The organism is Enterobacter sp. AG326, from assembly GCF_004362415.1.
GTDB classification, from domain to species: Bacteria; Pseudomonadota; Gammaproteobacteria; order Enterobacterales; family Enterobacteriaceae; genus Enterobacter; species Enterobacter asburiae.
The window spans coordinates 1-56,896 of sequence record NZ_SNXG01000008.1 but is presented as its reverse complement, the minus strand read 5'-3'; the positions used below and the strand labels follow the sequence as shown (position 1 = coordinate 56,896).

The 56,896-nt window shown below is 56.4% G+C and carries 55 protein-coding genes and 2 pseudogenes (1 of these 57 cut by a window edge); 35 read left to right on the top strand and 22 right to left on the bottom strand.

What is annotated here, in order from left to right; genetic code table 11:
* From feoB to greB, 4 genes are all read right to left on the bottom strand, one after another.
* Positions 1-2,192, bottom strand: partial view of a Fe(2+) transporter permease subunit FeoB gene (feoB, locus tag DFO52_RS19475; protein ID WP_133551023.1) — the 5' portion only. Its footprint begins 127 nt before the window's first position; the window shows 2,192 of its 2,319 coding nt (coding positions 1-2,192); it begins with the start codon at positions 2,190-2,192; its stop codon lies off the left edge, out of view.
* A gap of 30 nt (positions 2,193-2,222) precedes the next feature.
* On the bottom strand, positions 2,223-2,450 hold the full coding sequence (feoA, locus tag DFO52_RS19470; protein WP_008503050.1) for a ferrous iron transporter A: 228 nt from the start codon (positions 2,448-2,450) through the stop codon (positions 2,223-2,225).
* Positions 2,451-2,787: 337 nt separating this feature from the next.
* Positions 2,788-5,118 carry a Tex family protein gene (locus tag DFO52_RS19465; protein ID WP_029740485.1) on the bottom strand — a complete coding sequence of 777 codons (2,331 nt, stop codon included), beginning with the start codon at positions 5,116-5,118 and terminating at the stop codon, positions 2,788-2,790.
* An 88-nt stretch (positions 5,119-5,206) separates the two neighbouring features.
* Positions 5,207-5,680, bottom strand: a complete 474-nt coding sequence (greB, locus tag DFO52_RS19460) for a transcription elongation factor GreB (protein ID WP_014885539.1) — start codon at positions 5,678-5,680, stop codon at positions 5,207-5,209.
* A gap of 232 nt (positions 5,681-5,912) precedes the next feature.
* On the opposite strand from greB, the gene ompR reads away from it, so the two are divergent.
* Positions 5,913-6,632 (top strand): two-component system response regulator OmpR, encoded by a 720-nt coding sequence (gene ompR / locus DFO52_RS19455; RefSeq protein WP_001157751.1) that lies wholly within the window; start codon positions 5,913-5,915, stop codon positions 6,630-6,632.
* Complete coding sequence (gene envZ / locus DFO52_RS19450) at positions 6,629-7,975, top strand: two-component system sensor histidine kinase EnvZ (protein ID WP_010436407.1); 1,347 nt, start codon at positions 6,629-6,631, stop codon at positions 7,973-7,975. The genes ompR and envZ overlap by 4 nt, the downstream gene beginning before the upstream one ends.
* Positions 7,976-8,089: 114 nt before the next feature.
* Here envZ and pckA read toward each other — a convergent pair whose 3' ends face one another.
* The 5 genes from pckA to DFO52_RS19425 form a co-directional block, all read right to left on the bottom strand.
* Positions 8,090-9,709 (bottom strand): phosphoenolpyruvate carboxykinase (ATP), encoded by a 1,620-nt coding sequence (gene pckA / locus DFO52_RS19445; RefSeq protein ID WP_121932677.1) that lies wholly within the window; start codon positions 9,707-9,709, stop codon positions 8,090-8,092.
* 350 nt (positions 9,710-10,059) lie between these two features.
* On the bottom strand, positions 10,060-10,944 hold the full coding sequence (gene hslO / locus DFO52_RS19440) for an Hsp33 family molecular chaperone HslO (RefSeq protein ID WP_162269339.1): 885 nt from the start codon (positions 10,942-10,944) through the stop codon (positions 10,060-10,062).
* Positions 10,945-10,961: 17 nt separating this feature from the next.
* Complete coding sequence (hslR, locus tag DFO52_RS19435; RefSeq protein WP_133551022.1) at positions 10,962-11,363, bottom strand: ribosome-associated heat shock protein Hsp15; 402 nt, start codon at positions 11,361-11,363, stop codon at positions 10,962-10,964.
* Entirely contained in the window at positions 11,360-12,043 is a 684-nt protein-coding gene (gene yrfG, locus DFO52_RS19430; RefSeq protein WP_133551021.1) for a GMP/IMP nucleotidase, read from the bottom strand. The genes hslR and yrfG overlap by 4 nt, the downstream gene beginning before the upstream one ends.
* A 67-nt stretch (positions 12,044-12,110) precedes the next feature.
* On the bottom strand, positions 12,111-14,246 hold the full coding sequence (locus tag DFO52_RS19425) for an intracellular growth attenuator family protein (RefSeq protein ID WP_133551020.1): 2,136 nt from the start codon (positions 14,244-14,246) through the stop codon (positions 12,111-12,113).
* A gap of 324 nt (positions 14,247-14,570) precedes the next feature.
* Between DFO52_RS19425 and nudE the strand changes: the two genes are divergently transcribed.
* Positions 14,571-15,131 carry an ADP compounds hydrolase NudE gene (gene nudE / locus DFO52_RS19415; RefSeq protein ID WP_008503041.1) on the top strand — a complete coding sequence of 187 codons (561 nt, stop codon included), beginning with the start codon at positions 14,571-14,573 and terminating at the stop codon, positions 15,129-15,131.
* Positions 15,132-15,219: 88 nt separating this feature from the next.
* Here nudE and mrcA read toward each other — a convergent pair whose 3' ends face one another.
* Positions 15,220-17,772: a peptidoglycan glycosyltransferase/peptidoglycan DD-transpeptidase MrcA gene (mrcA, locus tag DFO52_RS19410; protein ID WP_039263080.1), complete on the bottom strand. Its 2,553-nt coding sequence runs from the start codon at positions 17,770-17,772 to the stop codon at positions 15,220-15,222.
* Positions 17,773-17,892: 120 nt separating this feature from the next.
* On the opposite strand from mrcA, the gene DFO52_RS19405 reads away from it, so the two are divergent.
* The 12 genes from DFO52_RS19405 (at position 17,893) to trpS (ending at position 27,876) form a co-directional block, all read left to right on the top strand.
* Positions 17,893-18,669, top strand: a complete 777-nt coding sequence (locus tag DFO52_RS19405; protein WP_133551019.1) for a DNA utilization protein HofM — start codon at positions 17,893-17,895, stop codon at positions 18,667-18,669.
* Positions 18,666-19,160: a PilN domain-containing protein gene (locus DFO52_RS19400; RefSeq protein ID WP_133551018.1), complete on the top strand. Its 495-nt coding sequence runs from the start codon at positions 18,666-18,668 to the stop codon at positions 19,158-19,160. The genes DFO52_RS19405 and DFO52_RS19400 overlap by 4 nt, the downstream gene beginning before the upstream one ends.
* A gap of 3 nt (positions 19,161-19,163) precedes the next feature.
* On the top strand, positions 19,164-19,619 hold the full coding sequence (locus DFO52_RS19395; protein ID WP_133551017.1) for a HofO: 456 nt from the start codon (positions 19,164-19,166) through the stop codon (positions 19,617-19,619).
* Positions 19,609-20,013, top strand: a complete 405-nt coding sequence (locus DFO52_RS19390; RefSeq protein WP_133551016.1) for a HofP DNA utilization family protein — start codon at positions 19,609-19,611, stop codon at positions 20,011-20,013. Before DFO52_RS19395 ends, DFO52_RS19390 begins: the two co-directional genes overlap by 11 nt.
* Positions 19,940-21,163, top strand: coding sequence for a DNA uptake porin HofQ (hofQ, locus tag DFO52_RS19385; protein ID WP_240960576.1), 1,224 nt, complete (start codon positions 19,940-19,942; stop codon positions 21,161-21,163). The genes DFO52_RS19390 and hofQ overlap by 74 nt, the downstream gene beginning before the upstream one ends.
* A 286-nt stretch (positions 21,164-21,449) precedes the next feature.
* Positions 21,450-21,971 (top strand): shikimate kinase AroK, encoded by a 522-nt coding sequence (gene aroK, locus DFO52_RS19375; protein ID WP_003861630.1) that lies wholly within the window; start codon positions 21,450-21,452, stop codon positions 21,969-21,971.
* Positions 21,972-22,028: 57 nt separating this feature from the next.
* A complete protein-coding gene (aroB, locus tag DFO52_RS19370; protein ID WP_133551014.1) occupies positions 22,029-23,117 on the top strand; it encodes a 3-dehydroquinate synthase in 1,089 nt (362 codons plus the stop codon).
* A gap of 92 nt (positions 23,118-23,209) precedes the next feature.
* Positions 23,210-24,526: a cell division protein DamX gene (damX, locus tag DFO52_RS19365; protein ID WP_133551013.1), complete on the top strand. Its 1,317-nt coding sequence runs from the start codon at positions 23,210-23,212 to the stop codon at positions 24,524-24,526.
* A 67-nt stretch (positions 24,527-24,593) separates the two neighbouring features.
* Positions 24,594-25,406 carry an adenine-specific DNA-methyltransferase gene (gene dam / locus DFO52_RS19360; RefSeq protein ID WP_023309480.1) on the top strand — a complete coding sequence of 271 codons (813 nt, stop codon included), beginning with the start codon at positions 24,594-24,596 and terminating at the stop codon, positions 25,404-25,406.
* A 41-nt stretch (positions 25,407-25,447) separates the two neighbouring features.
* Complete coding sequence (rpe, locus tag DFO52_RS19355; protein ID WP_133551012.1) at positions 25,448-26,125, top strand: ribulose-phosphate 3-epimerase; 678 nt, start codon at positions 25,448-25,450, stop codon at positions 26,123-26,125.
* Entirely contained in the window at positions 26,118-26,879 is a 762-nt protein-coding gene (gph, locus tag DFO52_RS19350; RefSeq protein WP_024907924.1) for a phosphoglycolate phosphatase, read from the top strand. Before rpe ends, gph begins: the two co-directional genes overlap by 8 nt.
* Positions 26,872-27,876, top strand: a complete 1,005-nt coding sequence (trpS, locus tag DFO52_RS19345) for a tryptophan--tRNA ligase (RefSeq protein WP_047646834.1) — start codon at positions 26,872-26,874, stop codon at positions 27,874-27,876. The genes gph and trpS overlap by 8 nt, the downstream gene beginning before the upstream one ends.
* A 144-nt stretch (positions 27,877-28,020) precedes the next feature.
* Here the strand turns inward: trpS and DFO52_RS19340 are convergent, their stop codons facing one another.
* The 4 genes from DFO52_RS19340 to nirB form a co-directional block, all read right to left on the bottom strand.
* Positions 28,021-28,191: a YhfL family protein gene (locus DFO52_RS19340; RefSeq protein ID WP_133551011.1), complete on the bottom strand. Its 171-nt coding sequence runs from the start codon at positions 28,189-28,191 to the stop codon at positions 28,021-28,023.
* 143 nt (positions 28,192-28,334) lie between these two features.
* On the bottom strand, positions 28,335-29,708 hold the full coding sequence (gene cysG / locus DFO52_RS19335; RefSeq protein WP_133551010.1) for a siroheme synthase CysG: 1,374 nt from the start codon (positions 29,706-29,708) through the stop codon (positions 28,335-28,337).
* 134 nt (positions 29,709-29,842) lie between these two features.
* Positions 29,843-30,169, bottom strand: coding sequence for a nitrite reductase small subunit NirD (gene nirD, locus DFO52_RS19330; RefSeq protein ID WP_133551009.1), 327 nt, complete (start codon positions 30,167-30,169; stop codon positions 29,843-29,845).
* A complete protein-coding gene (nirB, locus tag DFO52_RS19325) occupies positions 30,166-32,709 on the bottom strand; it encodes a nitrite reductase large subunit NirB (protein ID WP_133551008.1) in 2,544 nt (847 codons plus the stop codon). The genes nirD and nirB overlap by 4 nt, the downstream gene beginning before the upstream one ends.
* Positions 32,710-32,948: 239 nt before the next feature.
* On the opposite strand from nirB, the gene DFO52_RS19320 reads away from it, so the two are divergent.
* Positions 32,949-34,265: a cytosine deaminase gene (locus tag DFO52_RS19320; RefSeq protein WP_133551007.1), complete on the top strand. Its 1,317-nt coding sequence runs from the start codon at positions 32,949-32,951 to the stop codon at positions 34,263-34,265.
* A gap of 3 nt (positions 34,266-34,268) precedes the next feature.
* On the opposite strand, the gene tsgA is transcribed toward DFO52_RS19320, so the two are convergent.
* The gene (gene tsgA / locus DFO52_RS19315; RefSeq protein WP_133551006.1) at positions 34,269-35,453 is read right to left on the bottom strand and encodes an MFS transporter TsgA; all 1,185 of its coding nucleotides are present in this window, start codon (positions 35,451-35,453) and stop codon (positions 34,269-34,271) included.
* Between the two features lie 278 nt (positions 35,454-35,731).
* Between tsgA and ppiA the strand changes: the two genes are divergently transcribed.
* The 5 genes and pseudogenes from ppiA to DFO52_RS19295 all read left to right on the top strand — a co-directional run bounded on the left by ppiA (position 35,732) and on the right by DFO52_RS19295 (position 38,896).
* The gene (gene ppiA / locus DFO52_RS19310) at positions 35,732-36,304 is read left to right on the top strand and encodes a peptidylprolyl isomerase A (RefSeq protein ID WP_023309471.1); all 573 of its coding nucleotides are present in this window, start codon (positions 35,732-35,734) and stop codon (positions 36,302-36,304) included.
* A gap of 106 nt (positions 36,305-36,410) precedes the next feature.
* Positions 36,411-36,482 (top strand): annotated as a pseudogene (locus DFO52_RS23445) (YhfG family protein); the annotation flags it as partial.
* A gap of 45 nt (positions 36,483-36,527) precedes the next feature.
* Positions 36,528-36,995 (top strand): annotated as a pseudogene (locus tag DFO52_RS19305) (putative adenosine monophosphate-protein transferase Fic); the annotation flags it as partial.
* Between the two features lie 30 nt (positions 36,996-37,025).
* Positions 37,026-37,589, top strand: a complete 564-nt coding sequence (gene pabA, locus DFO52_RS19300; protein ID WP_133551004.1) for an aminodeoxychorismate synthase component 2 — start codon at positions 37,026-37,028, stop codon at positions 37,587-37,589.
* A gap of 86 nt (positions 37,590-37,675) precedes the next feature.
* Positions 37,676-38,896, top strand: coding sequence for an aspartate aminotransferase family protein (locus DFO52_RS19295; RefSeq protein WP_208110478.1), 1,221 nt, complete (start codon positions 37,676-37,678; stop codon positions 38,894-38,896).
* On the opposite strand, the gene DFO52_RS19290 is transcribed toward DFO52_RS19295, so the two are convergent.
* Positions 38,893-40,980 carry a YccS/YhfK family putative transporter gene (locus DFO52_RS19290; protein WP_133551055.1) on the bottom strand — a complete coding sequence of 696 codons (2,088 nt, stop codon included), beginning with the start codon at positions 40,978-40,980 and terminating at the stop codon, positions 38,893-38,895. The two genes, DFO52_RS19295 and DFO52_RS19290, sit on opposite strands and share 4 nt — an antisense overlap.
* Positions 40,981-41,037: 57 nt before the next feature.
* The gene (gene crp, locus DFO52_RS19285) at positions 41,038-41,670 is read right to left on the bottom strand and encodes a cAMP-activated global transcriptional regulator CRP (protein WP_000242758.1); all 633 of its coding nucleotides are present in this window, start codon (positions 41,668-41,670) and stop codon (positions 41,038-41,040) included.
* Between the two features lie 311 nt (positions 41,671-41,981).
* Here crp and DFO52_RS19280 point away from each other — a divergent pair, with 311 nt between their 5' ends.
* Positions 41,982-42,386 (top strand): OsmC family protein, encoded by a 405-nt coding sequence (locus DFO52_RS19280; protein ID WP_008503018.1) that lies wholly within the window; start codon positions 41,982-41,984, stop codon positions 42,384-42,386.
* Positions 42,387-42,452: 66 nt separating this feature from the next.
* On the opposite strand, the gene DFO52_RS19275 is transcribed toward DFO52_RS19280, so the two are convergent.
* The 4 genes from DFO52_RS19275 to DFO52_RS19260 all read right to left on the bottom strand — a co-directional run bounded on the left by DFO52_RS19275 (position 42,453) and on the right by DFO52_RS19260 (position 46,607).
* Positions 42,453-43,322, bottom strand: a complete 870-nt coding sequence (locus DFO52_RS19275; RefSeq protein WP_047646845.1) for a phosphoribulokinase — start codon at positions 43,320-43,322, stop codon at positions 42,453-42,455.
* Between the two features lie 30 nt (positions 43,323-43,352).
* A complete protein-coding gene (locus DFO52_RS19270; RefSeq protein WP_063144226.1) occupies positions 43,353-43,571 on the bottom strand; it encodes a YheU family protein in 219 nt (72 codons plus the stop codon).
* Positions 43,568-44,590 carry a hydrolase gene (locus DFO52_RS19265; RefSeq protein WP_121932694.1) on the bottom strand — a complete coding sequence of 341 codons (1,023 nt, stop codon included), beginning with the start codon at positions 44,588-44,590 and terminating at the stop codon, positions 43,568-43,570. Before DFO52_RS19265 ends, DFO52_RS19270 begins: the two co-directional genes overlap by 4 nt.
* Positions 44,591-44,702: 112 nt before the next feature.
* Positions 44,703-46,607, bottom strand: coding sequence for an ABC transporter ATP-binding protein (locus DFO52_RS19260; protein WP_029741378.1), 1,905 nt, complete (start codon positions 46,605-46,607; stop codon positions 44,703-44,705).
* A 135-nt stretch (positions 46,608-46,742) separates the two neighbouring features.
* On the opposite strand from DFO52_RS19260, the gene kefG reads away from it, so the two are divergent.
* The 4 genes from kefG to slyD all read left to right on the top strand — a co-directional run bounded on the left by kefG (position 46,743) and on the right by slyD (position 50,001).
* Complete coding sequence (kefG, locus tag DFO52_RS19255) at positions 46,743-47,297, top strand: glutathione-regulated potassium-efflux system ancillary protein KefG (RefSeq protein ID WP_021242220.1); 555 nt, start codon at positions 46,743-46,745, stop codon at positions 47,295-47,297.
* Positions 47,297-49,102: a glutathione-regulated potassium-efflux system protein KefB gene (gene kefB / locus DFO52_RS19250; protein ID WP_133551002.1), complete on the top strand. Its 1,806-nt coding sequence runs from the start codon at positions 47,297-47,299 to the stop codon at positions 49,100-49,102. The genes kefG and kefB overlap by 1 nt, the downstream gene beginning before the upstream one ends.
* A gap of 13 nt (positions 49,103-49,115) precedes the next feature.
* A complete protein-coding gene (locus DFO52_RS19245) occupies positions 49,116-49,316 on the top strand; it encodes a YheV family putative zinc ribbon protein (protein WP_010436300.1) in 201 nt (66 codons plus the stop codon).
* A 94-nt stretch (positions 49,317-49,410) separates the two neighbouring features.
* Positions 49,411-50,001 carry a peptidylprolyl isomerase gene (gene slyD / locus DFO52_RS19240; RefSeq protein ID WP_014833521.1) on the top strand — a complete coding sequence of 197 codons (591 nt, stop codon included), beginning with the start codon at positions 49,411-49,413 and terminating at the stop codon, positions 49,999-50,001.
* Between the two features lie 51 nt (positions 50,002-50,052).
* On the opposite strand, the gene DFO52_RS19235 is transcribed toward slyD, so the two are convergent.
* The gene (locus DFO52_RS19235) at positions 50,053-50,271 is read right to left on the bottom strand and encodes a protein SlyX (protein ID WP_047059786.1); all 219 of its coding nucleotides are present in this window, start codon (positions 50,269-50,271) and stop codon (positions 50,053-50,055) included.
* 238 nt (positions 50,272-50,509) lie between these two features.
* On the opposite strand from DFO52_RS19235, the gene fkpA reads away from it, so the two are divergent.
* The 9 genes from fkpA to DFO52_RS19190 all read left to right on the top strand — a co-directional run.
* Entirely contained in the window at positions 50,510-51,328 is an 819-nt protein-coding gene (fkpA, locus tag DFO52_RS19230; protein WP_023309460.1) for an FKBP-type peptidyl-prolyl cis-trans isomerase, read from the top strand.
* A 166-nt stretch (positions 51,329-51,494) separates the two neighbouring features.
* Complete coding sequence (locus DFO52_RS19225; RefSeq protein WP_014171909.1) at positions 51,495-52,217, top strand: transcriptional regulator; 723 nt, start codon at positions 51,495-51,497, stop codon at positions 52,215-52,217.
* Positions 52,217-52,603, top strand: a complete 387-nt coding sequence (tusD, locus tag DFO52_RS19220; protein WP_033146792.1) for a sulfurtransferase complex subunit TusD — start codon at positions 52,217-52,219, stop codon at positions 52,601-52,603. The genes DFO52_RS19225 and tusD overlap by 1 nt, the downstream gene beginning before the upstream one ends.
* Positions 52,603-52,962: a sulfurtransferase complex subunit TusC gene (gene tusC / locus DFO52_RS19215; protein ID WP_047646851.1), complete on the top strand. Its 360-nt coding sequence runs from the start codon at positions 52,603-52,605 to the stop codon at positions 52,960-52,962. Before tusD ends, tusC begins: the two co-directional genes overlap by 1 nt.
* A gap of 7 nt (positions 52,963-52,969) precedes the next feature.
* Positions 52,970-53,257 (top strand): sulfurtransferase complex subunit TusB, encoded by a 288-nt coding sequence (tusB, locus tag DFO52_RS19210; protein WP_047646852.1) that lies wholly within the window; start codon positions 52,970-52,972, stop codon positions 53,255-53,257.
* 124 nt (positions 53,258-53,381) lie between these two features.
* Positions 53,382-53,756, top strand: a complete 375-nt coding sequence (gene rpsL, locus DFO52_RS19205) for a 30S ribosomal protein S12 (protein WP_000246815.1) — start codon at positions 53,382-53,384, stop codon at positions 53,754-53,756.
* Between the two features lie 96 nt (positions 53,757-53,852).
* The gene (rpsG, locus tag DFO52_RS19200; protein WP_004106370.1) at positions 53,853-54,323 is read left to right on the top strand and encodes a 30S ribosomal protein S7; all 471 of its coding nucleotides are present in this window, start codon (positions 53,853-53,855) and stop codon (positions 54,321-54,323) included.
* A gap of 96 nt (positions 54,324-54,419) precedes the next feature.
* Complete coding sequence (gene fusA, locus DFO52_RS19195) at positions 54,420-56,534, top strand: elongation factor G (protein ID WP_029741372.1); 2,115 nt, start codon at positions 54,420-54,422, stop codon at positions 56,532-56,534.
* Between the two features lie 69 nt (positions 56,535-56,603).
* The coding region (locus tag DFO52_RS19190; protein WP_038878821.1) for a GTP-binding protein at positions 56,604-56,896 on the top strand (293 nt) is incomplete at its 3' end.

Below are 56,896 nucleotides of genomic sequence, written 5' to 3'. Positions count from 1 at the left end.
ACCGCGAGAATGCAGACCAGGCTGTAGCGCGGATGCTGGCTGAAGTTACCGGTTTGATAAAAGAGCGTCGACAGCGAGTACGCAATGTTTAACCCCCACAGGATGGAGAAGCCCATCCAGCCGCGGCTGGACTCGCGGGCAATCGCCCCCATCACGGAGATGCACGGAATGTAGAGCAGAACAAAGATGAGGTAGCTGTAGGCTGCGGACGCGCTGCCAAATTTCTCGCCCATCACGCCCATGGCACCCGTCGCCATTTCGCCGTCGCCTTTGCTGGCCTCAATAGGGTTCGCCAGCACGCTCAGGCTGAAGGTGTCTTTCAGGCTCTGCCAGGTTTCCTCTACGGCACCCAGCAGTTCATGACCGAGATGAAACTCTGCCGGATTAAATTCCTGTTCCTGAATGTTCTCGGCGGTGTAAAGCGTGTTCAGGGTGCCGACAACCACCTCTTTCGCCATCGCTCCGGTGAACAGCCCGACGGTTGCCTGCCAGTTATCCTCATGCACGCCAATCGGCTTGAAGACCGGCGTGATGACGCGGCTGACGGAGGCGAGGGCAGAGTCGTTGATTTTATCTGCCGCCTGTCCGCTGAGGGTGAAGCTGTTCAGCGCGCTCAGGAAAATGCTGACGATGACAATCACCTTACCGGCGCGCAGCACAAAGCCCTTCAGGCGCTGCCAGGTCTGGATCGCAAGGCTTTTCAGATGCGGCACGTGATACACCGGTAGCTCCATCACAAACGGCGACGCTTCACCGCGCATGATGGTGTGCTTCAGCATTAAACCGGTAAGAATAGCCATCACGATGCCCAGCACGTACAGCGAGAAGACCGCCAGCGCGCCCTGCTGGCCGAAGAAGGCTGCGGCAAAGACCGCAAAGATTGCCAGACGGGCACCGCAGGACATAAACGGCGCCATCATGATGGTCATCAGACGTTCACGCGGCGCATCCAGGGTGCGTGCGCCCATCACCGACGGTACGTTACAGCCGAAGCCGACAATCAGCGGGACGAAGGATTTACCCGGTAGACCCAGCGCCTGCATCAGACGATCCATCACAAACGCGGCGCGCGCCATGTAGCCGGAATCTTCCAGGAACGAGAGGAACAGATACATCATGCCGATCTGAGGCACCAGAGGCAGAACGGTGTTGATACCGCCGCCGATCCCCTGCGCGAGGAAGATGGTTAACCATTCCGGGAAGTGCAGGGTGTAACCCACCCACTGAATACCGTGTACGAAGACCGCGACGGAACCGGCGTCGAAAATGGGCTGGAGTGCGCCGCCGATGTTAATGGCGAGCAGGAACATCACGTACATCACCAGCAGGAAGATGGGCAAACCGAGGAAGCGGTTAAGCACAACCTTATCCACCGCCGCCGTAAAGCGGCTGGGCTCTGCCGTCAGGGCGTTGCTGACAACGTCGCAAATTGAGGCGATGGCCTGGTAACGCGCGTCGGCGATGTGCAGCGCCGGGTCGTCCAGCTCGTCGCTAAGACGGGCCACCGTCGCGTCCAGCTTATCTGCCGCATGTCCGGCGTAAGCGCGGCTGTAGATATCCCCTTCCAGCATCTGCAGGCCAAGCCACAGGCGCTGTTTTGCAGGCATGCTGTTGTCCATCTCCTGCGCCAGCACATTGGCTTCGCGCAGGAGAGGCTGCGCGTAATGCACCAGCTCAATGTCGCGATTACCCTGGTGACGGTCAATGGACAGCTTCAGCGCATCAATACCGCGAGCGCGCGTCGAGACCAGCGGAACGACCGGGCAACCCAGGCGCGCGGAGAGGGCATCGACGTCGATACGCAGCTTTTGTTTCTCCGCAATGTCGAGCATGTTGAGCGCCACGATGCAGGGGATCCCCAGCTCCAGCAGCTGCAGCGTCAGATAAAGGTTACGTTCGAGATTGGAAGCGTCGACCACGTTGATCAGCAGGTCCGCGTCGCCGCCAAGAATATAGTGGCAGGCAATCTGCTCATCGAGCGAAGTTTGCGACGAAATGGTGGTTAAGGAGTAGGTGCCGGGAAGGTCAACCAGCGTCACCTGGCTGTCCGTTGTCGTGAACTGGCCTTCTTTACGCTCAACCGTCACGCCCGCCCAGTTGCCCACGCGCTGGCGGGCTCCGGTCAGCTGGTTAAAAAGGGTGGTCTTGCCGGAATTAGGATTGCCAATTAAGCCAATAGTTAACTTTTTCATTTTTTTAGACTCACTGAAACCGCTGGCTTGTTATCGGGATAAGGCTTCGACTTCTATTAACGCGAGGTCTTTCTTACGCAGCACCAGATTTACGCGGCGGGTTTCGATATGAACCGGATCGCCCAGCGGCGCCACGCGCACGACCTGGAATGACGAGCCGGGCAGCATGCCCAGCGACAGCAGCTTTTGCCGATAGGCCGGGCTAATTTCGCGGGTAAAACCGGTAATCTTCCATGCACTGTCTGGAGTGAATTGCATAACGCCTGATTCCACGAAAGGTTAAATTATCTACTATGGGATGATAATGAGAATAGTTTTTATCAGCAATATTAAAACTGTGACGGAATGTTGTTTACGGTATTAATTTACGGCCTGTTTGACCTGGCTCAATATTTGCTGAATTGCCTGGAAAACGAAAAGGGGAGTATTTGTTAACGGGGTGATAATTCGTGGTTTAAATATGGCTATGCAATCGGTTTCATATATTTCGATATGATTTTATTCCCCCCACCCATGAGGACGTGGGGAAAAGACCGCACCGCGCGCTCCCCTCTCCCTTCCGGGGAGAGGGTTAGGGTGAGGGGCATTGACAACCTTAGCGTTTCTTACCCATCGCTGCCGCCAGCGCATCCATCATCGCGCTGTTGCCTGCAGGCTGAGCGTCACGTCCGCGGGGTTTTGCCGCTTTCGCGGCCGGACGCTGCTGCTCGCGGCCACCGCCGTTTCCGCCACGGCGCGCGTTGGTGTCGCCAGGCTGCTCGTCCAGACGCATGGTCAGGGCGATACGCTTACGCTGCAGATCCACTTCCAGCACTTTGACCTTCACGATGTCGCCCGCTTTGACCACGGTGTGCGGGTCTTCAACGAACTTGTCGGCGAGGGATGAGATATGCACCAGACCGTCCTGATGCACGCCGATATCCACAAACGCGCCAAAGTTGGTGACGTTGGTCACCGCGCCTTCCAGCACCATGCCGGGCAGCAGGTCGTTCATGGTTTCCACGCCGTCGGCAAAGGTCGCCGTTTTGAACTCAGGGCGCGGATCGCGGCCCGGCTTTTCCAGCTCTTTGATGATGTCGGTGACGGTTGGAACACCAAATTTGTCATCGGTGAAATCAACGGCTTTCAGGTTGCGCAGGGCGCTGTTGTCGCCCATCAGGTCTTTCAGCGCCTGCTGGGTGGCGGCCAGAATACGCTCCACAACCGGGTACGCTTCCGGGTGAACGGTGGAGGCATCCAGCGGGTTATCGCCGTGGTTGATGCGCAGGAAGCCCGCGCACTGCTCAAAGGCTTTTGGCCCCAGACGGCTAACCTTCAGCAGCTGCTGACGGTTCTGGAACTGACCGTTCTCATCACGCCAGGCGACGATGTTCTGGGCCATCATGCGGGTTAAGCCCGCCACGCGGGTCAGCAGGGGAACGGAGGCGGTGTTCAGGTCAACGCCGACGGCGTTTACGCAGTCTTCCACCACCGCATCCAGCTTACGCGCCAGCTGAGTCTGGCTCACGTCGTGCTGATACTGGCCCACGCCGATAGATTTCGGGTCGATCTTCACCAGCTCCGCCAGCGGATCCTGCAGGCGGCGTGCGATAGAGACCGCACCGCGCAGGGAAACGTCCAGGTCAGGGAACTCCTGGGCCGCCAGCTCGGATGCGGAATAGACGGATGCCCCGGCCTCGCTGACGATCACTTTCTGTGCCGTCACTTTCGGGAACTGCTTCTGCACGTCGAGGTAGAAACGTTCGGTTTCGCGGGATGCCGTACCGTTGCCGATGGCAACCAGCTCCACGTTGTATTTTTCACACAGCGCCGCCACCACGACGGCCGCTTTGGCTGCCTGGCCGGTGTGCGGATAAATGGTATCGGTCGCCACCAGCTTGCCGGTGCCGTCAACCACAGCGACCTTCACGCCGGTACGCAGACCCGGATCGAGCCCCATAGTCGCACGCAGGCCGGCAGGGGCGGCCATCAGCAGGTCGTGCAGGTTACGGGCGAAGACGTTAATCGCTTCATCTTCGGCGCGCTCGCGCACGGTGCCCATCAGCTCGGTTTCAAGGTGCATCAGCACCTTGATGCGCCAGGTCCAGCTCACCACGCCTTTGCGCCAGCTGTCCGCCGGGGCGTTGTTCAGGCGCAGGCCGAGATGGTCGATAATGATCTGCTCGCAGTGGCTCTCTTTCGGCGGCTCGTCGAACTGCGGGTCGGCGTTCAGGGAGAGCTGGAGCACGCCTTCGTTGCGGCCGCGGAACATCGCCAGCGCGCGGTGTGAAGGGGCGGTAGAAATCGGTTCGTGGTGATCGAAGTAGTCGCGGAATTTCGCGCCTTCTTCCTCTTTACCCGCGACGACGGTAGAGACGATGTGGGCATTCTTCCACAGGTAATCACGCACTTTAGCGAGCAGGGCGGCGTCTTCGGCGAAGCGCTCCATCAGAATGTAGCGTGCGCCGTCGAGGGCGGCCTTGGTGTCCGCTACGCCTTTGTCGGCGTCGATAAATTTGGCGGCTTCGGTTTCCGGGTCGTGGGACGGCTCGTTCCACAGCAGGTCGGCCAGCGGCTCAAGACCCGCTTCAATCGCAATCTGCCCGCGCGTGCGGCGCTTCGGTTTGTACGGCAGATAGAGATCTTCGAGTTCGGTTTTGCTCAGGGTGCCGTTGATGGCGCTTTCAAGCTCGCTGGTCAGCTTGCCCTGTTCGCCGATGGATTTGAGAATCGCCTGACGACGTTCTTCCAGCTCGCGCAGATAGCCCAGACGGGTCTCCAGGTTACGCAGCTGCGTGTCATCCAGACCGCCGGTGACTTCCTTACGATAGCGTGCAATAAACGGCACGGTGTTCCCTTCATCAAGCAGGCGAACGGCAGCTTCTACCTGTTCGGCTCTGGCCTGAATATCACCCGCAATAATGCGGCAGAGCGAATCTTTCATCATGGCTTTATCATCTGTTGAGTCGAAAAAATCAGGGGATAGTTATACGGGCTGACACGGCAAAATGCCAGCCGGGGAGGGCGCTCTCGGACTATTTTACGTAGACGATCTCATTGACGTACCAGCTGGCTTCACCGGCAGGGGTCTGAACGACGGCCAGATCGCCCACTTCCTTTTTCAGCAGCGCGCGGGCCATCGGGGAGTCGATGGAGATGTAATCCTTACGACCAAAAATTTCATCGTAGCCGACAATGCGAAAACGCAGGGTGTCACCGTCGTCGTTTTCAATCTCCACCCACGCGCCGAAGAACACTTTGCCCTCCTGCTGCGGGGAGTAATCGACAATTTTGAGATTCTCGAGGCACTTCGTCAGATAGCGAACCCGGCGGTCAATTTCGCGCAGCCGCTTTTTGTTGTACTGGTAGTCAGCGTTTTCGCTGCGATCGCCCAGGCTTGCCGCCCAGGTCACCTTTTTGGTTACTTCAGGACGCTCTTCGCGCCAGAGGTAATCCATCTCTTTTTTGAGCTTTTCGTACCCTTCGCGGGTGATCAGGGGCGTTTTCATGGTAAAGCCTTTGCTGCCTGCCGGTTAACTGTCTTGCGCACAATACGTACCACACAGTGTAACAGACAGGATTAATAATGATTTATGTGATGAAATGAGCAGATAAGCTGCTGTTAAATATGCTTTGTAACAATTTCGACTAGAATTTATACCAGAATTAACTGGTCGAATACGTGCACTTTTTTAGAATACGCTGTTACAAAGACAATCCGAACCTTTGGGAGTACACACAATGCAAGAGAACTACAAAATTCTGGTCGTGGATGACGACATGCGCCTGCGCGCGCTGCTGGAACGTTATCTGACCGAGCAGGGCTTCCAGGTTCGTAGCGTCGCGAACGCTGAGCAGATGGACCGTCTGCTGACCCGTGAATCTTTCCACCTGATGGTTCTCGACCTGATGCTGCCCGGCGAAGACGGGCTTTCTATTTGCCGCCGTCTGCGCAGCCAGAGTAACCCGATGCCGATCATCATGGTCACGGCGAAGGGCGAAGAAGTTGACCGTATCGTGGGCCTCGAAATCGGCGCGGACGACTACATTCCAAAACCGTTTAACCCGCGTGAACTGCTGGCGCGTATTCGCGCTGTTCTCCGCCGTCAGGCTAACGAACTGCCTGGCGCACCGTCTCAGGAAGAAGCCGTCATCGCCTTCGGCAAATTCAAGCTGAACCTCGGCACGCGAGAGATGTTCCGTGAAGACGAGCCAATGCCGCTCACCAGCGGCGAGTTTGCGGTACTGAAAGCGCTGGTCAGCCACCCGCGTGAACCGCTTTCCCGCGACAAGCTGATGAACCTGGCGCGCGGTCGCGAATACTCCGCAATGGAACGCTCTATTGACGTGCAGATCTCCCGCCTGCGCCGCATGGTGGAAGAAGATCCTGCGCATCCTCGTTATATTCAGACCGTATGGGGTCTGGGCTACGTGTTCGTCCCGGACGGCTCTAAAGCATGAGGCGAATGCGCTTCTCGCCGCGTAGCTCGTTTGCCCGCACCCTGTTACTGATCGTCACCCTGCTGTTCGTCAGCCTGGTGACGACCTATCTGGTGGTGCTGAACTTTGCGATCCTGCCGAGCCTCCAGCAGTTTAATAAGGTCCTGGCCTACGAAGTCCGTATGCTGATGACCGATAAACTGCAGCTGGAGGACGGCACGCAGCTCGTCGTTCCCCCGGCGTTTCGCCGTGAAATCTACCGTGAGCTGGGCATTTCGCTCTACTCCAACGAAGCGGCGGAAGACGCTGGCCTGCGCTGGGCGCAGCACTACGAATTCCTCAGCCAGCAGATGGCGCAGCAGCTGGGCGGCCCAACGGAAGTGCGCGTTGAGGTCAACAAAAGCTCGCCCGTTGTCTGGCTGAAAACCTGGCTGTCACCCAATATCTGGGTGCGCGTTCCGCTGACCGAAATCCATCAGGGCGACTTCTCGCCGCTGTTCCGCTACACCCTGGCGATTATGCTGCTGGCGATAGGCGGCGCGTGGCTATTTATCCGTATACAGAACCGACCGCTGGTCGACCTGGAGCACGCTGCGCTGCAGGTCGGTAAAGGGATTATTCCACCTCCGCTGCGCGAGTATGGCGCCTCGGAAGTCCGTTCGGTGACGCGCGCGTTTAACCATATGGCGGCAGGCGTGAAGCAGCTGGCGGACGATCGTACGCTGCTGATGGCGGGCGTCAGCCATGACCTGCGCACGCCGCTGACGCGTATTCGTCTGGCGACGGAGATGATGGGGGAAGAGGACGGTTACCTTGCCGAGTCCATCAATAAGGACATCGAAGAGTGTAACGCCATCATCGAGCAGTTTATTGACTACCTGCGCACCGGACAGGAGATGCCGATGGAAATGGCGGATCTGAACGCGGTGCTGGGCGAGGTGGTGGCGGCGGAAAGCGGCTACGAGCGCGAGATTGATACCGACCTTCAGGCGGGGGAGATCCAGGTACGCATGCACCCGCTCTCCATCAAACGTGCAGTGGCGAACATGGTGGTCAACGCGGCGCGCTACGGCAATGGCTGGATTAAAGTCAGCAGCGGGTCTGAACTCAACCGCGCCTGGTTCCAGGTGGAAGACGACGGTCCGGGCATCAAGCCCGAGCAGCGTAAGCATCTGTTCCAGCCGTTTGTGCGCGGCGACAGCGCGCGCAGCACCAGCGGCACGGGCTTAGGCCTGGCGATTGTTCAGCGTATTATCGATAACCACAACGGACTGCTGGAGATTGGCACCAGCGAGCGGGGTGGGTTGAGCATTCGCGCCTGGCTGCCGGTACCAGTGACGCGGGGGCAGGTGAAAGAGGGTTAAAAAAAGGGTGGCGCTAGCCACCCTTTTTTGTAGGTCGGGTAAGGCGAAGCCGCCACCCGACAACATAAGACCTCTGCGGCCTGATGCCCTCTCCCACAGGGAGAGGGAGAAGGACTACAGCTTAGGTCCCGCGCTCACCAGCGCAGCACCCGCCGGGGTATCGGTATACTTCTCGAAGTTCTCAATAAACAGCTTCGCCAGCGATTCCGCCTTCTCGCGCCACTGCTCCGGAGAACCGTACGTGTTGCGCGGGTCGAGGATATGCGTATCCACACCCGGCAGCGACGTTGGGATCGCCAGGTCAAACATCGGCAGCGTAAAGGTTTCGGCGTCGTCCAGAGAACCATCCAGAATGGCGTCGATAATCGCGCGGGTATCTTTGATAGAGATACGTTTGCCGGTACCGTTCCAGCCGGTGTTCACCAGGTAGGCCTGCGCGCCGGATGCCAGCATGCGTTTCACCAGCACTTCAGCGTACTGCGTCGGGTGCAGCGACAGGAAGGCCGCGCCGAAGCAGGCGGAGAAGGTTGGTGTTGGCTCCGTCACGCCGCGTTCGGTACCCGCCAGCTTGGCGGTAAAGCCGGAGAGGAAGTGGTACTGCGTCTGGCTGGCCGTCAGGCGAGACACCGGAGGCAGCACGCCGAACGCATCCGCCGTCAGGAAAATGACCTTCGTGGCATGACCCGCTTTTGACACCGGCTTCACGATATTGTCGATGTGGTAGATCGGGTAAGAGACGCGGGTGTTTTCCGTTTTCGACGCATCGTCGAAGTCGATGGAACCGTCGGCACGCACGGTGACGTTTTCCAGCAGCGCATCGCGACGGATCGCGTGGAAGATATCCGGCTCGGCCTCTTCGGACAGGCGAATGGTCTTCGCGTAGCAGCCGCCTTCAAAGTTGAATACCCCGTCGTCATCCCAGCCGTGTTCGTCATCGCCAATCAGGCGACGTTTTGGATCGGTGGACAGGGTGGTTTTCCCGGTGCCGGACAGGCCGAAGAATACCGCCACGTCGCCTTTTTCACCGACGTTAGCCGAGCAGTGCATGGAGGCGATGCCCCGCAGCGGCAGCAGGTAGTTCATGACCGAGAACATCCCTTTCTTCATTTCGCCGCCGTACCAGGTTCCGCCGATCAGCTGGATACGCTCGGTCAGGTTGAAGGCCACAAAGTTTTCGGAGTTCAGACCCTGCTCTTTCCACTGTGGATTAGTGCATTTCGCACCGTTCATCACGATGAAATCCGGGGTGAAATCCTGCAGCTCTTCGTCAGTTGGACGAATAAACATGTTTTTCACGAAATGCGCCTGCCAGGCCACTTCAGTGATAAAACGCACGGAGAGACGGGTGTCGGCGTTTGCGCCGCAGAAAGCGTCGACAATGAACAGACGCTTGCCGGAAAGTTGATGAGTGACGAGCCCTTTCAGGTGCTGCCAGGTTTCCGGAGAGAGCGGTTTATTGTCGTTCTTCCCTTTGCCCTTGTCAGCCCACCACAGCGTATCGCGGGTGGTTTCGTCTCGGACGATATACTTATCTTTCGGCGAACGACCGGTAAAGATACCGGTATCGACGGCGATAGCACCAAGATTCGTCAACACACCACGCTCGTATCCTTCCAGTGCTGGATTGAGCTCTTCCTGATACAGCGTATCGTAGTCGGGGTTGTAGACGATTTCCTGGACGTCGTGAATACCATAAGCCTTGAGATCTTGCGGGGTTAAACCAGTAACACGCATATCACTGCTCCTTAGCCAATATGTACTGCCTGAAATTGTAGGGTTTTTCTGAGGTTGTTAACCGCGACGGGGCTCATAGATTTACGCATCTGGACAAAACCCTTACTAACGGAAAACGCTGCGACTCCAGTCACAGCGCAGGCGGATTATCGCAGGAATCGCTTTTTGGTTGGGGAAAATGTTCCGAAAAGGTTAAAGAGTGGTGATTTTATCGGAAAGAATGTGAATGTAATCGCATACACGTAAGAAAATTACGTAAGTGTTACATAGGGAAAGCGATTCAGCTTAAGCGGGGTTTTTTGCCCTCACCCTAACCCTCTCCCAAAGGGAGAGGGAACTGGATGGGGATATTAGTGAACCTGTGGATCCGCCGGGGAGGCGTTATTGCGGATCTCAGCGATATCCATCGAATTGAACACGTAGTGCGTACCGCAGTAGTCACAGTGCATATCGATTTCGCCGTCTTCCGCCATGATGCTGTCGATCTCTTCATCCGGCAGGGTTTTCAGTGCGCCAGCGCAGCGCTCGCGTGAGCAGGTGCACTTAAATTCCACCGCCTGCGGGTCGTAAACCGTCACTTCTTCTTCGTGATACAGACGCCACAGCACGTCTGTCGCCGACAGGTTGAACAGCTCTTCCGCTTTGATGGTTTCGGTCAGCGTCGCCAGGTGCTCAAAGTCATTGGTCTGTGCGTCCTGCGCAGGCAGAACCTGCAGCAGCATACCGCCCGCAGCAGGCTGACCGTCCACTTCACCGGTGCGGATGAAGAGACGCGTCGGCAGCTGTTCAGAACGCATGAAGTAATCTTCCAGGCAGGCTGCCAGGGTATCGCCTTCCAGACCCACCACGCCCTGATAGCGCTCGCCTTCCTCAGGGGAGATGGTGATCACCAGGTAGCCATTACCCACCAGCGTTTTGAGGTCCGCATTTTCAGGCACGTCGCCCTGAACGCGCGCCACGCCGCGCATCTGCTGCTGGTTATTGCCGTTGATCACCGCCAGCGTCATCGGGCCGTCACCCTGCAGCTGCACGGTGATATCACCGGCAAACTTCAGCGTCGCCGTCAGCAGGCTGGTGGCAACCAGCAGTTCGCCCAACAGGGTCTTCACCGGCAGCGGGTAGTTGTGGTTTTCCAGAATCTGTTTCCAGGTTTCGGATACGGTGACCAGCTCGCCGCGCACGGCGAATTGTTCAAACAGATAGCGGTGTAATTGGTCGTGTTGGGCCATTTTCATCTCTCGTGCGGGTGAGGTTAATCAGTCTCACCGTGTTTAAATTTCATCAGGTCGCGGCGCTCTTTTTTATCCGGTCGCCGGTCCGGGTGGGGCATCGTCAGCGCGTTCATTTTGCGCGCCAGCGCGGTCTTCTCGCGCTTTTCAATGCTCTCCGCCGTCTCTTCATAAAACAGTACGGCTTCCGCTGCAGGTCGACGCTGTTCGGTAATGGCTTTAATCACCACAGTACGTTCATCGTTGCCCTGACGCAGCGTTAAGGTGGCATTCAGCTCAACCAGCTTGCTCGGTTTGCTGCGCTGGCCGTTGTAATGCACTTTTCCGCCGTCAACCATCTCGCGGGCAAGGGCGCGTGTTTTATAAAAACGCGCCGCCCACAGCCATTTATCCAGTCTTACCCCGTCGGAGGGTTTTTCTTTCATGGCGTCTCCTTCACGTTCAGTGAGGGGATCATCTGGCGATAGTCGTTCAGTCCAGGGTGGCGCAGATAGCTTTTTTCAGCCAGGCCAGAGTCAGGATTGGTCACGCCCAGACAGTAGCGAATGCCAAACCTTGCCGCGGAATCCAGAATGGGCTCGCTGTCATCAATGAACAACGTACGTTCTGGCTGCAAACCCGTCTCTTCCCTCACCGCATGCCACAACCGCTGATCCTCTTTCGGATAACCAAATGTGTGGGTGGAAAGTAATAAATCAAGGTGCGACGCCAGACCGGTATGCTCCAGCTTCACCGCCAGATTATGTGGATGCGCGTTGGTCAGCAAAATACGGCGCTTACCGCTTGCTTTCAGCGCATCCAGAAAGGGCACGGTATCCTCACGCAGAACGGCGCGCGGGCCCTGGGCGGTGGTCATGGCACAAATATCCAAACCGAGGCGCTCGCTCCAGTAGTCAAGACAGTACCAGTTTAGCGTATGTTGCACCGCGCTATATTGCGAACGAATGAATGCCTGCGCTTCTGCCGGGGAGATCCCCTGCTGCTCACCATAGGTTTCTGGAACCAGCGTTTGCCAGAAATAGTTATCAAAGGCGAGATCGAGCAGCGTACCGTCCATATCCAGCAGAACGGTATCTACCTCCTGCCAGGCGATATCAAGATGCATAAGGGGGAACTCCAGCCAGAAGAAACGTGCGCGACAGGGTAGCACATCTTGCCGCGCAACGACGTTATCAGATCAGGCTCTCAGACGAGGGGATCAGCTTAGGATTGAGGCAGTTTTCATAATACTGCTGAATGTCTGCAAGCCGGGTGCGCGAGCGCTGGTAGCGGCGCAGGGCCATAAAGCCGTTCCAGAAAATGGCGATCAGCATCGCGGTCATCAGCAGTGAGGTGCCGATATAACGCCACAAGCCTGCGCTATCCGGCATCCGGTGCAGACCGATATGGCGAGTGCCGTTGGCGTCGGTATAAATACTCGTGACAATTCCTTCGGCGCTGAACGGCGTTTGCATCAGCATCTGCGCCAGGCGCTGGAACTGGCTCCACTGCTCCTGCGCCGGGTAGTCATAAAGCGCAACCTGCGGATAGGGCTGATCGACCAGGTCGCTGCCTTCATCGCTTGCTATCACAAAGCCGCCCGGCGCCGGGCTGTTCAGCGCCTGAGCCGCACGGGTGGTCTCGCGCATCATGAACGGCGACGTCGAGGTGGCGACCAGGTTATCCAGCGATTCAGCGCTCACCGGACGCAGCAGGACATTAACGCCATCCAGTCGTCCCGCTTCGGCGCGTTTCACCAGCGAGTCCCAGTCTTTGCTGTTCCCCAGGTTTACCAGGGCGTTTTTAAGGCGTATGCACTCATCCTGAGAGGAGCATAAATCCTGTGTTTTCAGGACGATGTCACCAAAATCATCCAGCAGAACCATGCCTGATTTCTGAATGGCCGAGCGCAGCGCGGGGCTGACGCGCGAATCATCGTCCGGTTTCGGGTGCAGCTGGCGGTTCACCGTCTGGGTGAGAGCCGTGGCCTTGTTCACCACTTCGGATTCAGGCAGCGGCAGCGGCGGCGCGTCGTTCCAGATAATTTGCGAACAATCGAACGGCATGAACGGCGAGCTCTGACGCGTGTTCCACGCCCCCGGGGTGTGAATATTACACATCCCGGTCCCCTTCAGGCGCAGCGTGTCCCCCACGCGTACACCGGCTTCATCCAGTTTGTTGACGCTGGTCGCTTCAATGGTTTGCGCCCCTTTGATCCACGACAGGGTGAATTTAATGGGCATATCCAGCGGCACGAAAAGCAGCAGCATGACTAAGACCAGCGCGGCGCCGCCGGCAATGACCGCGCTGCGCAGCCAGTGCTGAAGCGGGAAGTTTTTGACTTCATCATGCAGAGACAGAAAGCGCCCCTGACGCACAACGTGGCGGTCAAGGTAGATATCAATATCGGTTTTCTGCCCTAGGTCCTGCGCAATCCACGGCTGCCAGTGGCGCGGGTAGATCAGGTCGATAATACCGAGTGAAATATTGTTGAGATGTTCCTGATCGTTTTCACCGAACAGGCCCCAGCGCTTTGGGGTACCGCGCAGGCAGTGGATCTCTCGCAACGAGGTTTTGGCCGGGGGGGCAAAGAGACCCCAAAGCCCACCAGCCAGCAGCAGCACCGCGCCGCCAGCCAGCCAGGGGACAAACACATCCGGCGTGAGCAGGCAGATAAAAAAGAGCAGGAAGGCCGCGACGATCAGAATGGCTTCACGGATGCCGTCCGGGCGGCTCAGGGCGTACTCTTCATGCGTCTCCTGGCGAATGTTCAGCAGTTCGATCTGCTCAGTCTCTTCGCCACGAATGGATGCCTGCGTTGAACTCGCGCGTTCCAGCGCAAAACGCGGGGCTTCCTGAAGGTATTCATTCAGCGTATGGCCGTTAAGCGTGATAACCAGAGGCAATGAATCGGTGTGAATCAGCTCAACGCTGTTTTCGTCATTAATGTACTGCTCCCAGGACGGGGGCAGATGCACTTCGACGGAATCAAGGTAATAGCGCCATTTGTTGGGGTCATCAGTGGTGATGCCATAGCGCGTGATGGAGCGCGTCACGCAGAGCACGGTATCACTTTGCGCATTAAGCTTGAGCGCGACGGGCGCAGCGGTGGCTCCCGTTGGCCCAGGCGTTAGCTGAGTACGGTTCAGGATTTCGAGATAGTTTTCAACCGCATCGCGCTCGTCTTGCGTGAGTTTACGCGTGCTCGCACCCGCAAATGCATTTAAAAAGGGCAGACGATAACGGCGCTGTACGCGGCGCCTGTACAACCACCCTGCAACCAACGCGCCGGCCAGCATAGCAGCGAGAACAATCAAAATGGTGCTCATGCTTTCCCCATCTTACTTATCTTCTTACAGGTGTAGTCAGTAGCACCTTTACATTGAATGAGAGTCTGTGGTTGGCTATCGGCAAGTATGGAGTCGAACTTGAGCATTCTGAAGCGCATCCCAGTGACCGGTGATGATAGCAAAGCCTGTTATGGCGCGATATCAGCAAATTCCTGGAAACATTTCAACCTCTTGACATTTGTTTTGAATTGAGGATTGATCCCAGTTACGTTGCATAAATGTAAATAAAGAACGATTGACATTGCCGAAACCGTGCGGCATATCGCACAATAACGCCAGTTCTCACTGCTAAGACCCATCAAGATGAGCAAACCACTACAAAAACCCACCATTCTGAATGTTGAAACTGTCGCCAAATCGCGCCTGTTTAATGTCGAAAGTGTGGACCTGGAGTTCAGCAACGGTGTGCGTCGCGTTTATGAACGTATGCGCCCCTCTTCGCGCGAAGCGGTGATGATTGTTCCCATTGTCGACGATCATCTGATTTTGATCCGCGAATACGCTGTGGGAACGGAATCTTACGAGCTTGGGTTCTCGAAAGGGCTTATCGACCCGGGTGAAACCGTCTTTGAAGCGGCAAACCGCGAGCTGAAAGAAGAGGTGGGCTTCGGTGCGAATGAGCTTTCATTCCTGAAAAAGCTGAGCATGGCGCCGTCCTATTTTTCCAGCAAAATGAATATCGTGGTGGCTGAAGACCTCTATCCTGAATCGCTGGAAGGGGATGAGCCGGAGCCGCTGCCGCAGGTTCGCTGGCCGCTAGCGCACCTGATGGATCTGCTGGAAGACCCTGACTTTAATGAGGCTCGCAACGTGAGCGCGCTGTTCCTGGTCCGGGAATGGTTGAAGGGGCAGGGGCGACTGTAGTGGCCTGATGCCCTCGCCCCAACCCTCTCCCACGGGAGAGGGAGCAAACACAAAAACGGCAACCAGAGGTTGCCGTTTTGCTTTGTTGTCAGAACAGCTCGTGCGTCTCGCCGTTATCAATAATCTCTGTCCCCACCTCGTGCACCGCCTGCGTGGTTGGCTGCGTGCCCTCGATGAAATACTCTTCGCGACTATTACCGCCGTTGGCGAGCTGGCCCGTGCTGCGGTCGATATTAACCGTCACCACGCCTGGCGGTGGCGTTAACGGCTGCTCCGGCACGCCTTCAAGTACGGACTTCATGTAGGCGTCCCAGGCCGGCTGCGCGCTCTTCGCACCGCCTTCGTAGCCGGAAATCTGATCCTTAATCGCGCCGGAGGCCGTTGTACGACCTAAGTCACGGCGGTGATCGTCGAAACCGATCCAGACCGATGTCACCACGCCCGGGCCGTAGCCGGAGAACCACGCGTCTTTCGAGCTGTTGGTTGTCCCCGTTTTACCGCCGATATCATGGCGCTGCAAATCACGCCCTGCGCGCCAGCCTGTGCCCTGCCAGCCCGGTTCACCGAAGATGTTGGTGTTCAGCGCGCTTTTGATCAGGAACGACAGCGGCGTGTTGATCACATGCGGGGCATACTCCGGCGCACCGGTCTGTGCCACCAGCGACTGGTTAGCCTGCTCGAGCTGCGGCTGCGGCACGACGCCGTTCTGCTGCTCCTGAGACACGGCGGGGTCTTCCATGTCCTTATTCTCAAGGACTTCGGATTTCGGCGTATTGCCGTAAATGACCGGAATATCGCAGTCAGGGCAGGCAATTTTCGGCTTCGCTTCGAACAGCACGCCGCCCTGATCGTTTTCAATCTTGCTGATGAAGTACGGATCAATCAGGAAGCCGCCGTTGGCCATCACCGAGTACCCGCGTGCGACCTGAAGCGGCGTAAACGAGGCGGAGCCTAACGCCAGCGACTCGGTGCGAACGATGTTCTGCGCCGGGAAACCGAAGCGCTGCAGATACTCTGCGGCATAGTCGACGCCCATCGCGCGCATGGCGCGCACCATCACCACGTTTTTCGACTGTCCCAGACCCTGACGGAGACGAATTGGGCCGGCATACTCCGCAGGGGAGTTCTTTGGCTGCCAGTCGGAACCGGCACCGGCATCCCAGCGGGAGATTGGCACGTCGTTAAGGATGCTGGCGAGGGTCAAGCCTTTATCCATCGCCGCCGTGTAAAGGAACGGCTTGATATTGGAACCGACCTGACGCAGCGCCTGGGTGGCGCGGTTAAATTTGCTCTGGTTGAAATCAAACCCGCCGACCAGGGCCAGGATGGCACCGTTCTGTGGATTGATAGAGACCAGGGCCGAGTTGACGTCCGGCACCTGTGCCAGCCACCAGGATTCGCCTACCTTGCGCACCCAGATTTGCTGTCCGGTCTGGACGGCATCGGTCACTTTACGCGGCGTTGCGCCCTGCAGCGTATCCGAGCGGTAAGGACGCGCCCAGCGGATACCGTCCATACGCAGGGAGACGGACGTACCGTCCGCGAGCGTCGCAACGGCTTCCTGAGGATCGGCCTGCGTCACCACGGCAGGAAGGAGCGGACCATAGGTTGGCAGCGCCTTCAGCGTACTGGTAATTTTTTTGCTGTCCCACGCGCTTTCACCCACTTTCCAGAGCACGTTTGACGGGCCGCGATAGCCGTGACGCATATCGTAGTCCATCACGTTGTTCCGCACCGCTTCCTGAGCCGCCTGCTGGACCTTGCGGGTGACGGTGGTGTACACGCGATAGCCATCTTCGTAGGCCTTGTCACCATAGCGATTCACCATCTCCTGGCGAACCATTTCGGTCAGGTAAGGAGATGCGAAGGCGATTTCAGGGGCGTGGTAGTTAGCGTCAATAACATCGTTACGCGCCTGGTCGTACTCGCTCTGGCTGATGTAGCCTTCGCTCAGCATACGTGACAGGACGACGTTACGACGCGCGGTGGCGCGATCGAGCGAGTAGAGCGGGTTAAACGTGGACGGCGCTTTCGGCAGACCGGCAATGGTTGCCATTTCGCTTAAGGTGAGCTGCTCAACGGGCTTACCGAAGTACACCTGTGCGGCTGCCCCCACGCCATAGGCGCGGTAACCCAGGTAGATTTTGTTGAGGTACAGCTCAAGGATTTCGTCTTTGCTCAGCAGCTGCTCAATACGGATCGCGAGGAACACCTCTTTGATCTTACGTATCAGCGTCTTTTCAGGGCTGAGGAAGAAGTTACGCGCCAGCTGCTGCGTAATGGTACTCGCCCCCTGAGAGGCGTGACCAGAGAACAACGCAATGCTCGCGGCACGGAAAATCCCCACCGGATCGACACCGTGGTGCTCGTAAAAACGGCTGTCCTCCGTGGCGATAAAGGCTTTCACCATCACGGGTGGAATTTGGTTTAAGGTCAGCGGTATACGACGCTTCTCGCCATACTGCGCCATCAGCTCGCCATCGGCGCTATAGACTTGCATCGGGATCTGGAGGCGCACATCGCGAAGCGTGGCGACATCAGGTAGCTGTGGCTCAATATATTTGTATAAACCGTAAATCGAGCCTGCTCCCAGCAGAATGCAACAGACTGCAAGGATGAATAAATACTTTACGAACTTCACCGGAGATTTCCCATTTGGTTTCACTTGGGCAGTTTCTAAACAATCGCGCGGTAGTATAAAGGCAAGCCTGATTCATTGATATAGCCGTCAACCCGACGGGCGATAAGGAGATCGTGAAGCATGGCTTTCAAAATATGGCAAACGGGCGTTCATATTCAACAGGATAGGGCGCTGATAGTCGCCCTGGCCCGGGAGAAGTCGGGCTGGTGCTTGCGCCGCTGGTGGGCGATTCCTCTGGACGAGGGCATCATTCGTGACGGCAAAATTTGTCAGCCAGAACAGCTGGTTGATGCGTTACGCGACTGGCGCAAAACGCTGCCGCACTACCACCGTGTATTCCTCTCTTTCCCGGCAGCACGGACTCTGCAACGGACGCTCCCCCGCCCGACCGTTGCGCTGCGCGACAGCGAGCAGCTCTCATGGCTTGGTGCGGCGCTCGCGCGCGAACTGGAGATGTCTGCCGATACGCTCTGTTTCGATTACGCGCAGGATACCTTCAGCAATACCTTTCACGTGACCGCCGCGCAAAACAACGAGATCGACACCCTACTGGCGCTGGCGAAAACGCTGCGTTTGCGGCTGGTGGCCATTACGCCGGATGCCAGCGCGCTGGCGAATCTTCTTCCCGCGGTGGCACCAGCGACGTGCGTCGCCTGGCGGGACGATCGGCAGTGGCTGTGGGCGATGCGCCACCAGTGGGGACGCCGCTTTACCACAGAAGCCGAAAACGTGGCTGAGCTGTCGGCGCTGCTGGCGCTTGGTTCGGATGACATCGCGCTGTTTGATAGCCGACGTGATCCGTGGGAAATCCTGGAACGCTGCCATGCCCCGCTACCGGACTGCGGCGCTGATTATACCGTTGCGCTGGCGCTGGCCATGAGCGAGGTGCCCGGATGAGCATCATGAACTTTCTGCCCTGGCGACAGCAGCGGCGCGCGCGATGCCTGCGTTTCTGGGGCGCAATGTGTGTCGGCACCGTGCTGTTAATGTTCGTGGTCATTTTCTGCCTGCGGATAAACCCTCTTATGAGGCTACACGCGCTGCAAACGGAGCTGACGGGAACGCAGGCCGTGCAGCACGCGCTTGCCTCCCGGCAGAAACTCGCCTCACAGGCGCAGAAGCCAGCGCAGACCCTTCAACGACGCGCATGGCAACCGGTGCTGGAATCCCTTTCCCGCGCCACTCCTTCACAGGTCTGGCTGACAGAGCTTCGCTATCAGCCTCCTGCTCTGATGTTGAGCGGGTATGCCATAACCCTGCCAGCCCTGTCTGCTCTGCGCGATGCGCTGGGCCAAATAGCGGGTTTTACGCCCGGAACGGCGGGTGAGCTTCGGCAGGACAGCCAGGGGCGCTGGATGTTCACCCTCCATCTTAAAAGCGAGGGGTAACGCATGGATACCCTGTTAGAACGCTGGTGCGAAAGCCGTCCCTGGTATCGGGTGCTTTTCTGGTGTCTGGGGAGTTTCCTGGCAGGACTGGCCGCGTGGGGCACCTTGCTCAGACCGCTAGACAGGCAGTGTGCTGAACGACAGCGACAGCTGATTCAGGACGCGAGGACGAACGCGGCGTTATGGCCTGCCGTCAGAAAGGTGCCGTTTCTTACGGAAACAACGGAAGCACTGGCGCTGACGCCGTTTTCCCCGCTCGATTTTCAGGACGATAACGCGACGCTGGTTCACTGGAAGCCGCAGCAGAACGGAGGGGAACTGATGCTGGAGGTGGAGTGGCAGGCTCTCCCGGCGCTTTTTTCCCGGCTGGCGCAGCGGGATGTGCAGATCGCCGCTTTCGCGATTGCACCACAAGGTACAGCGCTGCGCCTGCGGCTGGAGCTGGAACATGCGAAATAGCGCGCGATATTTGCTGGTTTGCTCAGCGCTGCTATTGACCGGCATGCGCGATCCGTTTCGCCCGCCGGACGATCCCTGCGCCATTGGCGAGCTGGCGCAGTGGCGCTATCGCGGCATGGTGGGAGGGCAGCAGGCTATCGGCATTTTACAGGATGGGCAAAAGCGCTGGTACCGCCTGAAAACGCATGAGCGCTTCCCGGCTGGCTGGACGATAACAGCCATCAATGAAACGGAACTGGTTGTTATTGTGGGTGACACATGTGAACCAGGAAAATGGACGTGGCAACGAGAAGGAACGAATAAGAATGAATTTACGGATAATGCTGTGGCTGCTGGCGTTCAGCCATCCGCTGTGGGCCGCCGCGCCAAAACCGGTCACGCTGGTGGTGGATGACGTGCCTGTAGTCCAGGTGCTGCAGAGCCTGGTTGCACAGGAGAACCGAAATCTGGTGATATCGCCTGATGTCGGCGGCACGCTTTCGCTCAACCTGACGCGCGTCCCCTGGCGTCAAGCGTTACAGACGGTTGTCACCAGCGCTGGCCTCGTTTTGCGAGAGGAAGGCGGCATTTTTTACGTGCACACAGCGGCCTGGCAGCGTGAACAGCAGGAGCGCTCAGAGCAGGAGCGAGCGCGTCGACAGCTTGATGCGCCGCTGGTGTCTCACAGTATCGCTTTTTCCTATGCCGATGCCGGAGAGCTGCAAAAAGCCGCGGAAAAATTCCTGAGCCCCAAGGGAAGTTTGTCTCTCGACAAACGCACTAACCGGCTGCTGATTCGGGATAACCAGACGGTGGTGGAGACGCTGCAGCGCTGGGCCGCTCAGATGGATATTCCCGTCGAACAGGTCGAGCTGGCGGCGCATATTGTGACCATTAATGAAAAAAGCCTGCGTGAGCTGGGGGTGAAGTGGAATCTCGCCGACGCCGCCGACGCGGGCAAGGTTGGCCAGCTCACCACGCTTGGCAGCGATCTTTCCGTCGCCAGCGCCACCAGCCACGTGGGTTTTAACATCGGACGGATCAATGGTCGGCTGCTGGATCTGGAGCTCTCTGCGCTGGAGCAAAAACAGCAGGTCGATATCATCGCCAGCCCGCGGCTGCTGGCCTCGCATATGCAGCCGGCCAGCATCAAGCAGGGGAGTGAAATCCCGTATCAGGTCTCAAGCGGTGAAAGCGGCGCCACCTCCGTTGAGTTTAAGGAGGCGGTATTAGGGATGGAGGTCACGCCGGTGGTGTTACCGGGAGGGCGCGTGCGCCTGAAATTGCACATCAGCGAAAATATGCCGGGACAGGTTCTGCAGCAGGCTGACGGCGAAACGCTGGCGATCGACAAACAGGAGATAGAAACCCAGGTGGAGGTAAAAAGTGGAGAAACGCTGGCATTGGGTGGAATTTTTTCGCAGAAGAACAAAACCGGCAGCGACAGCGTGCCGGGGCTGGGGAAAATCCCCTGGCTTGGACAGCTTTTTCGCCACGATGGTAAGGATAATGAACGGCGCGAGCTAGTGGTGTTTATTACGCCACGTCTGGTCGGTATTCGCTGACGGGTAACGATCCCCGCAATGATTTTGCATTCAGTTTGTTGCAGATGTTTGACGTGGGGCATGAATTAGCATACAAGGAGTACCGATTTGAGTTGGACTTACGTCTTATTACCTTATGCGCCCGACGCGGTGATTTAATCAGTTGCCAAACAAGCCGGAGTATTGAGATAATTTTTAGTCTGACTCTCGCTCTATTGCATATGAGGTTTCAGTTCATGTCCTGCTACGCTGGGTGTCTGCGAAGCGGGGATTACCATTAACGAATAGTCTTAGTAGTACCGATAAAATGGCAGAGAAACGCAATATCTTTCTGGTTGGGCCTATGGGTGCCGGCAAAAGCACTATTGGGCGTCAGTTAGCTCAACAACTCAATATGGAATTTTACGATTCTGATCAAGAGATTGAGAAACGAACCGGAGCTGATGTGGGCTGGGTTTTCGATGTAGAAGGCGAAGAAGGTTTCCGTGACCGAGAAGAAAAAGTGATCAACGAACTCACGGAAAAACAGGGCATCGTTCTGGCAACAGGCGGCGGTTCTGTGAAATCTCGCGAAACCCGTAACCGTCTCTCCGCCCGTGGCGTAGTGGTCTATCTTGAGACGACCATCGAGAAACAGCTGGCACGTACGCAGCGCGATAAAAAGCGCCCGCTGCTGCAGGTTGAAACGCCACCACGCGAAGTTCTGGAAGCGTTGGCCGATGAACGCAATCCGCTGTATGAAGAGATTGCCGACGTGACCATTCGTACTGACGACCAGAGCGCTAAAGTGGTTGCAAACCAGATTATTCATATGCTGGAAAGCAACTGATTCTGGCTTTATATACACTCGCCTGCGGGTAAAAGCATTAAAGGTGGATGTCGCGTCATGGAGAGGATTACAGTTACTCTCGGGGAACGTAGTTACCCTATCACCATCGCGGCTGGTTTGTTTAACGACCCAGCTTCCTTTTTACCACTGAAAGCGGGTGATCAGGCGATGCTGGTCACCAATGAGACGCTGGCTCCGCTTTATCTCGACCGCGTACGCCACCTGCTTGAGCAGGCGGGCGTAAAAGTCGACAGTGTGATTCTCCCCGATGGCGAGCAGTATAAAAGCCTGACGGTACTGGATACCGTCTTTACCGCATTGCTGCAAAAACCGCACGGTCGCGATACAACACTGCTTGCCCTGGGCGGCGGTGTTGTGGGCGATCTGACCGGCTTTGCGGCCGCAAGCTATCAACGTGGCGTCCGTTTTATTCAAATCCCGACCACGTTGCTGTCCCAGGTCGACTCCTCTGTGGGTGGCAAAACGGCAGTCAACCATCCGCTCGGCAAAAACATGATTGGCGCGTTCTACCAGCCCGCATCGGTGGTGGTGGATCTCGACTGTCTGAAAACCCTGCCGAAGCGCGAACTGGCTTCTGGTCTGGCGGAAGTGATCAAATACGGCATTATTCTGGATGGCGAGTTCTTTAGCTGGCTTGAAGAGAATATGGATGCGCTGCTGTGTCTGGATGAGGCTAAACTGGCATACTGCATCCGTCGTTGTTGTGAGCTGAAAGCAGAAGTTGTTGCAGCAGACGAGCGTGAAACGGGCTTACGTGCTTTACTGAATCTTGGGCATACGTTTGGTCACGCGATTGAAGCCGAAATGGGTTACGGTAACTGGCTGCACGGTGAAGCCGTCGCGGCCGGAATGGTAATGGCTGCCCGCACTTCAGAACGTCTCGGGCAGTTCACACCGGAAGAGACGGCACGCATCATTGCGCTGCTTGAGCGTGCAGGTTTGCCGGTGACCGGACCGCAGGAGATGTCGGCGCAAGCGTATTTACCCCACATGATGCGCGATAAAAAAGTATTGGCAGGCGAGATGCGTCTTGTACTCCCGCTTGCAATAGGGAAGAGTGAAGTGCGCGGCGGAGTGCCGCACGATGTCGTTCTTGGCGCTATCGCTGATTGTCAGCAGGCGTAACAACTAGAAAGGTCAGGCCACTGTCGCCGGTGGTCGTTTAGCTTCAGGTGAAATGCAAAGTCGTTAGCATAAGCCTTTGAGTGGGGTGTTAAATGGATGAATTCAAACCAGAAGACGAGCTGAAACCCGATCCCAGCGATCGTCGTACTGGTCGTTCTCGTCAATCTTCAGAACGTGATAACGAGCCGCAGATCAACTTTGACGATGTTGATCTGGATGCAGACGATCGTCGCCCTTCGCGCAGCCGCAACGCGCACGAAGAGCGAGCAGAAGAGGATTATGAGTCCGAAGAAGATTCAATGGACGAACAGCCTGTAGAGCGTCGCCCGCGTAAACGTAAAAAAGCCGCTGCGCCTAAACCGGCGTCACGCCAGTACATTATGATGGGCCTTGGCGTTCTGGTGCTTGTGCTGCTGATTGTCGGCATTGGCTCCGCGCTTAAAGCACCGTCAACGAACTCAACCGAGCAAACTGCTTCCGCTGAGAAGAGCATCAACCTGTCCGGTAACGATGCGACCAATCAGGCGAATGGCGCACAGCCTGCACCGGGTGCGACTTCCGCAGAGCAGACCGCAGGTAACACCACAGCGCCGCAGGATGTTTCTCTGCCGCCCGTTTCTTCAACCCCTGCTCAGGGTCAGGCACCTGCCACGCCTGAAGGCCAGCAGCGCGTAGAAGTTCAGGGAGATCTGAACAATGCGCTGACGCAGCCGCAGAACCAGCAGCAGGTTGATAACGTCGTGGTTAACTCCACGCTGCCAACCGAGCCGGCAACCGTTGCCCCGATTCGCGGTGGTAACGCTCAGCCACAAACGGCTGCGACGGAAACCAAACCGCGCCAGACGCAAACTGCGACGCGTCCTGAACGTAAGCAGGCGGTGATCGAGCCTAAGCGTGAAACCAAACCTCAGGCAGTCGTCAAAGCGCCTGAAGTGAAAGCCGTACCGGCACAGCCGAAACACACCGAAACGGCTGCGGTGAGCGAGCCTGCTAAAGCGCCAGTCACGCAGACCGCGCCGAAAGCAACGGCGACCACAACGGCACCGGCTGCCACAGCTGCGCCTGCAGCAACGGCTCCAGCAGCCACGGCAACAGCCTCCAGCAGCGCCGCAGGCAAAACGGCAGGTAACGTTGGTTCGCTGAAGTCTGCGCCATCCAGCAACTACACGCTGCAGCTGAGCAGTTCGTCTAACTATGACAACCTCAACAGCTGGGCGAAGAAATCAAATCTGAAAAACTACGTTGTTTATCAGACGACCCGTAACGGTCAACCGTGGTATGTGCTGGTCAGCGGTGTTTATACGTCCAAAGATGAAGCGAAACGTGCCGTTGCGGCACTGCCAGCGGATGTTCAGGCGAAAAACCCGTGGGCTAAGCCGATTCATCAGGTTCAGGCCGATCTGAAGTAATGTTTAAAGCGCAGGATGCTGTCGGAGCTTTCTCCACAGCCGGAGAAGGTGTAATCAGTTAGTCAGCATGAAAAAAAATCGCGCTTTTCTGAAATGGGCAGGGGGGAAATACCCCCTGCTCGATGATATTAAAAAGCACCTGCCAAAAGGCGAGTGTCTAATCGAGCCTTTCGTGGGTGCGGGATCGGTGTTCCTCAACACCGATTTTTCTCGTTATATCCTGGCGGATATCAACAACGACCTTATCAGCCTCTATAACATTGTTAAGCTGCGTACCGAAGAGTATGTCGCAGAGGCGCGCAAACTGTTTACGCCGGAGAATAATCACCCGGACGTTTACTACCAGTTCCGCACTGAGTTTAATCAGAGCCAGGATCCGTTCCGCAGAGCGCTGCTGTTCCTCTATCTCAACCGACATGGTTACAACGGCCTGTGCCGATATAACCTGCGCGGGGAATTTAACGTGCCGTTTGGTCGCTATAAGCGCCCGTATTTCCCGCAGGACGAGCTGTACCACTTTGCCGAAAAAGCGCAGAACGCAGAGTTTCATTGCCTCTCCTATGAAGAGTGTATGGAACTGGCAGGCGTAAACTCGGTGGTTTACTGTGACCCGCCTTACGCACCACTGTCTGCAACGGCGAATTTCACCGCTTATCACACCAACAGCTTCAGCCCTGCCGAACAGGCTCGTCTGGCGGAGATGGCGGAAAAGCTGGTCAGCAAAAGAATTCCGGTGTTAATTTCAAATCACGACACGCCTGATACGCGCGAATGGTACAAAGCCGCGAAGCATTTTCAGGTCAAAGTGCGGCGTAGCATTAGCAGCAACGGCGGCACACGTAAAAAGGTGGACGAACTTCTGGCTCTTTATCGCCCCTGAGCCGTTTTGCCCGCCGGTAAACACATTTCAAGGAGAAGCGGATGAAACAGTTTTTGATTGCTCCCTCAATTCTGTCGGCCGATTTTGCCCGCCTGGGTGAAGACACCGCCAAAGCTCTCGCGGCTGGCGCAGATGTCGTCCATTTCGACGTTATGGACAACCACTACGTCCCGAATCTGACCATTGGCCCAATGGTGCTGAAGGCATTACGTAACTATGGCATTACCGCGCCGATCGACGTTCACCTGATGGTGAAGCCTGTCGATCGCATCGTGCCTGACTTCGCCGCAGCGGGTGCCAGCATCATCACTTTCCATCCGGAAGCCTCTGAACACGTAGACCGCACGCTGCAGCTGATCAAAGAGAACGGCTGTAAAGCGGGGCTGGTGTTTAACCCGGCCACGCCGCTGAGCTATCTCGACTATGTCATTGACAAGCTGGACGTGATCCTGCTGATGTCCGTTAACCCGGGTTTCGGCGGTCAGTCGTTTATCCCCCACACGCTGGATAAGCTGCGTGAAGTGCGCCGTCGTATTGATGAGTCAGGTTACGATATTCGTCTGGAAGTGGACGGCGGGGTGAAAGTGAATAACATTGGTGAAATTGCGGCAGCGGGTGCGGATATGTTCGTTGCAGGTTCGGCAATTTTCGACCAGCCGGATTACAAAAAAGTCATTGATGAAATGCGCCGTGAGCTGGCGAAGGTAAGTCATGGATAAATTGCAGGCAATTCGGGGGGTGGCATTCGACCTCGACGGCACGCTGGTCGACAGCGCGCCGGGCTTAACGAGCGCCGTAGACCAGGCGCTGTACGCGCTTGAACTCCCCGTTGCGGGTGAAGAGCGCGTGGTAACGTGGATTGGCAACGGCGCCGATGTTCTGATGGAGCGCGCGTTGACGTGGGCGCGTCAGGAGCGAGCGTCACAGCGTTCCGCGCAGGGTAAACCGAGCGTTGACCATGCTGACATCCCTAAGGATGAGCAGCTGCGGATTCTGCGCAAACTGTTCGATCGTTTCTACGAAGAGACCGTAGAGGAGGGCAGCTTCCTGTTCCCGGACGTTCAGGAAACGCTGAGCGCGCTGCACGCGAAGGGCATCCCGCTGGGGCTGGTGACCAACAAACCGACGCCGTTCGTTGCGCCTCTGCTGGAAGCGCTCGATATCGCGAAGTATTTCTCCGTGATTGTGGGCGGCGACGACGTGCAGAACAAAAAGCCGCATCCGGAACCGCTGTTGCTGGTGGCAGGAAAATTATCCTTAACCCCTGCGGAGCTGCTCTTTGTCGGGGATTCGCGCAATGATATTCTGGCTGCCCGGGCGGCAGGATGTCCTTCCGTCGGATTAACCTATGGCTACAACTACGGTGAGGCCATCACGCTAAGTGAGCCGGATGTGGTTTTCGACCACTTCAAAGATTTGTTGCCCGCACTCGGGCTTTCGCACAGTGAACATCAGGAATTGAATAATGACTAAGCCCATCGTTTTTAGTGGCGCACAGCCTTCAGGTGAATTGACCATTGGTAACTACATGGGTGCGTTACGTCAGTGGGTCAGCATGCAGGATGAGTACCATTGCATTTACTGCATCGTCGATCTCCATGCGATTACCGCGCGTCAGGATCCTGAGAAGCTGCGTAAAGCCACCCTGGACACCCTGGCGCTGTACCTGGCCTGCGGCATCGATCCTGAGAAGAGCACCATTTTCGTTCAGTCTCACGTGCCGGAGCACGCGCAGCTGGGCTGGGCGCTGAACTGCTACACCTATTTCGGCGAGCTGAGCCGCATGACGCAGTTCAAGGATAAATCCGCACGCTACTCTGAAAACATCAACGCCGGTCTGTTCGACTATCCGGTGCTGATGGCGGCGGACATCCTGCTGTATCAAACCAACCAGGTGCCGGTGGGTGAAGACCAGAAGCAGCACCTGGAGCTGAGCCGCGATATCGCCCAGCGCTTTAACGCGATTTACGGCGATGTGTTCAAAGTGCCAGAGCCGTTTATTCCGAAGTCCGGCGCGCGCGTGATGTCGCTGCTGGAGCCGACCAAGAAGATGTCCAAGTCTGACGATAACCGCAACAACGTTATCGGCCTGCTGGAAGATCCGAAATCCGTCGTCAAAAAGCTCAAGCGCGCGGTCACCGACTCCGACGAGCCGCCTGTGGTGCGCTACGACGTGCAGAACAAAGCGGGCGTTTCCAACCTGCTGGATATCCTCTCCGGCGTGACTGGCCAGAGCATTCCTGAACTGGAAAAACACTTCGAAGGCAAGATGTACGGCCACCTGAAAGGTGAAGTGGCAGACGCCGTTTCCGGCATGCTGACCGAGCTTCAGGAGCGTTATCACCGTTACCGTAACGACGAAGCTTTCCTGCAGAAGGTGATGAAAGAGGGCGCGGAAAAAGCCAGCGCGCGTGCGTCCGAAACCCTGAAAGCGGTGTACGAAGCGATTGGGTTTGTGGGTAAACCGTAGGTAAAAGCAAAACGGTAACTACGTTACCGTTTTTAGGGTTTGTTCCCTCTCCCTGTGGGAGAGGGTCAGGGTGAGGGCATCAGACCGCACTTCCCTAAACAAAAAAACCGGGAAAGCCCCGGTTTTTTTACGCCTGAAAATCGCTTACTGCTGCGCCACCGGGCCGCAACCGCCGATGATCTTCGAAATGGAGATCGCCGGGTGCAGCAGGTAATCGTAGCTGCAGTTATTTTTGGTGTTCTGTACATGACCGGTACAGGCAGTCAGAGTCGATAACAGGCCAACCAGAACGGCGGCTTTTGCCAGTTTGAACATACGCATTCCTTGTCTTAAAAACGAAAGTTGGATGTAACTCAAGGGAATAAAGGGAGAAATTCCACTTCGGGGCGGTATGTTATCGACAGCGGTAAGAGGGGAGTAGTCCGCATAAGGACTACTCCGCAAAGGAAGAATATGCGTTAGTGATTTGAGAACCAGTTCAGCTTATCGCGCAGTTCAACCACGCGACCCACCACAATCAGCGCCGGGCTTTCGACCTGCTGAGCCAGTTCACCGAGCTGCGTCAGTACACCATCCACTACGCGTTGCTTGATGGACGTACCGTTTTCCACCAGCGCAACCGGCATATCAGCCTCCATGCCGTGCTCCAGCAGCTTCGCCTGAATCGTCGCGGCCTGGTTCAGCCCCATATAGAAGACCAGCGTCTGCTTTTCCCCGGCCAGGTTATGCCAGTCCAGCTCGCTGCCGGTTTTCATATGGCCCGTCACCAGACGCACGCTCTGGGCATAGTCGCGGTGGGTCAGCGGAATGCCAGAGTAAGCTGAGCAGCCGGATGCCGCCGTAATGCCCGGCACCACGGAGAACGGAATGCCCGCGTCACACAGGGTTTCCAGCTCCTCGCCGCCGCGACCAAAGATAAACGGATCGCCACCCTTAAGGCGCACCACGCGCTTACCTTTCTGCGCCTCGCGCAGCAGGATCTGGTTAATCTCCTCCTGCGGCACGCAGTGATAGCCCGCCCGTTTTCCAACGAATACGCGGTCGGCATCGCGGCGTACCAGGTTCATGATGTCATCGGAGACCAGGCGATCGTAAACCACGGTATCGGCCTGCTGGATCTGCTGTAGCCCTTTCAGCGTCAGCAAGCCCGCATCGCCGGGGCCTGCGCCCACCAGCACCACTTCGCCGCGATGGTCCAGCGGCTCGCTCAGGAGCTGTTCGGTTGTCTCTTCAACGGCTTTGGTGTCCTGATTGGCCAGCGACTGCGCCAGCCTGTCGTTCACAAAGAATTTTTCCCAGAAGCGACGACGCTCGCCCACGGTGGAAAAGGTTTGCTTCACGCGGGAGCGGAGCTGCCCGGCGTAATGGGCAATCTGACCAAGATGCTGGGGCAACAGGGCCTCCAGTTTTTCCCGCAGCAGGCGGGCGAGAACCGGCGAGCGTCCGCCGGACGATACCGCAATCATCAGCGGCGAGCGGTCGATAATCGACGGCATGATAAAGCTGGCCTCTTTCGGCGCATCCACCACGTTGCAGAAGATTCGGCGCGCTTCGCAGGCGTCGCTGATGCGCTGGTTCACTTCATCATCATCCGTTGCGGCAATCGTCAGCCAGCAGGTATCCAGCAGGGATTCATCAAACTCTCCCTGTTCCAGCGTGAGAATCCCTTCCTGGGCCCAGACCTCAAACTGTGGGGCAAAGGCAAGGGCGTTGACGGTCAGTCGGGCGCCAGCCTCTAACAGCAGGCGCGCTTTGCGTTCAGCCACGTCGCCGCCGCCCACGAGCAGGCAGTCGCGGTTGCGTAATTGACAAAAAATCGGCAGGTGATCCACGACGTTACCTCGCAGCATTCATGGAGGGGGTAAGAATTGACGTCAGGATAACAGCAGGAATCGTACAAAACATACGGTTTTTCCTGCCGTTACCCATAGGGGTCATAAGCTTTTCGTATTGAAAAGACGGGGGATTAGCCTTTCAGCTGCACCTTGCCGTCCTTCACGCGAACGTCATAGTGCTTCACTGAATGACTCTCATCTTCCATGCAGTACCCGTCGCTTAAGCGGAAACGCTGCTTTTTCAGCGGACTGGCGACCCACAGCTCCCCCTGATGCTCGGCAATCAAGCCGCGGGAGAGCACGCTGGCCTCGAAGAACGGGTCGATATTGCTGATGGCAAAAACCTGTTCATCGTGGCGAGGGCGGAAAATCGCGACCTGTTCTTGGCCCAGCAGCGCGCACACGCCGGTGGCGGGAATGATGTCGTTAATATCGCAAATGTTTATCCACTGGCTCATGCGTTTTCCTCCACCAGCGTCACCGGAATACGCTCATACGGTGTCGCCGGACGATGCTGTTCACGCTCCGGCACAACCTGTACGTTCGGGTCGCGCTGGGTGCTGTTGATAAAGTGTTTGAAGCGCGTCTGCGCCGCCGGGGTGTTGACGGTTTCCGTCCACTCGCAGATCACCGCCTCGCGAAGGCGCGCCATCTCGGCTTCCAGATGTTCGTTCAGGCCCAGCTTGTCGTCGATGATCACCGATTTCAGGTAGTCAATGCCGCCTTCCAGGTTATCGAGCCAGGAAGCGGTACGGGTCAGCTTATCGGCGGTGCGGATGTAGAACATCATGAAGCGGTCGAGATACTGAATCAGCGTGTCGCTATCGAGATCCGCCGCCAGCAGGTCCGCGTGGCGTGGCTTCATCCCGCCGTTGCCGCAGACGTACAGGTTCCAGCCTTTCTCGGTGGCGATGATACCCACGTCTTTACCCTGCGCTTCCGCACATTCGCGGGTACAGCCGGAGACGCCAAACTTCATTTTGTGCGGGGTGCGGATGCCTTTGTAGCGGTTTTCCAGCTCCACGCCGAAGCCCACGCTGTCGCCGACGCCGTAGCGGCACCAGGTGCTCCCCACGCAGGTTTTTGCCATACGCAGCGCTTTGGCGTACGCGTGGCCGGTTTCGAAGCCCGCTTCAATCAGCTGACGCCAGATTTCCGGCAGGTCGTCCTTCTGCGCGCCAAACAGGCCGATACGCTGGGAGCCGGTGATTTTGGTGTAGAGGTTAAATTCACGCGCAATACGGCCCACGGCAACCAGCCCTTCCGGCGTGATTTCGCCCCCAGCGGAACGTGGAATAACGGAGTAGGTACCGTCTTTCTGGATGTTGGCCAGGAAGTTGTCGTTGGTCTCCTGCAGCGGCGTATGCTCGGGTTTAAGCACGTACTCGTTCCAGCAGGAGGCCAGCAGGGAGCCGACGGTCGGTTTACACACTTCGCAGCCGTAGCCCTGGCCGTGCTTCGCCAGCAGTTCGTCGAAGGACTTAATGCCCTCCACGCGGATCAGGTGGTACAGCTCCTGGCGAGAATACGCGAAGTGCTCGCACAGGTTGTTGTTCACTTCGATGCCCTGTTTCGCCAGCTCGGCGTTCAGCACCTGAGTGACCAGCGGAATACAGCCGCCGCAGCCGGTCCCGGCTTTGGTTTCGGCTTTCAGGGCCGCCACGGTGTGGCAACCTTTGTTGATGGCGGAGATCAGCATGCCTTTGGTGACGTCGAAGCAGGAGCAAATCTGCGCGCTGTCCGGCAGTTTATCCACGCCGATAGACGGCTTGCCGCTGGACGCGTGCGCCGGGAGGATCAGCGCGTCCGGGTTTTCCGGCAGTTCGATGGCGTTCAGCACCAGCTGGAGCAGGTTGCCGAAGTCGCTGGTGTCGCCCACCAGCACCGCACCGAGCAGGGTTTTATTGTCCTGGCTGACGATGAGGCGTTTGTAGACTTCTTTGCTTTCGTCGAGATAAACATAGCTGCGGGAATTTGGGGTGCGGCCATGCGCATCGCCAATTCCGCCCACGTCCACGCCCAGCAGCTTCAGCTTGGCGCTCATGTCTGCACCGGTAAACGCGTTTTCGCTGCCGAGGATATGGTCCACGGCGACCTGCGCCATTTTGTAGCCCGGCGCCACCAGGCCGTATACGCGGTTGTTCCAGCTGGCGCATTCGCCAATCGCGTAGATATCCGGATCGGAGGTCTGGCAAGCGTCGTTGATCATGATCCCGCCGCGCTGCGCCACGGCCAGACCGCACTGGGTCGCCAGCTTGTCGCGCGGACGAATACCGGTGGAGAAGACGATGAAGTCCACTTCCAGCTCACTGCCGTCGGCAAAGCGCATGGTTTTGCGCGCTTCAGTCCCTTCCTGCACGATCTCTTTGGTGTTCTTGCTGGTGTGAACCTTCACGCCCATGCTTTCGATTTTACGACGAAGCTGGTCGCCGCCCATGTGGTCCAGCTGTTCGGCCATCAGCATCGGGGCAAATTCGATGACGTGGGTTTCAACGCCGAGGTTTTTCAGCGCGCCTGCCGCTTCCAGGCCCAGCAGACCGCCGCCGACAACCGCGCCGCGACGGCTTCGACGGGCGCAGGATTCGATGGCGTTGAGGTCTTCAATGGTACGGTAGACGAAGCAATCCTGAGTTTCCGAGCCTTTGATCGGCGGGATCCACGGATAGGAGCCCGTCGCCATGATCAGCTTGTCGTAAAAAACCGTACGCCCGGCGCTGGAGTGGATCACTTTTTCCTGACGGTTGATGGTGATAGCGCGTTCGCCCACCAGCACTTTTACGCCATGCTTCTCGTAGAAACCTTCGCGCACCAGAGAGAGCTCTTCGGCGGTATGATGGGAGAAGTAGGAAGACAGGTGCACACGGTCGTACGCCTTGCGGGGTTCTTCACAGAACACGGTAATATCGAACTGCTCAGCATCGGCCTTATCCAGAAGATCCTCAATAAAGCGGTGGCCGACCATGCCGTTACCGATGATAGCGAGTCTGACTTTGCTCATTATTGCCTCGATTTCTTTTCTATTATTGCCTACCTTAACGATTCAGCAGAGGCGCTTATTGATGCAAATCAAATACGTCTTCGCCTACTCCTTAGGTGGTATGCGACTGATTTGTCAGGATTTTTATAAGTGGCGGAAATCGCAGGCTTTTCGTGCTCGTTGAATTTGTGTACAAATCAGGGGCGGTTTTGCCAAAATCGATACGCCTGAATATCAGCGGCGTTTTTTAGGGGAAGGGTATGTCTACAACACCGTTATGGCTTGTTCAGAATGTTCGTTTACCGGGTCGGGAAGGGCTGTGGCAGCTTGCCATTGAGAACGGGCGATTTGGTGACATCACCCCGATGGACGATACCCACGCCGAAAGTTATGAAGTATTGAACGCGCGCGGCGGGCTTGCGATCCCGCCGTTCATTGAGCCGCATATCCATCTTGATACGACACAGACCGCAGGTGAGCCGAACTGGAACCAGTCCGGCACGCTTTTCGAAGGCATTGAGCGCTGGGCGGAACGCAAGGCGTTGCTCAGCCATGAGGATGTCAAAGCGCGCGCCTGGAAAACGCTGAAGTGGCAAATTGCCAACGGCATCCAGTTTGTCCGCACCCATGTGGATGTCTCCGACCCGACGCTGACCGCCCTCAAGGCGATGCTGGAGGTGAAGCAGGAGGTTGCCCCGTGGGTGACGCTGCAAATCGTCGCGTTCCCGCAGGAAGGTATTCTCTCTTACCCGAACGGCGCGGCGCTGCTGGAAGAGGCGTTAAGGCTGGGGGCTGACGTGGTGGGGGCGATCCCGCACTTCGAGTTCACCCGCGAGTATGGCGTGCAGTCGCTGCACATCGCTTTTGAACTGGCGAAGAAGTATGACCGTCCGCTGGATATCCACTGCGATGAAATCGACGACGAGCAGTCGCGGTTTGTCGAGACGGTGGCAACGCTTGCGTATGAAGCCGGCATTGGCCCGCGCGTGACGGCCAGCCACACCACCGCCATGCACTCCTACAACGGCGCATACACCTCGCGGCTGTTCCGCCTGCTGAAGATGTCGGGAATTAACTTCGTCGCTAACCCGCTGGTCAATATTCATCTGCAGGGGCGCTTTGATGACTATCCGAAGCGCCGCGGCATCACGCGCGTGAAAGAACTCCAGGAAGCGGGCATTAACGTCTGCTTCGGCCATGACGACGTCTTCGACCCGTGGTACCCGCTCGGCACCGGCAACATGCTGCAGGTGCTGCATATGGGGCTGCACGTCTGCCAGATGATGGGCTATCCGCAAATCGACAGCGGCCTGAATCTCATCACCCATAACAGCGCCCGGACCTTCGGCCTGAGCGATTACGGTATTAAGACAGGTAACCCGGCGAACCTGATAATTCTGCCTGCTGAGAGCGGGTTTGAAGCGGTGCGCTGCCAGGTGCCGGTGCGCTGGTCGATTCGTCAGGGACGGGTGATCGCCACGACGCAGCTGGCGCAGACGTGGATCCAGACGGATGTCGGGGGAGAAGAGGTAAGCTTTGCCAGAAACAGCCCCTCTGCAGAGCGCAAAGGGGCGTAAGGGTTAGTGAGACGCTGCTGCCGCGTTGTGCTGGCGGTGGCGGGTCACGAAGCCCAGGATGAAGCACATGATGAACACCACGGCATACAGACCGTTAGCGGTGTGCAGCGCTGCCAGCGGGCCGCTGTGGGCCACGATCGGGCCAGTGACCACGAAGGTCAGCATGGTGCCGATGGTGCCGCAGGTCAGGACGAAGTTAACCAGCTTCGGCGAGGCCACTTTGGTCTGCAGCGAACCCAGGGTGATGATCGAGGTATAAATGGCGCTGGAGAAGAAGCCCAGGGTCAGAATGAACCACGGCATATGTTCCGGTGAACCGTTGATGAACAGGTACATCAGTACGGTCGCCATACCTGCCAGCACGGTCAGAATGCGCTGCAGGTCGAAGAAGCGCAGGATGAAGCTAAACGCCCACATGCCGAACATGTAAGACATCCAGAAATCGCTCACCAGTTTACCCGCGTCGTTCAGGCTCATGCCCAGACCTTTGGCGTACTCCGGTACCCAGGAGATAAAGCCCAGCTGGCCCAGGATGTAGCACAGGGCGGCAACGGAGAGGAACAGCACGCCGATGCCCCACTTTTCTTTCGCAACGGGCTCGGTGGTGGTTTGCGCTTTCTTGCCCAGCACCGGGAACTCACAGCCGAAGGTCAGAATAAAGATCGCCACGTAGACCAGACCAATGCAGGCATAGACCCAGTACCACTCGATGCTGCGCGCCAGCAGAACGGCCGCGACCATCGGGAAAATCATACCGGCCATGCTGAAGAAGGAGTCGGTAAACAGCAGGCGCGCGCCGCGCTGGCGGCCTTCATACATGTGGGTAATCAGGAACGTACCGATCGACATGGTGATCCCGCTGACCAGACCCAGCACGAACATCGCGGCGGAGAACAGCGCGATGCTGTGGCTCAGCATCAGGCCCGCCACGGCGGCGACCATCAGCACAAAGCCAAAACGCAGCTGGGTTTTCAGCGGGACGATTTCCATCAGCCAGGCGTTCAGGAAGATAGAGATCAGAATCCCTGCGTTGAGGAAGGTGAAGGTGTTACTCATGCTGGAAACGGGCAGCTGGAAGTAGTCTGCGATATTTCCCATCACCATCCCGGTGACGATCACCAACGCGCCGGTCAGGGCGTAGGAGAAGAAGCTGATCCATGTGAGCTTGATGCGATTGCTGTTAGTCATGTCTGGCCTGTTCAGAAAAAGAAAAGCGCCCAGGGGGCGCTGAGAGCGGGCAGATTTTAGACATTAAAGTGATCCATTCATATCTTTTAAGAGAAATTAGAAGTTCATTGCATGTTTTTGTGTGATCGTGATCACATAAAAAGGCGCGAAAGCCAACCGTTTGCGTGGTTACAACTGTTTCAATTTCGTAAAATTAGGTAAAAGGCTGGTCTCCGTTCATACTGCTCTTTAGAATCAAGCCATTCGCTTTTTATACTGCGCTTTGTTAAGGAATTCTCATGCTCAAATCAACACTGGCGGCTGTCGCAGCTGTGTTTGCTCTTTCTGCCGTTTCCCCTGCTGCGCTGGCAGCCAAAGGGGACCCTCACGTTCTGCTGACCACCTCCGCCGGGAACATTGAGCTGGAACTGAATAGCCAGAAAGCTCCGGTTTCCGTGAAAAACTTCCTCGATTACGTGAACAGTGGGTTCTATAACAACACCACCTTCCACCGCGTGATCCCGGGCTTTATGGTGCAGGGCGGCGGCTTCAACGAGCAGATGCAGCAGAAACAGCCGAACCCGCCTATTAAAAACGAAGCGGACAACGGCCTGCTGAACAAGCGCGGCACCATCTCCATGGCGCGTACCGCGGATAAAGACAGCGCGACCAGCCAGTTCTTCCTGAACGTGGCGGATAACGCCTTCCTCGACCACGGTCAGCGCGACTTCGGCTATGCCGTTTTCGGTAAAATCGTGAAAGGGATGGACGTGGCCGACAAGATTTCCCAGGTACCTACTCACGACGTCGGTCCGTATCAGAATGTGCCGTCAAAACCGGTGGTTATCCTCTCCGCGAAAGTTCTGCCGTAATTCTTCTGAACGCGGGCTTCTCCTGCCCGCGTTATGTAACCCTCCCTGCGAAAGCGCGTTTTGCTGCTTATACTTGTGGCAAACGGACTATTCAGGGAGGCGTTAAGTGAAAAAGCTCACCGACAAGCAAAAATCCCGTCTCTGGGAACAGCAGCGTAACGTCAATTTACAGGCCAGTTGTCTCCTTGAAAAAGGTAATGGTCCCTCAGACCCCCATATTGAGACGCTTGAACTTGGGCCTTCCGCGCCCGGGTTGCCCCATCTGTGCCTTATTCATCGTCATTTGTACCGCAGCGAGATGAAGCGGGCAGGTGAGCTCCGTACCGACGATATTTTTAAAGGGGATATTCCCTTCTGCCATTTTGAGTACATCGAGAAGATGGGCAACGAGCTGATGGCGGCGCTGGAGAGCGAAAAGTATCTCGTGGGTCTTGAGAAAGCGGCGTTTGTTGACCGGGTTAGCCACTATTACTGCGAAATCAACATGCTGCATCCGTTTATGCGCGGCAACGGTATTGCCCAACGCGTTTTCTTCGAGCAGCTGGCGCTCCACGCGGGCTACTCGCTGGACTGGCGCGATATCGATCCCGACCAGTGGGTGGCGGCTAACCGAAGCGGCGCAACGGGAGATTTAACCGCGCTAAACGCTATCTTTGCCAAAGTAGTGAGCGAAGCGCGGGAATCTGAGTAGAATAGGGCGGCATTTTTTTCGGGAGCCGCCATGATTCTGCTGATAGATAACTACGATTCCTTCACCTGGAACCTTTACCAGTATTTTTGTGAACTGGGTGCAGAGGTGGTTGTCCGCCGCAACGACGAGATCGGACTGGCCGATATCGGGATGCTGGCTCCGCAGAAAATCGTGATTTCTCCGGGGCCGTGTACGCCGTCGGAATCGGGTATTTCTCTGGATGTTATCCAGCACTATGCCGGAAAGCTGCCGATCCTGGGAGTCTGTTTGGGCCATCAGGCGATTGCCCAGGCGTTTGGTGCCACTATCGTGCGCGCCGCCAAAGTGATGCACGGAAAAACCTCTCCGGTCACACACGCCGGCACCGGAGTATTCACGGGGCTCAATAATCCGTTCACCGTCACGCGCTACCATTCCCTGGTCATTGACCCGCCGACGCTGCCCGACTGCTTTGAGGTGACCGCCCGGAGCGATACGCAGGAGATCATGGGGATTCGTCACCGCGAATGGGACCTCGAAGGCGTGCAGTTCCACCCGGAAAGCATCCTCAGCGAGCAGGGGCACGCGCTGCTGGCGAATTTCCTCAATCGCTGAATATCTGTTGCCTTGCTGTGATTTTTTATGCATATTTTGTGATTATATTTTCACAATCACTGTGACATAAAATGGATGGTCATGACATGGCAACTGAACAACCAGCAATTACCCGCGCGACATTTGATGAAGTGATCCTGCCGATTTATGCACCGGCTGAGTTTATCCCGGTGAAGGGAAAGGGCAGCCGCGTCTGGGATCAGCAGGGGAAAGAGTATGTGGATTTCGCGGGCGGTATTGCGGTGACGGCGCTGGGTCATTGCCATCCCGCGCTGGTGGAGGCGCTGAAAAGCCAGGGCGAAACCCTGTGGCATACCAGCAACGTGTTCACCAACGAACCGGCGCTGCGCCTGGGCCGCAAGATCATTGATGCGACATTTGCCGAGCGCGTGCTGTTTATGAACTCCGGCACCGAAGCTAACGAAACCGCTTTTAAGCTGGCGCGCTACTACGCGACAACGCGCCACAGCCCGTACAAAACCAAAATCATCGCCTTCCACAATGCCTTCCACGGACGCTCCTTCTTTACCGTCTCCGTTGGCGGCCAGCCGAAGTATTCCGACGGGTTTGGCCCGAAGCCGGCCGACATCGTCCACGTGCCGTTTAACGATCTGCATGCCGTGAAAGCGGTGATGGACGACCATACCTGCGCGGTGGTGGTCGAGCCGATCCAGGGTGAAGGCGGCGTGACCGCGGCAACCCCGGAATTCCTGAAAGGGCTGCGCGCGCTGTGCGACGAACATCAGGCGCTGCTGGTCTTTGATGAAGTGCAGTGCGGGATGGGGCGTACCGGGGATCTGTTCGCGTATATGCACTACGGCGTGACGCCGGATATTCTGACCAGCGCTAAAGCGCTCGGCGGTGGTTTCCCGGTGAGTGCGGTACTGACGACGCAGGAGATCGCCTCCGCGTTCCACGTCGGATCTCACGGCTCTACCTACGGCGGTAACCCGCTGGCGAGCGCCGTGGCGGGCGCCGCATTCGACATTATCAACACGCCGGAGGTGTTGAACGCCGTGAGCGCGAAGCGCGAGCTGTTCGTAAAACACCTGCAAAAGATTGATGAGCAGTACGACGTGTTCAGCGAAATCCGCGGGATGGGGCTGTTGATTGGCGCCGAGCTGAAGCCGCAGTACAAAGGCCGCGCGCGTGATTTCCTGCACGCCGCCGCGCACGAAGGGGTTATGGTACTCAATGCCGGACCGGACGTGATGCGCTTTGCGCCGTCGCTGGTGGTGGAAGAGAAAGATATTGAGGACGGGTTAACCCGCTTTGCCGCGGCGGTCGCGAAGATCGTAAAAGGCTAATACTCGGTTCGCTTTAACCGGCGGGTTAACCAAATCCCGTGATGCGGGCGCTGACGCCATGCCACTGACGAAATGGTGTGCATGGTGTTCAGATGTCCGAGAACGCGCTGCAAATGCTGCTCCAGCGTGCTCATTGGCCCGTGGGTTAACGTCTCCGGCGCTTCCAGAATGTTCGAATCTCCCGACTCGCCCGGCGAGTCATACTCCAGACGCTGCTGACACCTCTGCAACGCAATTTCACACGACTGCAAATAGCGCTGCGCCAGATCCTGCGTCAGCATCGTGTGCTCGCGCGCCAGCGTGGTCATGGCGTTAATGTGCTCGACGATAAACTGGCTGTGCGTCACCCAGAGCTTCATGTCTGCCAGATAATGCGAGTTAAAGCCCGGCTCCTGCATCGCCTGGTTGAGCGAGTTAAACAGGGCGTTGTGCGCCTGGTTGACCTTCATTCGCTGATAGGCCAGCGGCGAGGGCTGCGGGTCGTCGCTCAGGATCAGGCGAATAGCCTGCTGGTCGGCTTCCAGCGCGTCGTGGGCGTTCTGGCGCAGCAGTCCGCTTTGCCACTGCGGCCACAGCCAGACCATGCCGCCAAAGGCAATCAGACAGCCGATTAGGGTATCAATCAGCCTGGCGACAATAAACTGTTCGCCATTGAGCGTGAGCAGCTGCAGGGTATATACCGCCGTCACCGTAAAGCCCACCATCGCCCAGCCGTAGTTTTTGCGGATAATCAGGTAGCTCACCAGCGTAACCGCCAGCATGCCTGCCAGGGTATAGCCTTCCGGCACGTGGAAGTGCAGCGTCACGCCCGCGATGATCAGCCCGGCCATCGTTCCGCCAGCCCGATGCAGAATACGCACCCGCGTGGCGCCGTAGCCGTTCTGGGTAACAAACAGCACGGTCATTAAGATCCAGTAGGGTTTCGGCAGGTGCAGCGCCATGCCCATCAGGCTGGCGGTACTGAGCATAACGCTAATCCTTGCGGCGTTGCGCAGGGCGGGCGATTTAAGAGAAAGATAGCTTTTGAGCGCGGGCAATAGCGGAAGCCGTTTCTGCTTATCCGCCATCAGGTCGCGGGGATAAAGCGGGCGCTGCGTGCGCAACACGCGGGCGATACGGCTGAAGTGCCAGGCGGCAAACTGGCCGACGGGGTTATCCGGATGCTGACGGGCGATTTTCTCCAGCGCGCCCAGCTGCTTATCCATGTTAAAGCGAGTCGGGTAGCGGTGATAGAGAATATCATCGGCCAGCACGCGCAGACGTGCGGACACGGTCTGCGCGTTCCAGCGGATCACCGCTTCGGCGTGGCTGCGCTCGACCAGCTTTTGCACCTCCTGCGGGTGGTGAAGGCTCACGGAGATATGCTCCTGCAGATCCAGCCCGACCTGGAAGGTACGCAGCAGCCGCTTGTACTCGTGGTTCTTGTTGGCGGCGAGCATGTGCAGCTGCTGATAGCACTGGCTTATGAGATCCACCACCTTTTGCTGGCGCGTCAGCAGCGGCGGTAAGGATTTTTCCGGATCGGTATGCTGGGTGAGCAGGGTGTATTTGGCCTCGCAGTAATCCGCAAGCTGCACATAGAGCAGGCTCAGGGATTCACGCAGCGGCTGTTCGCGCCACAGCCAGAACCAAAACCAGTTAAACAGGCCGTACCATAATGTCCCCAGGGCGTAAATCAGCAGTGGCTCCCACACCGGCATATTCCCTGCGAGGCTCAGCGTGAAAATGGCCGCAATCAGCGAGGCGGGAAGCAGGCGGGCGTGCAGCGAACTGATTTCCGCCGTGACGCCGAGGGTCATCGCCAGCACGGTCAGGATCAGCGGCAGCGGGATATCACGAGCCAGTAACAGCTGTACGGCGAGGCTACAGCCTGCAAACAGGCAGCCGCCGATAATCAGGCGTTTGAAAAAGCGCTTATGCGGCGTGTCCAGACCGGCAATGTTGCAGCAGGCGGGCACGAGAGAAAACAGCAGGCCTTGCTGAAGATGTCCGAGGATCAGGCCTATGGCCACAGGAAGACACAACACCAGCGTTTGCCGCAGTGCGTAGTTAACTTCCGGGTGATAGATCAGCCTGCGCCACATGGGGAGTAGAGACAAAAACGGCGTGACACCTTGCGATGGCACGCCGTTTAAGCGGAATTAACGCGTTCCGTAGACCACGATGGTTTTACCGTGGGCGGAGATTAGGTTTTGATCTTCCAGCATTTTCAGAATACGGCCCACTGTTTCACGGGAGCAACCGACGATCTGACCAATTTCCTGACGGGTAATTTTAATTTGCATGCCGTCCGGGTGGGTCATGGCGTCTGGCTGTTTCGCCAGGTTCAACAGGGTTTGTGCGATACGGCCGGTAACGTCCAGGAAGGCGAGGTTACCCACTTTCTCTGACGTAACCTGCAGACGGCGTGCCATCTGGGAAGAAAGACGCATCAGGATGTCAGGGTTAACCTGAATCAGCTGACGGAACTTCTTGTAAGAAATTTCAGCCACTTCACATGCTGTCTTTGCACGAACCCAGGCGCTACGTTCCTGGCCCTCTTCAAACAGGCCCAGTTCACCGATGAAATCGCCCTGGTTCAGATAAGAAAGGATCATCTCTTTCCCTTCTTCATCTTTGATCAGCACTGCCACCGAGCCTTTAACGATGTAATACAACGTTTCCGCTTTTTCACCCTGGTGAATCAGCGTGCTCTTTGATGGGTACTTATGAATGTGGCAATGAGACAAGAACCATTCGAGAGTCGGGTCTGTTTGCGGTTTGCCAAGCACCATGCGCTGTTATCCTCTGTTATAAGCTGTCACCAGAGTCATCAGATGCATCCGGACTCTGGGGTTGCAATCGAATTCTTACCCATACCCTGGGAAGTCGGCTACCGTAACGTTTCGCAGCCAGTAAAGTTTGATGTCCTCTGCATACATGTGTAACGTCAATGTATTACTGTAGCATCCAGAGTGTTTTAGCATAGCTTTCGCCGCGTGTCTCCTGGTGTCTCGCTTCAGCATGATGCAGGTCGCCTTCCATTGCGAGAAATGTAACGCACGCGTAATCTGTCACCAAAAATGCAACGTTGGAGTTTAAGAATATGCAAGCGCGCGTGAAATGGGTTGAAGGTTTAACGTTCCTGGGCGAGTCCGCGTCAGGACACCAGATTTTGATGGACGGTAACTCCGGCGATAAAGCACCCAGCCCAATGGAAATGGTGCTGATGGCGGCAGGGGGATGCAGCGCAATTGACGTGGTATCGATTCTGCAAAAAGGTCGTCATGACGTGACGGATTGTGAAGTCAAACTCACGTCAGAACGTCGCGAAGAGGCGCCACGCCTGTTCACCCATATTAACCTGCACTTTGTGGTCACCGGTAAGGAGCTGAAAGACGCGGCGGTCTCACGTGCGGTGGACCTGTCTGCGGAGAAGTACTGCTCTGTGGCGTTGATGCTGGAGAAAGCGGTAAAAATCACGCATTCGTATGAAGTGATCGAGGCGTGATTGATGGGGCATCGTGCGTGTTGATGCCCTCACCCTAATCCTCTCCCACGGGGAGAGGGAACATGCTCACGCGATTTGTTTCCCTTCCATCAGTCGCTCCACCAGCGGCGTCATGATGAGCTCCATCGCCAGCCCCATTTTTCCGCCCGGCACGACTAACGTATTCATGTGCGAAATAAACGAGCCCTGCAGCATTGCCAGCAGCCAGGGGTAATCAATGCCGTCGAGGTTGCGGAAATGGATCACTACAAAGCTTTCATCCAGCGACGGGATGCTTTTGGCCGCGAACGGGTTGGAGGTGTCCACCGTCGGCACGCGCTGGAAGTTGATATGGGTGCGGGAGAACTGCGGCGTCAGGAAGTTAATGTAATCCTCCATGGAGCGCACCACGGAGTCCATCACCGCTTCGCGAGAATGGCCGCGCTCGCTCATGTCACGCGTCAGCTTCTGGATCCACTCCAGGTTAACGATAGGGACCACGCCGACCAGCAGATCTACGTGGCGCGCCACGTCGTGCTGAGGGGTGACCACGCCGCCGTGCAATCCTTCGTAAAACAGGACGTCGGTGGGTTCCGGCAGCGGCTGCCACGGGGTAAAGGTTCCCGGCACCTGATTCCAGGGGACGGCTTCATCATAGGTGTGCAGATACTTGCGGGACTGCCCTTTGCCGCTCTTACCGTACTCTATAAAGGTTTGTTCCAGCAGGCCAAAGTCATTGGCTTCCGGGCCGAAGTAGCTGATGTGTTTACCCGAATCGCGCGCCTTACGAATGGCCATGTCCATCTCCGGACGCGTGTAGCGGTGAAAGCTGTCGCCTTCGACCTCCGCCGCACGGAGATTTAGCTGGGCGAAAATCTTGCGAAATGCGAGGCTGGTGGTGGTGGTTCCCGCACCACTCGACCCCGTAACGGCAATAACCGGATGTCTGGCAGACATAGCAACTCCCTGACTGAAAAGTGTGGAAGATCAGCCGTGAAACGCGTTGCGGGGCATGATATTGACCGTCTCATGCAGTTCTGACCACACCAGCAGCACGTCGCCGCTTTTCAGCTGGCGCTTAACATCGTTGACCTTTTGCTCAAGCGAGCGTTCCTGTTCACCATAATCGGTGCCTTCGCGTAATACAAAGCTTTCAATCAGATTATCGAGCGTTTCGGGAGCCAGATCCTGCCAGGGAATAATCATTTTGCACCGTCCAGATAAGGGGTTAGCCAGTCAGGAATACGCGCCTCAAGCCACATTTTCGGGCGGCGCAGCGTGCCGCCGATAAAACCGACGTGGCCGCCGTGCTCGGTCAACTGATAGTGAACGTTGTCGGGCAGGAACTCCTGAGCGGGGATCGAGTGATGATCCATAAACGGGTCATCTTTGGCATGAATAATCAGCGTCGGCTGCGTGATCTTGCTGAGCAGCGGCATGGCGCTGCACTGACGATAATAGTCAATCGCATCGGCGAAGCCGTGGATTTTCGCGGTGATCAGGTCGTCGAACTCGCGGATACGGCGCACCTTTTTCAGCTGGCGCAGGCTTACTGGCAGGGTATCCGGGTAGGCCTTCAGTTTACGCGCCGCGTTGGCCTTCAGAAGGTTGAGCAGGTAGCGCTGATAGACGCGGGAAAAGCCTTTATCCATGTGGTAGCTGCACTGCTCGAGCATAAACGGCGCGGAGACAATGACGGCGGCATCCAGCGGGACGCTTTCACCCTCTTTGGCCAGCAGACAGGCCAGCATATTGCCGCCCAACGAGTAGCCCACCGCGGCGGTTGGCACGGTGCCAAAGTTGTCCCGCAGCCAGTGTAAAAACCACGTGCCGTCTTCGGTTTCACCCGAGTGATAAATGCGTTTCTGACGATTCGGTTCACCGCTGCAGCCGCGAAAATGCATCACCACGCCGAGCCAGCCGCGCGCTTTTGCCGCTTCAATTAACCCATGCGCATACGGGCTGTGCAGGCTGCCTTCCAGACCGTGAAAGACCACCAGACGCGGTTTATGACGAGCCTGTTCAGGCGCTTCGCTCCAGGCGAGATCCAGAAAGTCACCGTCTGGCAGGTCAAGCCGTTGCCAGTGCGGGGTGAACTGAATCTTGCGGCGGATCAGTCGCGGCAGCATGGTCTGCAAATGGGGATTGGCCACGCCGCGCATAGGCACGAACTCAGTGCTGTCTTCGGCCGCAATGTCGAAGTCTGATGGTATGATTTGGGTCATAAGCGCGATGCTGATTCTTGTCGGAAATTTACGATACTTTCCGAATTGTACCCCGTTTAAGCTGGATTTCCGAACCCGGTACGGATTCTGTTCTTCAAACGGGGTAAATAGGTCAGTCAGCCTGCAGCATTGCTTCCAGCTGTTCCTGCGCGTCGAGCCACGCCATCTCGCACTCTTCGAGACTGGATTTGGTCTTCGCCTGGGTTTGCAGGCAGTCGGTCAGCTCAGCCTTGCGGCTCTGGTCATACAGGCCGCTATCGCCAAGCTTCTCTTCAACGACAGCAAGCGTGGCGTTGAGTTTTTCCATCTCTTTTTCGAGACGGGTAATCTCTTTACGCAGGGGCTGCGTCTGGGTGCGAAGCTCCGCTTCACGACGCTTCTGGTCTTTACGCGCCTGCGCGCTGTTGGCGTTGTCTTTTGCTGACTCTTCCGGCTGGTTTTCCTGCTTCTGCACGTCCGTCAGCCACTGCTGGTAGTCTTCCAGATCGCCGTCGAACGGTTCAACTTTGCCGCCGTGCACTAAATACAGATCGTCCGTGGTGGAGCGGATCAGGTGACGGTCGTGCGAAACCACCACCAGCGCGCCTTCAAACTCAATCAGCGCTTCGGTCAGCGCCTGGCGCATGTCGAGATCCAGGTGGTTGGTCGGTTCATCAAGCAGCAGCAGGTTCGGGCGCTGCCAGACGATCAGCGCCAGCACCAGACGGGCCTTTTCGCCGCCGGAGAAGCGCTCGGTGTTTTCAGTCACCTTATCGCCCTGGAAGCCGAAGCCGCCGAGATAGTCGCGCAGCTTCTGCTCCATCTCCTGCGGCGCCAGACGCGCGAGATGCTGAATCGGTGATTCATCCGCGCGTAAAAATTCCAGCTGATGCTGGGCGAAGTAACCCAGCTTGATGCCCTTCGCCAGGCCGATTTCACCGCTGACCGGGTTAAGCTCGCCCGCCAGCAGTTTGATCAGCGTCGATTTACCGGCGCCGTTACGCCCCAGCAGGCCAATGCGCGAACCCGGCACCAGGTTGAGCTTGATGGAATCGAGAATAATGCGGTCGGCATAGCCCGCGCTGACCTTCTCCATCTTCAGCAGCGGGTTAGGCAGGCTTTCCGGCTCGCGGAAGCTGAAGTGGAACGGGTTATCCACGTGCGCCGGGGCAATCATCTCCATGCGTTCCAGCATCTTGATGCGGCTCTGGGCCTGCTTGGCTTTTGAGGCCTTGGCCTTAAAGCGATCCACGAAGCTCTGCAGGTGCGCCACGCGCTGCTGCTGGCTTTCGTACATGGACTGCTGCTGGGCGAGACGCGTCGCGCGCTGGCGCTCGAAGGAGCTGTAGTTGCCGGTGTACTCGAACATCGTTTGCTGTTCGATATGAATGATTTTATCCACCACCGGGTCGAGGAAGTCGCGGTCGTGGGAGATCAGAATCAGAGTGCCCTGATAGCTCTTGAGCCACTTCTCCAGCCAAATAACCGCATCGAGATCGAGGTGGTTGGTCGGTTCGTCAAGCAACAGCAGGTCAGAGCGGCAGATCAGCGCCTGCGCCAGGTTAAGACGCATACGCCAGCCGCCGGAGAAGTCGCTGACCGGGCGTTCCAGCTGTTCGTTGCTGAAGCCCAGGCCGTGCAGCAGGCTGGAGGCGCGGGAGCGAATGGTCCACGCGTCGATGGCGTCCAGCTTGCCGTGAACGGTGGCGATGGCGTGACCGTCGTTGCGCTCGTTAGCAGAATGAAGTTCCGCCTCGAGCTTACGGTATTCACGGTCGCCGTCGATAACATAGTCGAGCGCCGGTTCACTCAGCGCCGGCGTCTCCTGGTTTACCCAGGCGAGCTGCCAGTTCCCCGGGAAGGTAAAGTTACCGCCATCCGCGCTAATCTCGTTTTTCAGCAGCGCCAGCAGGGTGGATTTACCGCAGCCGTTTTTGCCGACCAGGCCCACTTTTTGGCCTGGGTTGATGGTAGCAGTGGCGTTATCCAGCAGGACGCGCACGCCGCGACGAATTTGTAACGAGGAGAAAACAATCATAGAAGCGCCGTATGTTCCGACTATGTTAATTTGTCATTATGATAATGTAAGGTGTGGGCCATTTTCCGCACCGGGCCGCCATGGTAGCCCAAAACAGCGACGATACACAAAAACAGAAACAAGACCGGGAGGGGAATGATGTCTCAGACAGCAAAAGTGCTGCTGCTGTATGCCCATCCGGAATCTCAGGACTCGGTGGCAAACCGGGTGCTGCTTAAGCCGGCCACACAGCTCAGCAACGTGACGGTGCACGATCTCTACGCGCACTATCCTGATTTCTTTATTGATATCCCTTACGAGCAGGAGCTGCTGCGTCAGCATGACGTGATTGTGTTCCAGCATCCGCTTTATACCTATAGCTGTCCGGCGCTGCTCAAAGAGTGGCTGGACCGCGTGCTGAGCCGGGGCTTCTCCAGCGGGGTGGGGGGCAACCAGCTTGCGGGAAAGTACTGGCGTAGTGTGATTACGACCGGTGAACCCGAAAGCGCTTACCGTCACGACGGGCTGAACCGTTATCCGATGAGCGATATCCTCAGGCCATTCGAACTGACGGCGGCGATGTGCCGCATGCACTGGATGAGTCCGATTATTGTCTACTGGGCGCGGCGTCAGGATCCGAAAGAGCTGGCAAGCCACGCCAGAGCCTATGGTGAATGGCTGGCGTCACCCATTCCGGCAGGAGGTCGTTAATGGAAGGATCGAATTTACTCCTCGCCGGGGTGCTGTTTTTATTTGCGGCCGTCGTTGCGGTGCCGCTTGCGGCACGCATTGGTATCGGTGCGGTGTTGGGTTATCTGCTGGCGGGGATCGCGATTGGCCCCTGGGGACTGGGATTCATCAGCGATGTAGATGAGATCCTCCATTTCTCCGAGCTGGGCGTGGTGTTCCTGATGTTCATCATCGGCCTGGAGCTGAATCCTTCGAAATTGTGGCAACTCCGACGCTCTATCTTTGGCGTGGGCGCCGCGCAGGTGTTGTTCAGCGCCGCGATCCTGGGCGGCCTGCTAATGCTGACCAACTTTTCATGGCAGGCGGCGGTGATTGGCGGGATAGGCCTTGCGATGTCGTCGACGGCGATGGCGCTGCAGCTGATGCGCGATAAGGGGATGAATCGCAACGAAGCCGGTCAGCTGGGCTTTTCGGTGCTGCTGTTCCAGGATTTGGCGGTGATCCCGGCGCTGGCGCTGGTGCCGCTGCTGGCGGGGTCCGGGGACGATCACTTCGACTGGGCTAAAATCGCCATGAAGGTGCTGGCATTCGCGGGCATGCTGATTGGCGGTCGTTTCCTGCTACGTCCCGTGTTCCGCTTTATAGCCGCGTCTGGCGTTCGCGAGGTGTTTACCGCCGCGACGCTGCTGCTGGTGCTGGGATCGGCGTTGTTTATGGACGCGCTGGGGCTGTCGATGGCGCTCGGGACCTTTATTGCCGGGGTGCTGCTGGCGGAGAGCGAGTATCGCCACGAGCTGGAAATTGCCATCGATCCCTTCAAAGGGCTGCTGCTAGGTCTGTTCTTTATTTCGGTCGGGATGGCGCTCAACCTTGGCGTGCTCTATACCCATCTGCTGTGGGTGGTCGTGAGCGTCGCCATCCTGGTGGCGGTGAAGATGCTGGTGCTGTACGTCATGTCACGTATCTACGGGCTGCGCAGTTCGGAACGCATGCAGTTTGCCAGCGTGTTAAGCCAGGGAGGCGAGTTCGCGTTTGTGCTGTTCTCCACCGCCTCCTCCCAGAAGCTGTTTAAAGACGATCAGATGGCGCTTTTGCTGGTGACGGTCACGCTATCTATGATGACCACGCCGCTGCTGATGAAGCTGGTGGATAAACTGCTGTCGCGCCGCCTGAATCCAGCTGACGATGAAGACGAAGCGCCGTGGGTGGAAGACGACAAGCCGCAGGTGATTGTGGTGGGCTTTGGCCGTTTCGGACAAGTTATCGGGCGTTTGCTGATGGCGAACAAAATGCGCATTACGGTACTGGAGCGGGATATCAGCGCGGTCAACCTGATGCGTAAATATGGCTATAAGGTTTACTACGGCGATGCGACCCAGCTCGAGCTGCTGCGCTCGGCGGGAGCCGAAGCGGCAGAGTCCATTGTGATTACCTGTAACGATCCGGAAGACACGATGAAGCTGGTGGATCTGTGCCAGCAGCATTTCCCTCATCTGCATATTCTGGCGCGTGCGCGGGGACGTGTTGAAGCTCACGAACTGTTGCAGGCGGGTGTGAAACACTTCTCCCGTGAGACGTTCTCCAGTGCGCTGGAGCTGGGCCGCAAGGCGCTGATCTCGCTCGGCATGCATCCGCATCAGGCGCAGCGTGCCCAGATGCACTTCCGCCGGCTGGATATGCAAATGTTGCGCGAGCTGATGCCGGTACATACTGATACTGAGCAGATCTCCCGCGTGCGGGAAGCGCGTCGCGAGCTGGAGGAGATCTTCCAGCGAGAGATGCAGCAGGAACGACGCCAGCTTGATGGCTGGGATGAATTTGAATAAAGGGTAACGAAAAATGGCTGTACGTAAACGCTTTATTGCGGGTGCAAAATGCCCGACCTGCCAGGCGCAAGATACCCTGGCGATGTGGCGGGAAAATAATATTGATGTTGTTGAGTGTGTTAAGTGCGGTCACCAGATGCGTGAGGCCGATAAAGAGGCCCGCGATCACGTTCGCAAAGAAGAGCAAGTTATCGGGATTTTTCATCCGGACTAGCGATATGCCCTGAGTTTTTTTAAGCTAAAGGGTACACGGGTGCAGATTTCCGCTACAATCTGCGCCAGCAATTTTCCCACGCTCAGGAGATATCATGAAAGTAGCAAAAGACCTGGTGGTCAGCCTGGCCTATCAGGTACGTACAGAAGACGGTGTGTTGGTTGATGAGTCTCCGGTGAGTGCGCCGCTTGACTACCTGCATGGTCACGGTTCCCTGATTTCCGGCCTGGAAAACGCGCTGGAAGGTCATGAAGTTGGCGACAAATTTGACGTTGCTGTAGGCGCGAACGACGCTTACGGTCAGTATGACGACAACCTGGTTCAGCGCGTTCCTAAAGACGTGTTCATGGGCGTTGACGAACTGCAGGTTGGCATGCGCTTCCTGGCTGAAACTGACCAGGGCCCGGTTCCTGTTGAAATCACCGAAGTGGAAGATGACCACGTCGTGGTTGACGGTAACCACATGCTGGCTGGCCAGAACCTGAAGTTCAACGTAGAAGTTGTTGCGATCCGTGAAGCGACCGAAGAAGAGCTGGCTCATGGCCACGTTCACGGTGCGCACGGTCACGACCATGACCACGATCACGGCCACGACGGCTGCTGCGGTGGTCACGGCCACGATCACGACCATGGTCACGACCACGGTAAAGGTGGTTGCGGTAACGGCGGCTGCGGCTGCCACTAATTCCGTCATGCGGAAAATAAAAAAGCGGGATAATCCCGCTTTTTTTACGCCTCAATAATGAGGTGGTGGCGTCTCTTCTGACTGAGAGGCGATGTGCGATGACTGCGTTGCCTTCACTTTTTCAGTGAGCAGGCGCATCAGATCGCGCAGCTTTGCCATTTCGAGCTCATGTGCGGTCACGGTCTGGTTTAGCTCTTCGATGGTGATGTCCTGAAAAGCCAGGCGGCTTTCCAGCTCAGCCATTCTCGCTTCTATTGCTGTATCCTTCATCATTCACCTCGTTTATTTCAGATTCGCCATAATGGCCCTGCGGCGGCGCAGTTTAACTGAGTTTATCCTTAAGTACAGTTCGCATCTCCTTGGCAGGAAACTTATTTAAACAAAAATAGTCTGAAAAGTGGCGAGAATTGGAAGTGTCTGTCTGTAGATTTCTTCCGCAACGTTTTATAGTACGTAACTCATTTACGTTTAACGCTGGGGTGAGAGTCCCCAGGCCCTGGAGATATGGATGAAATCACTGTTTAAAGTAACGCTGCTGGCGACCACGATGGCTGTTGCGCTGAACGCGCCGCTGTCATTCGCTGCTGATACTGCTGCGAAGCCTGCTGCTACTGCTGACAGCAAAGCGGCGTTCAAAAATGACGACCAGAAATCCGCCTATGCACTGGGCGCATCTCTGGGTCGTTACATGGAAAACTCTCTGAAAGAACAAGAGAAACTGGGCATCAAACTGGATAAAGCTCAGCTGATCGCGGGCGTTCAGGACGCATTTGCAGATAAGAGCAAGCTGTCTGACCAGGAAATTGAACAGACTCTGCAGGCGTTCGAAGCGCGCGTGAAGGGTGCCGCGCAGACCAAGATGGACGCGGACGCTAAAGACAACGAAGCGAAAGGCAAAGCCTACCGCGATACCTTTGCCAAAGAGAAGGGTGTGAAAACCTCTTCTACCGGCCTGGTGTACAAAGTTGAGAAAGAAGGCACCGGCGATGCGCCTAAAGACAGCGACACCGTTGTTGTGAACTACAAAGGTACGCTGATCGACGGTAAAGAGTTCGACAACTCTTACACCCGCGGTGAGCCGCTCTCCTTCCGTCTGGACGGCGTTATCCCGGGCTGGACTGAAGGCCTGAAAAACATCAAGAAAGGCGGCAAGATCAAGATGGTTATCCCACCGGATCTGGCCTATGGCAAAACCGGCGTTCCGGGTATCCCTGCCAACTCTACGCTGGTCTTTGACGTAGAGCTGCTGGATATCAAACCGGCACCGAAAGCGGATGCCAAGGCAGACGCACCGGCTGACGATAAAGCCGCTGCTGCTAAGAAGTAATGTTGAAAAAAACCGCCGCCTTTCAGGCGGCGGTTTTTTTATTGTGGGGCAGATATAATTAACACTGGAAAGCGCTACGCACGCTGTATTAATTTAGTTGTCCGTGTAGATAATGAGCCTGCCCTGAAAACCTAACGACAGGCTCCTGAAAAGGAGTGTTTTTTTCATGTCCAGGTCGCTTTTAACCAACGAAACCAGTGAACTTGATTTGCTGGATCAACGTCCTTTCGATCAGACCGACTTCGATATTCTGAAATCCTACGAAGCGGTAGTGGACGGGTTAGCGATGCTCATTGGCTCCCACTGCGAAATCGTATTGCACTCCCTGCAAGATCTAAAGTGTTCCGCCATCCGCATTGCGAATGGTGAGCATACTGGCCGTAAAATTGGTTCGCCAATTACCGACCTTGCATTGCGTATGCTGCATGACATGACCGGCGCGGACAGCAGCGTCTCCAAATGCTATTTCACCCGCGCCAAAAGCGGCGTGCTGATGAAATCAGAAACCATCGCGATTCGAAACCGCGAGCATCGTGTTATTGGGCTGCTGTGCATCAACATGAACCTTGATGTGCCATTCTCGCAAATCATGAGCACCTTTATTCCACCTGAAACGCCGGACGTTGGCTCCTCAGTTAACTTTGCCTCCTCTGTTGAAGATCTGGTGACTCAGACGCTTGAGTTTACGATTGAAGAGGTGAATGCCGATCGCAACGTCTCGAACAACGCCAAGAATCGTCAGATCGTGCTCAATCTTTATGAAAAAGGGATTTTTGATATTAAAGACGCCATCAACCAGGTGGCCGATCGTCTGAACATCTCCAAGCACACGGTCTACCTCTATATTCGCCAGTTCAAAAGCGGCGATTTCCAGGGACAAGACAAGTAATGCGTTTTGCATTAATGGTGACAGGCCCGGCGTACGGCACTCAGCAGGCCAGCAGCGCGCTGCAGTTTGCGCATGCGCTACTGGCGGCCGGACATGAGCTGGCGAGCGTCTTCTTCTATCGGGAAGGGGTGTATAACGCGAATCAGTTTACGTCACCGGCGAGCGATGAGTTCGATCTTGTGCGCGCCTGGCAGGCATTAAACGAAAAGCAGGGCGTAGAACTGCACATCTGCGTGGCGGCGGCACTGCGCCGCGGGGTGACCGATGCAACCGAAGCCGCACGTCTTGGTTTATCGGGTTCTAACCTGCAGCCCGGCTTTTCGTTGAGTGGTCTGGGTGCACTGGCACAGGCGGCATTAACCTGCGACAGAGTGGTGCAATTCTGATGAAGCGCGTGGCATTTGTTTTTACCTCTGCGCCGCACGGCAATGCGTCCGGCAGAGAAGGGCTGGATGCGCTGCTCGCGACCTCAGCATTGACCGAAGATATCGGTGTCTTCTTTTTGGGCGACGGCGTATTTCAGCTTCTGGCGGGGCAACAGCCTCAGGCCATTCTGGCGCGTGATTACATCGCGACGTTCAAAGTGTTACCGCTTTACGATATCGAAACCTTCTATGTCTGTGCCGACTCCCTGGCTGCGCGCGGCCTAAACGAGGCAACGCCTTTCGTGCTGGATGTGACAGTCCTGTCTTCTGCTGCATTGCGCGAACACCTTTCCCACTACGACACCGTTCTGACTTTCTGAGGCTGACATGCTCCATACTCTGAGCCATTCACCGTGGCAATGTGATATCAACGCGTTACTGAGTATGCTGCGCGAAGGTGATGATCTGCTGCTGATTCAGGATGGCGTGCTTGCCGCACTGGAAGGCAGTCGTTTCGTTGAAATCCTCACGAATGCCCCCATAACAGTCTCTGCGCTGAAGGATGATCTGGATGCGCGGGGTCTTTCTGGTCAAATTTCAGCCAAAATTGACGTGGTTGGCTATACTGATTTCGTCAATCTTACTGTGACGCACGCCAGTCAAATGAACTGGTGATTTGAGATCGCTGTATATTTCTTGACACCTTTTCGACGTAGCCCTAAAATTTCGCGTCCTCATATTGTATGAGGTCGTTTTATTACGTGTTTACGAAGCAAAAGCTAAAACCAGGAGCTATTTAATGGCAACAGTTAACCAGCTGGTACGCAAACCACGCGCACGCAAAGTTGCAAAGAGCAACGTGCCTGCGCTGGAAGCCTGCCCGCAGAAACGTGGTGTATGTACTCGTGTATATACCACCACTCCTAAAAAACCAAACTCCGCACTGCGTAAAGTATGCCGTGTGCGTTTGACTAACGGTTTCGAAGTGACTTCCTACATCGGTGGTGAAGGTCACAACCTGCAGGAGCACTCCGTGATCCTGATCCGTGGCGGTCGTGTTAAAGACCTTCCGGGTGTTCGTTACCACACCGTTCGTGGTGCGCTCGACTGCTCAGGTGTTAAAGACCGTAAGCAGGCTCGCTCCAAGTACGGCGTGAAGCGTCCTAAGGCTTAATGGTTCTCCGTTAAGTAAGGCCAAACTGATTTATCTTAATGTCAAACTAAACTCTTTGAGTTTTGGACAATCCTGAATTAACAACGGAGTATTCCCATGCCACGTCGTCGCGTCATTGGTCAGCGTAAAATCCTTCCAGATCCGAAATTCGGATCAGAACTGCTGGCAAAATTTGTAAATATCCTGATGGTAGATGGTAAAAAATCTACTGCAGAAGCAATCGTATACAGCGCGCTTGAGACCCTGGCTCAGCGTTCTGGTAAAAATGAACTGGAAGCTTTCGAAGTCGCTCTCGACAACGTTCGCCCAACCGTAGAAGTTAAGTCCCGCCGCGTTGGTGGTTCTACTTATCAGGTTCCAGTTGAAGTTCGTCCGGTTCGTCGTAATGCTCTGGCAATGCGTTGGATCGTTGAAGCTGCTCGTAAACGCGGTGATAAATCCATGGCTCTGCGTCTGGCGAACGAACTTTCTGATGCTGCAGACAACAAAGGTACTGCAGTTAAGAAACGTGAAGACGTTCACCGTATGGCAGAAGCCAACAAGGCGTTCGCACACTACCGTTGGTAATCCCTTCGGAGTATTAGTCACCAGGCGGGCGCTTCAGAGAAGCCGCCCGCTCTGGGTAACTTAACTGAACGCCTAAAGATATAAACGAGGAATCAAATGGCTCGTACAACACCCATCGCACGCTACCGTAACATCGGTATCAGTGCGCACATCGACGCCGGTAAAACCACTACTACCGAACGTATTCTGTTCTACACCGGTGTAAACCATAAAATCGGTGAAGTTCATGACGGCGCAGCCACCATGGACTGGATGGAACAGGAGCAGGAGCGTGGTATCACTATCACCTCCGCAGCGACTACTGCATTCTGGTCAGGTATGGCTAAGCAGTACGAACCGCATCGCGTAAACATCATCGACACCCCAGGGCACGTTGACTTCACCATCGAAGTAGAACGTTCCATGCGTGTTCTTGACGGCGCGGTAATGGTTTATTGCGCAGTTGGTGGTGTTCAGCCACAGTCTGAGACCGTATGGCGTCAGGCGAACAAATATAAAGTTCCACGCATCGCGTTCGTTAACAAAATGGACCGTATGGGTGCTAACTTCCTGAAAGTTGTTGGTCAGATCAAATCCCGTCTGGGCGCGAACCCTGTTCCGCTGCAGCTGGCAATTGGTGCTGAAGAAGGCTTCACCGGCGTTATCGACCTGGTGAAAATGAAAGCTATCAACTGGAACGATGCAGACCAGGGCGTTACCTTCGAATACGAAGATATCCCGGCTGAAATGCAGGACCTGGCTGACGAATGGCACCAGAACCTGATCGAATCCGCTGCTGAAGCTTCTGAAGAGCTGATGGAGAAATACCTGGGTGGTGAAGAACTGACTGAAGAAGAGATCAAAAAAGCTCTGCGTCAGCGCGTTCTGAACAACGAAATCATCCTGGTAACCTGTGGTTCTGCGTTCAAGAACAAAGGTGTTCAGGCGATGCTGGATGCGGTAGTTGACTACCTGCCATCCCCGGTTGACGTTCCTGCGATCAACGGCATCCTGGACGACGGTAAAGATACTCCGGCTGAGCGTCACGCAAGTGACGAAGAGCCATTCTCTGCACTGGCGTTCAAAATTGCTACCGACCCATTCGTGGGTAACCTGACCTTCTTCCGCGTTTACTCTGGTGTGGTTAACTCCGGTGACACCATCCTGAACTCCGTGAAAGCGGCGCGTGAACGTTTTGGCCGTATCGTACAGATGCACGCTAACAAACGTGAAGAGATCAAAGAAGTTCGTGCGGGCGACATCGCTGCAGCTATCGGTCTGAAAGACGTGACCACTGGTGACACCCTGTGTGACCCGGATCACCCGATCATTCTGGAGCGTATGGAATTCCCTGAGCCGGTAATCTCCATCGCAGTTGAACCAAAAACCAAAGCTGACCAGGAAAAAATGGGTCTGGCTCTGGGCCGTCTGGCGAAAGAAGACCCATCATTCCGCGTATGGACTGATGAAGAATCTAACCAGACCATCATCGCTGGCATGGGTGAACTGCACCTGGACATCATCGTTGACCGTATGAAGCGTGAATTCAACGTTGAAGCGAACGTGGGTAAACCTCAGGTTGCTTACCGCGAAGCGATTCGTGCGAAAGTTACCGATGTTGAAGGTAAACACGCTAAGCAGTCTGGTGGTCGCGGTCAGTACGGTCACGTTGTGATCGACATGTACCCACTGGAGCCGGGCTCTAACCCGAAAGGTTACGAGTTCATCAACGACATCAAAGGTGGTGTAATTCCTGGCGAATACATCCCAGCCGTTGATAAAGGCATTCAGGAACAGCTGAAAGCGGGCCCTCTGGCTGGCTATCCGGTTGTTGACATGGGTGTTCGTCTGCACTTCGGTTCTTACCACGACGTTGACTCCTCTGAACTGGCGTTTAAACTGGCTGCGTCTATTGCCTTTAAAGAAGGCTTTAAGAAAGCAAAACCAGTTCTGCTTGAGCCAATCATGAAGGTTGAAGTAGAAACTCCTGAAGAGAACACCGGTGACGTTATCGGTGACTTGAGCCGTCGTCGCGGTATGCTGCGTGGTCAGGAATCCGAAGTGACTGGCGTTAAGATCCACGCTGAAGTTCCGCTGTCTGAAATGTTCGGATATGCAACTCAGCTGCGTTCTCTGACCAAAGGTCGTGCATCATACACCATGGAATTCCTGAAGTATGATGATGCGCCTAACAACGTTGCTCAGGCCGTTATTGAAGCCCGTGGTAAGTAATCCACAGGATTAAAACCTAAGTCCCGTGCTCTCTCCACAGGGGAGAGCACTATAGTAAGGAATATAGCCGTGTCTAAAGAAAAATTTGAACGTACAAAACCGCACGTCAACGTTGGTACTATCGGCCACGTTGACCATGGTAAAACTACCCTGACTGCTGCAATCACTACCGTTCTGGCAAAAACCTACGGTGGTTCTGCTCGTGCATTCGACCAGATCGATAACGCACCAGAAGAAAAAGCTCGTGGTATCACCATCAACACTTCCCACGTTGAGTACGACACCCCGACTCGCCACTACGCACACGTAGACTGCCCAGGCCACGCCGACTATGTTAAAAACATGATCACCGGTGCTGCGCA

Coding starts and splice junctions, on each gene's coding strand:
- DFO52_RS19245 (WP_010436300.1), top strand. CDS start 49,116: ATGGCTGTACGTAAACGCTTTATTGCGGGTGCAAAATGCCCGACCTGC.
- DFO52_RS19320 (WP_133551007.1), top strand. CDS start 32,949: ATGTCTACAACACCGTTATGGCTTGTTCAGAATGTTCGTTTACCGGGT.
- kefB (WP_133551002.1), top strand. CDS start 47,297: ATGGAAGGATCGAATTTACTCCTCGCCGGGGTGCTGTTTTTATTTGCG.
- DFO52_RS19265 (WP_121932694.1), bottom strand. CDS start 44,590: ATGACCCAAATCATACCATCAGACTTCGACATTGCGGCCGAAGACAGC.
- DFO52_RS19340 (WP_133551011.1), bottom strand. CDS start 28,191: ATGTTCAAACTGGCAAAAGCCGCCGTTCTGGTTGGCCTGTTATCGACT.
- DFO52_RS19390 (WP_133551016.1), top strand. CDS start 19,609: ATGCGAAATAGCGCGCGATATTTGCTGGTTTGCTCAGCGCTGCTATTG.
- DFO52_RS19400 (WP_133551018.1), top strand. CDS start 18,666: ATGAGCATCATGAACTTTCTGCCCTGGCGACAGCAGCGGCGCGCGCGA.
- crp (WP_000242758.1), bottom strand. CDS start 41,670: ATGGTGCTTGGCAAACCGCAAACAGACCCGACTCTCGAATGGTTCTTG.
- DFO52_RS19225 (WP_014171909.1), top strand. CDS start 51,495: ATGTCCAGGTCGCTTTTAACCAACGAAACCAGTGAACTTGATTTGCTG.
- yrfG (WP_133551021.1), bottom strand. CDS start 12,043: ATGCATCTTGATATCGCCTGGCAGGAGGTAGATACCGTTCTGCTGGAT.
- damX (WP_133551013.1), top strand. CDS start 23,210: ATGGATGAATTCAAACCAGAAGACGAGCTGAAACCCGATCCCAGCGAT.
- greB (WP_014885539.1), bottom strand. CDS start 5,680: ATGAAAACGCCCCTGATCACCCGCGAAGGGTACGAAAAGCTCAAAAAA.
- hofQ (WP_240960576.1), top strand. CDS start 19,940: ATGCTGTGGCTGCTGGCGTTCAGCCATCCGCTGTGGGCCGCCGCGCCA.
- DFO52_RS19465 (WP_029740485.1), bottom strand. CDS start 5,118: ATGATGAAAGATTCGCTCTGCCGCATTATTGCGGGTGATATTCAGGCC.
- gph (WP_024907924.1), top strand. CDS start 26,118: ATGGATAAATTGCAGGCAATTCGGGGGGTGGCATTCGACCTCGACGGC.
- DFO52_RS19405 (WP_133551019.1), top strand. CDS start 17,893: ATGGCTTTCAAAATATGGCAAACGGGCGTTCATATTCAACAGGATAGG.
- rpe (WP_133551012.1), top strand. CDS start 25,448: ATGAAACAGTTTTTGATTGCTCCCTCAATTCTGTCGGCCGATTTTGCC.
- pckA (WP_121932677.1), bottom strand. CDS start 9,709: ATGCGTGTTACTGGTTTAACCCCGCAAGATCTCAAGGCTTATGGTATT.
- tusD (WP_033146792.1), top strand. CDS start 52,217: ATGCGTTTTGCATTAATGGTGACAGGCCCGGCGTACGGCACTCAGCAG.
- slyD (WP_014833521.1), top strand. CDS start 49,411: ATGAAAGTAGCAAAAGACCTGGTGGTCAGCCTGGCCTATCAGGTACGT.
- DFO52_RS19395 (WP_133551017.1), top strand. CDS start 19,164: ATGGATACCCTGTTAGAACGCTGGTGCGAAAGCCGTCCCTGGTATCGG.
- DFO52_RS19260 (WP_029741378.1), bottom strand. CDS start 46,607: ATGATTGTTTTCTCCTCGTTACAAATTCGTCGCGGCGTGCGCGTCCTG.
- DFO52_RS19290 (WP_133551055.1), bottom strand. CDS start 40,980: ATGTGGCGCAGGCTGATCTATCACCCGGAAGTTAACTACGCACTGCGG.
- hslO (WP_162269339.1), bottom strand. CDS start 10,944: ATGAAAATGGCCCAACACGACCAATTACACCGCTATCTGTTTGAACAA.
- ppiA (WP_023309471.1), top strand. CDS start 35,732: ATGCTCAAATCAACACTGGCGGCTGTCGCAGCTGTGTTTGCTCTTTCT.
- envZ (WP_010436407.1), top strand. CDS start 6,629: ATGAGGCGAATGCGCTTCTCGCCGCGTAGCTCGTTTGCCCGCACCCTG.
- DFO52_RS19280 (WP_008503018.1), top strand. CDS start 41,982: ATGCAAGCGCGCGTGAAATGGGTTGAAGGTTTAACGTTCCTGGGCGAG.
- tsgA (WP_133551006.1), bottom strand. CDS start 35,453: ATGACTAACAGCAATCGCATCAAGCTCACATGGATCAGCTTCTTCTCC.
- rpsL (WP_000246815.1), top strand. CDS start 53,382: ATGGCAACAGTTAACCAGCTGGTACGCAAACCACGCGCACGCAAAGTT.
- aroK (WP_003861630.1), top strand. CDS start 21,450: ATGGCAGAGAAACGCAATATCTTTCTGGTTGGGCCTATGGGTGCCGGC.
- fkpA (WP_023309460.1), top strand. CDS start 50,510: ATGAAATCACTGTTTAAAGTAACGCTGCTGGCGACCACGATGGCTGTT.
- hslR (WP_133551022.1), bottom strand. CDS start 11,363: ATGAAAGAAAAACCCTCCGACGGGGTAAGACTGGATAAATGGCTGTGG.
- dam (WP_023309480.1), top strand. CDS start 24,594: ATGAAAAAAAATCGCGCTTTTCTGAAATGGGCAGGGGGGAAATACCCC.
- tusC (WP_047646851.1), top strand. CDS start 52,603: ATGAAGCGCGTGGCATTTGTTTTTACCTCTGCGCCGCACGGCAATGCG.
- tusB (WP_047646852.1), top strand. CDS start 52,970: ATGCTCCATACTCTGAGCCATTCACCGTGGCAATGTGATATCAACGCG.
- DFO52_RS19235 (WP_047059786.1), bottom strand. CDS start 50,271: ATGAAGGATACAGCAATAGAAGCGAGAATGGCTGAGCTGGAAAGCCGC.
- DFO52_RS19425 (WP_133551020.1), bottom strand. CDS start 14,246: ATGAGCACCATTTTGATTGTTCTCGCTGCTATGCTGGCCGGCGCGTTG.
- ompR (WP_001157751.1), top strand. CDS start 5,913: ATGCAAGAGAACTACAAAATTCTGGTCGTGGATGACGACATGCGCCTG.
- nirB (WP_133551008.1), bottom strand. CDS start 32,709: ATGAGCAAAGTCAGACTCGCTATCATCGGTAACGGCATGGTCGGCCAC.
- fusA (WP_029741372.1), top strand. CDS start 54,420: ATGGCTCGTACAACACCCATCGCACGCTACCGTAACATCGGTATCAGT.
- rpsG (WP_004106370.1), top strand. CDS start 53,853: ATGCCACGTCGTCGCGTCATTGGTCAGCGTAAAATCCTTCCAGATCCG.
- trpS (WP_047646834.1), top strand. CDS start 26,872: ATGACTAAGCCCATCGTTTTTAGTGGCGCACAGCCTTCAGGTGAATTG.
- feoA (WP_008503050.1), bottom strand. CDS start 2,450: ATGCAATTCACTCCAGACAGTGCATGGAAGATTACCGGTTTTACCCGC.
- aroB (WP_133551014.1), top strand. CDS start 22,029: ATGGAGAGGATTACAGTTACTCTCGGGGAACGTAGTTACCCTATCACC.
- pabA (WP_133551004.1), top strand. CDS start 37,026: ATGATTCTGCTGATAGATAACTACGATTCCTTCACCTGGAACCTTTAC.
- nirD (WP_133551009.1), bottom strand. CDS start 30,169: ATGAGCCAGTGGATAAACATTTGCGATATTAACGACATCATTCCCGCC.
- kefG (WP_021242220.1), top strand. CDS start 46,743: ATGATGTCTCAGACAGCAAAAGTGCTGCTGCTGTATGCCCATCCGGAA.
- DFO52_RS19270 (WP_063144226.1), bottom strand. CDS start 43,571: ATGATTATTCCCTGGCAGGATCTGGCTCCCGAAACGCTCGATAATCTG.
- nudE (WP_008503041.1), top strand. CDS start 14,571: ATGAGCAAACCACTACAAAAACCCACCATTCTGAATGTTGAAACTGTC.
- DFO52_RS19295 (WP_208110478.1), top strand. CDS start 37,676: ATGGCAACTGAACAACCAGCAATTACCCGCGCGACATTTGATGAAGTG.
- DFO52_RS19275 (WP_047646845.1), bottom strand. CDS start 43,322: ATGTCTGCCAGACATCCGGTTATTGCCGTTACGGGGTCGAGTGGTGCG.